At 67.5% G+C, this 54,527-nt stretch carries 55 protein-coding genes and 2 tRNA genes (2 of these 57 running past the window's edge); 35 read left to right on the top strand and 22 right to left on the bottom strand.

Annotation, left to right across the window (positions count from 1 at the left end; all coding sequences use genetic code 11):
- On the top strand, positions 1-578 hold the end of the coding sequence (locus C9F13_RS01785; RefSeq protein WP_108444523.1) for a phospholipase D family protein. Its footprint begins 853 nt before the window's first position; 578 of the gene's 1,431 nt are visible here — the last part of the coding sequence; its start codon lies off the left edge, out of view; its stop codon occupies positions 576-578.
- A 51-nt stretch (positions 579-629) separates the two neighbouring features.
- On the opposite strand, the gene C9F13_RS01780 is transcribed toward C9F13_RS01785, so the two are convergent.
- Positions 630-1,559: a YihY/virulence factor BrkB family protein gene (locus C9F13_RS01780; RefSeq protein WP_108444522.1), complete on the bottom strand. Its 930-nt coding sequence runs from the start codon at positions 1,557-1,559 to the stop codon at positions 630-632.
- Between the two features lie 114 nt (positions 1,560-1,673).
- Here C9F13_RS01780 and C9F13_RS01775 point away from each other — a divergent pair, with 114 nt between their 5' ends.
- The 6 genes from C9F13_RS01775 to dcd all read left to right on the top strand — a co-directional run bounded on the left by C9F13_RS01775 (position 1,674) and on the right by dcd (position 6,371).
- On the top strand, positions 1,674-2,228 hold the full coding sequence (locus C9F13_RS01775) for a YqhA family protein (RefSeq protein WP_108445313.1): 555 nt from the start codon (positions 1,674-1,676) through the stop codon (positions 2,226-2,228).
- A 115-nt stretch (positions 2,229-2,343) separates the two neighbouring features.
- A complete protein-coding gene (locus C9F13_RS01770) occupies positions 2,344-3,018 on the top strand; it encodes a spermine/spermidine synthase domain-containing protein (RefSeq protein ID WP_108444521.1) in 675 nt (224 codons plus the stop codon).
- Between the two features lie 58 nt (positions 3,019-3,076).
- On the top strand, positions 3,077-3,490 hold the full coding sequence (gene arfB / locus C9F13_RS01765) for an alternative ribosome rescue aminoacyl-tRNA hydrolase ArfB (RefSeq protein WP_108444520.1): 414 nt from the start codon (positions 3,077-3,079) through the stop codon (positions 3,488-3,490).
- Between the two features lie 126 nt (positions 3,491-3,616).
- Positions 3,617-4,663 (top strand): coiled-coil domain-containing protein, encoded by a 1,047-nt coding sequence (locus C9F13_RS01760; RefSeq protein ID WP_157955149.1) that lies wholly within the window; start codon positions 3,617-3,619, stop codon positions 4,661-4,663.
- 198 nt (positions 4,664-4,861) lie between these two features.
- On the top strand, positions 4,862-5,662 hold the full coding sequence (gene apbC, locus C9F13_RS01755) for an iron-sulfur cluster carrier protein ApbC (RefSeq protein ID WP_245888711.1): 801 nt from the start codon (positions 4,862-4,864) through the stop codon (positions 5,660-5,662).
- Between the two features lie 142 nt (positions 5,663-5,804).
- Positions 5,805-6,371 carry a dCTP deaminase gene (gene dcd / locus C9F13_RS01750; RefSeq protein ID WP_108444517.1) on the top strand — a complete coding sequence of 189 codons (567 nt, stop codon included), beginning with the start codon at positions 5,805-5,807 and terminating at the stop codon, positions 6,369-6,371.
- Between the two features lie 227 nt (positions 6,372-6,598).
- Here dcd and purN read toward each other — a convergent pair whose 3' ends face one another.
- Together purN and purM are read right to left on the bottom strand one after the other, a co-directional pair.
- Positions 6,599-7,339 carry a phosphoribosylglycinamide formyltransferase gene (purN, locus tag C9F13_RS01745; RefSeq protein WP_108444516.1) on the bottom strand — a complete coding sequence of 247 codons (741 nt, stop codon included), beginning with the start codon at positions 7,337-7,339 and terminating at the stop codon, positions 6,599-6,601.
- Complete coding sequence (purM, locus tag C9F13_RS01740) at positions 7,336-8,409, bottom strand: phosphoribosylformylglycinamidine cyclo-ligase (protein WP_108444515.1); 1,074 nt, start codon at positions 8,407-8,409, stop codon at positions 7,336-7,338. Before purM ends, purN begins: the two co-directional genes overlap by 4 nt.
- A gap of 136 nt (positions 8,410-8,545) precedes the next feature.
- On the opposite strand from purM, the gene C9F13_RS01735 reads away from it, so the two are divergent.
- Both C9F13_RS01735 and hda read left to right on the top strand, forming a co-directional pair.
- Entirely contained in the window at positions 8,546-9,625 is a 1,080-nt protein-coding gene (locus C9F13_RS01735; RefSeq protein WP_108444514.1) for an AI-2E family transporter, read from the top strand.
- Positions 9,622-10,323, top strand: a complete 702-nt coding sequence (gene hda / locus C9F13_RS01730; RefSeq protein WP_108444513.1) for a DnaA regulatory inactivator Hda — start codon at positions 9,622-9,624, stop codon at positions 10,321-10,323. Before C9F13_RS01735 ends, hda begins: the two co-directional genes overlap by 4 nt.
- A 10-nt stretch (positions 10,324-10,333) precedes the next feature.
- Here the strand turns inward: hda and C9F13_RS01725 are convergent, their stop codons facing one another.
- Together C9F13_RS01725 and C9F13_RS01720 are read right to left on the bottom strand one after the other, a co-directional pair.
- Positions 10,334-10,885, bottom strand: a complete 552-nt coding sequence (locus C9F13_RS01725; RefSeq protein WP_108444512.1) for a carboxypeptidase-like regulatory domain-containing protein — start codon at positions 10,883-10,885, stop codon at positions 10,334-10,336.
- Between the two features lie 142 nt (positions 10,886-11,027).
- Positions 11,028-11,396 (bottom strand): phasin family protein, encoded by a 369-nt coding sequence (locus tag C9F13_RS01720; protein WP_108444511.1) that lies wholly within the window; start codon positions 11,394-11,396, stop codon positions 11,028-11,030.
- Positions 11,397-11,701: 305 nt separating this feature from the next.
- On the opposite strand from C9F13_RS01720, the gene C9F13_RS01715 reads away from it, so the two are divergent.
- Complete coding sequence (locus C9F13_RS01715; RefSeq protein ID WP_108444510.1) at positions 11,702-13,081, top strand: class II fumarate hydratase; 1,380 nt, start codon at positions 11,702-11,704, stop codon at positions 13,079-13,081.
- A 3-nt stretch (positions 13,082-13,084) separates the two neighbouring features.
- Here C9F13_RS01715 and C9F13_RS01710 read toward each other — a convergent pair whose 3' ends face one another.
- From C9F13_RS01710 to phnD, 5 genes are all read right to left on the bottom strand, one after another.
- Entirely contained in the window at positions 13,085-14,149 is a 1,065-nt protein-coding gene (locus C9F13_RS01710) for an endonuclease/exonuclease/phosphatase family protein (protein WP_108444509.1), read from the bottom strand.
- A gap of 98 nt (positions 14,150-14,247) precedes the next feature.
- On the bottom strand, positions 14,248-15,057 hold the full coding sequence (phnE, locus tag C9F13_RS01705; protein WP_108444508.1) for a phosphonate ABC transporter, permease protein PhnE: 810 nt from the start codon (positions 15,055-15,057) through the stop codon (positions 14,248-14,250).
- Positions 15,051-15,866, bottom strand: coding sequence for a phosphonate ABC transporter, permease protein PhnE (phnE, locus tag C9F13_RS01700; RefSeq protein WP_108444507.1), 816 nt, complete (start codon positions 15,864-15,866; stop codon positions 15,051-15,053). Before phnE (C9F13_RS01700) ends, phnE (C9F13_RS01705) begins: the two co-directional genes overlap by 7 nt.
- Positions 15,853-16,647, bottom strand: a complete 795-nt coding sequence (gene phnC, locus C9F13_RS01695; protein WP_108444506.1) for a phosphonate ABC transporter ATP-binding protein — start codon at positions 16,645-16,647, stop codon at positions 15,853-15,855. The genes phnE (C9F13_RS01700) and phnC overlap by 14 nt, the downstream gene beginning before the upstream one ends.
- Before the next feature lie 79 nt (positions 16,648-16,726).
- A complete protein-coding gene (gene phnD / locus C9F13_RS01690) occupies positions 16,727-17,728 on the bottom strand; it encodes a phosphate/phosphite/phosphonate ABC transporter substrate-binding protein (RefSeq protein WP_108444505.1) in 1,002 nt (333 codons plus the stop codon).
- A 122-nt stretch (positions 17,729-17,850) separates the two neighbouring features.
- Here phnD and C9F13_RS01685 point away from each other — a divergent pair, with 122 nt between their 5' ends.
- Positions 17,851-18,438 (top strand): histidine phosphatase family protein, encoded by a 588-nt coding sequence (locus C9F13_RS01685; RefSeq protein WP_108444504.1) that lies wholly within the window; start codon positions 17,851-17,853, stop codon positions 18,436-18,438.
- A gap of 30 nt (positions 18,439-18,468) precedes the next feature.
- Here C9F13_RS01685 and glpD read toward each other — a convergent pair whose 3' ends face one another.
- On the bottom strand, positions 18,469-20,010 hold the full coding sequence (gene glpD / locus C9F13_RS01680) for a glycerol-3-phosphate dehydrogenase (RefSeq protein WP_108444503.1): 1,542 nt from the start codon (positions 20,008-20,010) through the stop codon (positions 18,469-18,471).
- A 187-nt stretch (positions 20,011-20,197) separates the two neighbouring features.
- Positions 20,198-20,956, bottom strand: coding sequence for a DeoR/GlpR family transcriptional regulator (locus C9F13_RS01675; RefSeq protein WP_108444502.1), 759 nt, complete (start codon positions 20,954-20,956; stop codon positions 20,198-20,200).
- 228 nt (positions 20,957-21,184) lie between these two features.
- Here C9F13_RS01675 and glpK point away from each other — a divergent pair, with 228 nt between their 5' ends.
- The 3 genes from glpK (at position 21,185) to C9F13_RS01660 (ending at position 22,976) form a co-directional block, all read left to right on the top strand.
- Positions 21,185-22,669, top strand: coding sequence for a glycerol kinase GlpK (glpK, locus tag C9F13_RS01670; RefSeq protein ID WP_108444501.1), 1,485 nt, complete (start codon positions 21,185-21,187; stop codon positions 22,667-22,669).
- A 131-nt stretch (positions 22,670-22,800) separates the two neighbouring features.
- A tRNA-Val gene (locus C9F13_RS01665) sits at positions 22,801-22,877 on the top strand.
- 22 nt (positions 22,878-22,899) lie between these two features.
- Positions 22,900-22,976, top strand: a tRNA-Val gene (locus C9F13_RS01660).
- 171 nt (positions 22,977-23,147) lie between these two features.
- Here the strand turns inward: C9F13_RS01660 and C9F13_RS01655 are convergent.
- From C9F13_RS01655 to C9F13_RS01640, 4 genes are all read right to left on the bottom strand, one after another.
- Positions 23,148-23,621, bottom strand: coding sequence for a GAF domain-containing protein (locus tag C9F13_RS01655; protein ID WP_108444500.1), 474 nt, complete (start codon positions 23,619-23,621; stop codon positions 23,148-23,150).
- A 79-nt stretch (positions 23,622-23,700) separates the two neighbouring features.
- Positions 23,701-24,495 (bottom strand): MetQ/NlpA family ABC transporter substrate-binding protein, encoded by a 795-nt coding sequence (locus C9F13_RS01650; RefSeq protein WP_108444499.1) that lies wholly within the window; start codon positions 24,493-24,495, stop codon positions 23,701-23,703.
- Between the two features lie 93 nt (positions 24,496-24,588).
- Positions 24,589-25,242: a methionine ABC transporter permease gene (locus C9F13_RS01645; RefSeq protein ID WP_108445312.1), complete on the bottom strand. Its 654-nt coding sequence runs from the start codon at positions 25,240-25,242 to the stop codon at positions 24,589-24,591.
- On the bottom strand, positions 25,223-26,281 hold the full coding sequence (locus tag C9F13_RS01640; RefSeq protein WP_108444498.1) for a methionine ABC transporter ATP-binding protein: 1,059 nt from the start codon (positions 26,279-26,281) through the stop codon (positions 25,223-25,225). Before C9F13_RS01640 ends, C9F13_RS01645 begins: the two co-directional genes overlap by 20 nt.
- A gap of 433 nt (positions 26,282-26,714) precedes the next feature.
- Here C9F13_RS01640 and C9F13_RS01635 point away from each other — a divergent pair, with 433 nt between their 5' ends.
- From C9F13_RS01635 to upp, 6 genes are all read left to right on the top strand, one after another.
- Complete coding sequence (locus C9F13_RS01635; RefSeq protein ID WP_108444497.1) at positions 26,715-27,344, top strand: riboflavin synthase subunit alpha; 630 nt, start codon at positions 26,715-26,717, stop codon at positions 27,342-27,344.
- Positions 27,345-27,571: 227 nt separating this feature from the next.
- Positions 27,572-28,876, top strand: coding sequence for an NCS2 family permease (locus tag C9F13_RS01630; protein ID WP_108444496.1), 1,305 nt, complete (start codon positions 27,572-27,574; stop codon positions 28,874-28,876).
- Positions 28,877-28,914: 38 nt separating this feature from the next.
- Positions 28,915-29,460: an adenine phosphoribosyltransferase gene (locus C9F13_RS01625; protein WP_108444495.1), complete on the top strand. Its 546-nt coding sequence runs from the start codon at positions 28,915-28,917 to the stop codon at positions 29,458-29,460.
- A gap of 4 nt (positions 29,461-29,464) precedes the next feature.
- On the top strand, positions 29,465-29,944 hold the full coding sequence (gpt, locus tag C9F13_RS01620; RefSeq protein WP_108444494.1) for a xanthine phosphoribosyltransferase: 480 nt from the start codon (positions 29,465-29,467) through the stop codon (positions 29,942-29,944).
- A gap of 3 nt (positions 29,945-29,947) precedes the next feature.
- Entirely contained in the window at positions 29,948-30,634 is a 687-nt protein-coding gene (ung, locus tag C9F13_RS01615; RefSeq protein ID WP_108444493.1) for a uracil-DNA glycosylase, read from the top strand.
- Positions 30,635-30,733: 99 nt separating this feature from the next.
- Positions 30,734-31,363 (top strand): uracil phosphoribosyltransferase, encoded by a 630-nt coding sequence (gene upp, locus C9F13_RS01610; protein ID WP_108444492.1) that lies wholly within the window; start codon positions 30,734-30,736, stop codon positions 31,361-31,363.
- A 389-nt stretch (positions 31,364-31,752) separates the two neighbouring features.
- Here the strand turns inward: upp and C9F13_RS01605 are convergent, their stop codons facing one another.
- The 4 genes from C9F13_RS01605 to C9F13_RS01590 are packed head-to-tail and all read right to left on the bottom strand — an operon-like array spanning position 31,753 to position 38,339.
- On the bottom strand, positions 31,753-32,649 hold the full coding sequence (locus C9F13_RS01605; protein WP_108444491.1) for a DUF7281 domain-containing protein: 897 nt from the start codon (positions 32,647-32,649) through the stop codon (positions 31,753-31,755).
- Positions 32,646-33,911, bottom strand: coding sequence for a hypothetical protein (locus C9F13_RS01600; protein WP_157955148.1), 1,266 nt, complete (start codon positions 33,909-33,911; stop codon positions 32,646-32,648). Before C9F13_RS01600 ends, C9F13_RS01605 begins: the two co-directional genes overlap by 4 nt.
- Entirely contained in the window at positions 33,898-34,560 is a 663-nt protein-coding gene (locus C9F13_RS01595; RefSeq protein WP_108444489.1) for a condensin complex protein MksE, read from the bottom strand. The genes C9F13_RS01600 and C9F13_RS01595 overlap by 14 nt, the downstream gene beginning before the upstream one ends.
- The gene (locus tag C9F13_RS01590) at positions 34,557-38,339 is read right to left on the bottom strand and encodes an ATP-binding protein (protein ID WP_108444488.1); all 3,783 of its coding nucleotides are present in this window, start codon (positions 38,337-38,339) and stop codon (positions 34,557-34,559) included. The genes C9F13_RS01595 and C9F13_RS01590 overlap by 4 nt, the downstream gene beginning before the upstream one ends.
- Before the next feature lie 494 nt (positions 38,340-38,833).
- On the opposite strand from C9F13_RS01590, the gene C9F13_RS01585 reads away from it, so the two are divergent.
- From C9F13_RS01585 to C9F13_RS01550, 8 genes are all read left to right on the top strand, one after another.
- The gene (locus C9F13_RS01585) at positions 38,834-39,922 is read left to right on the top strand and encodes an ABC transporter ATP-binding protein (protein WP_108444487.1); all 1,089 of its coding nucleotides are present in this window, start codon (positions 38,834-38,836) and stop codon (positions 39,920-39,922) included.
- Between the two features lies 1 nt (position 39,923).
- Positions 39,924-41,024: an ABC transporter ATP-binding protein gene (locus C9F13_RS01580; RefSeq protein WP_108444486.1), complete on the top strand. Its 1,101-nt coding sequence runs from the start codon at positions 39,924-39,926 to the stop codon at positions 41,022-41,024.
- A complete protein-coding gene (locus C9F13_RS01575) occupies positions 41,017-41,907 on the top strand; it encodes a carbohydrate ABC transporter permease (protein WP_108444485.1) in 891 nt (296 codons plus the stop codon). The genes C9F13_RS01580 and C9F13_RS01575 overlap by 8 nt, the downstream gene beginning before the upstream one ends.
- Positions 41,900-42,793: a carbohydrate ABC transporter permease gene (locus C9F13_RS01570; RefSeq protein ID WP_108444484.1), complete on the top strand. Its 894-nt coding sequence runs from the start codon at positions 41,900-41,902 to the stop codon at positions 42,791-42,793. Before C9F13_RS01575 ends, C9F13_RS01570 begins: the two co-directional genes overlap by 8 nt.
- A 12-nt stretch (positions 42,794-42,805) precedes the next feature.
- A complete protein-coding gene (locus tag C9F13_RS01565) occupies positions 42,806-43,078 on the top strand; it encodes a DUF2160 domain-containing protein (RefSeq protein ID WP_108444483.1) in 273 nt (90 codons plus the stop codon).
- 98 nt (positions 43,079-43,176) lie between these two features.
- On the top strand, positions 43,177-44,919 hold the full coding sequence (locus C9F13_RS01560; RefSeq protein ID WP_108444482.1) for an ABC transporter substrate-binding protein: 1,743 nt from the start codon (positions 43,177-43,179) through the stop codon (positions 44,917-44,919).
- A 153-nt stretch (positions 44,920-45,072) separates the two neighbouring features.
- Positions 45,073-46,746 carry a glycerol-3-phosphate dehydrogenase/oxidase gene (locus tag C9F13_RS01555; protein WP_108444481.1) on the top strand — a complete coding sequence of 558 codons (1,674 nt, stop codon included), beginning with the start codon at positions 45,073-45,075 and terminating at the stop codon, positions 46,744-46,746.
- 51 nt (positions 46,747-46,797) lie between these two features.
- Complete coding sequence (locus C9F13_RS01550; protein WP_211310881.1) at positions 46,798-48,039, top strand: uracil-xanthine permease family protein; 1,242 nt, start codon at positions 46,798-46,800, stop codon at positions 48,037-48,039.
- A gap of 6 nt (positions 48,040-48,045) precedes the next feature.
- On the opposite strand, the gene C9F13_RS01545 is transcribed toward C9F13_RS01550, so the two are convergent.
- The gene (locus tag C9F13_RS01545; RefSeq protein WP_108444479.1) at positions 48,046-48,642 is read right to left on the bottom strand and encodes a cupin domain-containing protein; all 597 of its coding nucleotides are present in this window, start codon (positions 48,640-48,642) and stop codon (positions 48,046-48,048) included.
- A gap of 193 nt (positions 48,643-48,835) precedes the next feature.
- Here C9F13_RS01545 and mobA point away from each other — a divergent pair, with 193 nt between their 5' ends.
- The 7 genes from mobA (at position 48,836) to C9F13_RS01510 (ending at position 54,156) form a co-directional block, all read left to right on the top strand.
- Complete coding sequence (gene mobA / locus C9F13_RS01540; protein ID WP_108444478.1) at positions 48,836-49,465, top strand: molybdenum cofactor guanylyltransferase MobA; 630 nt, start codon at positions 48,836-48,838, stop codon at positions 49,463-49,465.
- Entirely contained in the window at positions 49,462-50,046 is a 585-nt protein-coding gene (gene mobB, locus C9F13_RS01535) for a molybdopterin-guanine dinucleotide biosynthesis protein B (RefSeq protein WP_108444477.1), read from the top strand. The genes mobA and mobB overlap by 4 nt, the downstream gene beginning before the upstream one ends.
- Entirely contained in the window at positions 50,043-51,311 is a 1,269-nt protein-coding gene (gene moeA, locus C9F13_RS01530) for a molybdopterin molybdotransferase MoeA (protein WP_108444476.1), read from the top strand. The genes mobB and moeA overlap by 4 nt, the downstream gene beginning before the upstream one ends.
- A gap of 11 nt (positions 51,312-51,322) precedes the next feature.
- Complete coding sequence (gene moaC, locus C9F13_RS01525; RefSeq protein ID WP_108444475.1) at positions 51,323-52,159, top strand: cyclic pyranopterin monophosphate synthase MoaC; 837 nt, start codon at positions 51,323-51,325, stop codon at positions 52,157-52,159.
- Between the two features lie 3 nt (positions 52,160-52,162).
- Positions 52,163-52,618, top strand: a complete 456-nt coding sequence (gene moaE / locus C9F13_RS01520) for a molybdopterin synthase catalytic subunit MoaE (protein WP_108444474.1) — start codon at positions 52,163-52,165, stop codon at positions 52,616-52,618.
- Complete coding sequence (gene moaA, locus C9F13_RS01515) at positions 52,615-53,607, top strand: GTP 3',8-cyclase MoaA (RefSeq protein ID WP_108444473.1); 993 nt, start codon at positions 52,615-52,617, stop codon at positions 53,605-53,607. The genes moaE and moaA overlap by 4 nt, the downstream gene beginning before the upstream one ends.
- Positions 53,608-53,865: 258 nt before the next feature.
- A complete protein-coding gene (locus C9F13_RS01510) occupies positions 53,866-54,156 on the top strand; it encodes an H-NS family histone-like protein (RefSeq protein WP_108444472.1) in 291 nt (96 codons plus the stop codon).
- A 132-nt stretch (positions 54,157-54,288) separates the two neighbouring features.
- Here C9F13_RS01510 and C9F13_RS01505 read toward each other — a convergent pair whose 3' ends face one another.
- On the bottom strand, positions 54,289-54,527 hold the 3' portion of the coding sequence (locus tag C9F13_RS01505; RefSeq protein WP_108445311.1) for a ribonuclease J. Its footprint extends 1,384 nt past the window's final position; only the last 239 of its 1,623 coding nucleotides appear in the window; its start codon lies off the right edge, out of view; it ends in the stop codon at positions 54,289-54,291.

Below are 54,527 nucleotides of genomic sequence, written 5' to 3'. Positions count from 1 at the left end.
TGCTCACCGAGGGGGCCATCCGCGAGGCGCTGCTGGCGGCCATCGAGGCAAGCGAACCAGGCGATCGGCTGGATATCGCCGTCTTCTACCTGTCGCACCGGGCGCTGATCGAGGCGCTGGTGGCGGCCCAGCGGCGCGGCGTGGCCCTGCGGGTGCTGCTCGATCCCAATCGCGACGCCTTCGGGATCGAGAAGGGCGGCATCCCCAACCGCCCGGTGGCGCGTGAGCTGCACGCCGCCGGGGTGCCGGTGCGCTGGTGCGCCACCGAGGGCGAGCAGTGCCACAGCAAGCTGCTGCTGCGTCGACCCGCCGCGGGCGATGGCGAGGCCGAGCTGATCCTGGGCTCGGCCAACTTCACCCGGCGCAACCTGGACGACCTGAACCTGGAGACCAGCGTGCGCCTGGTGGGGCCTGCCGAGACCCAGGCCCTGCTCGACGCGGCGGCCTTCTTCGCGCGTCGCTGGCACTCGACCCCGCAGCGGATCACCAGCGAGCCCTTCGCGTCCCATGATGACGCCTCGACCTGGCAGCGGTGGCGCTATCGGATCATGGAGGCCACCGGGCTCTCCACCTTCTGAGCCGCGTCCTCGCCGAGCCGTCTTGGTGCCTGCGCCACGCCGGCGAGGGCGTCAGTCGACGTGGGTCACCGCCTGGCGGCGCGGGTCGATGTACCAGGCGAGGCCGAGACGGGCGTTGCGCTCCAGCTCGGCGATCACCTGGGCACCCAGCAGCAGGATGATGGCACCCACCTCCAGGCTCAGCAGCACCACGACCAGGGTCGCCAGGGAGCCGTAGACCGCGTTGACCAGCGAGATGTTGGCGAAGTAGAAGACCAGCAGGAAGCGCACGCCCTCCCACAGCAGGGCGGCGACGAAGCCGCCCACCACCGCCCGGCGCAGGGCGATGGTGACCACTGGCAGCACCTTGTAGATGGCGCTGAACAGCAGGAAGACGCCGAGGAAGCTGGTCAGGTTGAGCATCGGCTCGGAGAGCCCGGCCAGCGGCAGGTTGCGCTCGAACAGCGTCAGCCACAGCGCGTTCATCGAGCTCACCAGGCTGACCAGCAGGGTCAGGGCGAGCAGGCCCGCCCCGAGCACCAGCATGAAGGCGTAGGGCAGCGCCACCGAAACCCAGAGGCGGCGATGGGGGTGGTGGGTGTCGGGCGCGTGGAAGATGATCGCCAGGGCATCCTCGAGCATGCGAAAGGCGAAGGAGCTGAACAGCAGCAGCACCGGAAAGCCCAGGATGCCGATCACGTCGCGGGAGTCGAGCAGGGTGCGCACGGCGTCGAGCAGCACCTCCGCGTGGGCGGGGGCCAGGTGGCGCGCCTGGATGGAGAGCACCTCGAGCAGGTGCTGCTGGTCCACCACGCCGGCCAGCAGCACGACCATCAGGGCGAACAGCGGCACGATGGAGAGCAGGATGTTGTAGCCGACCCCGCCGGCCAGCAGGATGCCGCGGTTGCGCAGGAAGGCGCACAGTACGCGCCACAGGAACTGCAGCGTCAGCGGCAGCAGGGCGAAGAGCGACTGCCGGGGGGCTTCGGGGGGTGACGTCATCGGGGCTGCCGTGCCAGTGTGCCTGCGTCATCATAGGGGTATCCTTCGCGCCTGGGTCAAATGTTCGGCGGCGATCGCGTCGGCGGACGCCCCGTCATCGAGGAGACGCACGACATGGAACCGCAACACCGCCCTGATCCCCGCCCCGCGAAACGCCGCGGGCAGCTCGAGCGACGCTTCGAGGCCTTCCTGTGGCACTCGCGGCTGATGGTGCTGATGGCCGTGATTCCGGCGCTGCTGGGGGCGCTGGTGCTGTTCATCATCGCCAGCCTGGACGTGCTCTCGGTCCTGGCCGATACCTGGCGTCACTACCTCAGCGGAGGAGACGACATCCACAAGACCGTGGTCACCGACATCATCGTGGCCGTGGACATCTACCTGATCGCTCTGGTGCTGATGATCTTCGCGCTGGGCGTCTACAAGCTTTTCGTCTCGCGCATCGAGCCCGCCGAGGGGCGTGATCCCCATCACCCCTTCAACGTCAGCTCCCTCGATCAGCTCAAGGACAAGATTGCGCGGGTGGTCATACTCGCCGTGATCATCGAGTTCTTCCGCGCGGTGGTGGGGATCAACTTCGACACCCCGCTGGATGCGATCTACCTGGCGCTCTCGGTGCTGGCCCTGGCGCTGGCGCTCTACCTGATGGCGCTGGCGCACAAGCAGGAGTGACGCCGGTGCGAGGCGCGCCGGGGCGACGGCGTGGCAAGTCGTCGGCGGCCCGCGCATAATGCGCGCTTTCGGCGCCGTTCCGGTGACCGAGTCATTCCCGTGACAGCGAGACAGCATGGCCAAATTCGAAGAGATCGGCATCGCGAGCATTCCCGGTCAGGGCACCCAGCTGCGCTTGCTGCAGCGCAACGACGAGTTCTCCATCCGCATCGTCGGCGCCCCGGGCGATCTGATGAACACGCGCCTGCACGGCTCCGAGGACGCTCTCGGGGAGCTCGCCTGCCGGCGCGTCGCCGGGCGTCCCGGGGCGCGCGTGCTGGTCGGCGGCCTGGGCATGGGCTTCACCCTGGCGGCCGCCCTGGCGGCGCTCGGCGAGGATGCCGAGGTGGTCGTCGCGGAGCTGGTCCCCGGCGTGGTGGAGTGGAATCGCGGCCCGCTCGGGGCGGCCGCCGGGCGCCCCCTCGACGATCCCCGTACGCGAGTGAGCCTGGGCGACGTGGGCGAGCTGCTGCGCGCCGAGCCCGGCGGCTTCGACGCCATCATGCTCGACGTGGACAACGGCCCCGAGGGGCTGACGCGGCGCGAGAACGACTGGCTCTATTCGCCCCGGGGGCTCGAAGTCGCCCAGCAGGCCCTGCGCCCCGACGGGGTGCTGGCGGTCTGGTCGGCGGGGCAGGACCCGGCCTTCACCGAGCGGCTGCGCCGCGTCGGCCTGCTGGTCGAGGAGATCACCGTGCGCGCCCACCGCCCCGGCAAGGGCGCGAAGCACCGGATCTGGCTGGCCAGCTGATCGTCCCATGCCCGGCGCCGATGGCGCCGGGCCCATTTCTCCCACTCAGGCAGACAGCATGCTGGAACTCTCACGCCAGGTGACCCTTCCCGACCACGAGATCGAGATGCAGGCGGTGCGCGCCCAGGGCGCCGGCGGCCAGAACGTCAACAAGGTCGCCACGGCGATTCACCTGCGCTTCGACATCCAGGCCTCCAGCCTCCCCGAGGGCTTCAAGGAGAAGCTGCTGGCGCTGGGCGATCAGCGCATCACTCGCGACGGCGTGGTGATCATCAAGGCCCAGAGCCACCGCACCCAGGAGCGCAATCGCGCCGAGGCCCTGGCGCGGCTCAAGGCGCTGATCAAGAGTGTGATGTACGCGCCGAAGAAGCGCATCGCCACCCGACCCAGCAAGGGCGCCAAGCAGCGTCGCCTGGACAGCAAGAAGAAGCGCGGTCGGCACAAGGCCCTGCGCGGCAAGGTCGAGCCCTGACGTTGACGGCGTCATCGCTGCCCGGGTGGCGGTCGCCGGCCTGGCGTGTATGCTGGGAGACGACACCGTGATGGCCGGCCGAGCGTGGCCGGCGACCGACACCCAACCATGCAGGGGGACTCGCCGATGGCCGATACGTCGATGAGTGAGCTGTTCAAGGATAATCGCGTCAAGGGCCTTACGGCCGTGGCGGTCGTGGCGTTGATCTGGGCGCTGATCGCCCAGTCGAGCGCCAGCTCCAGCAACGAGGCCCTGGAGTCGCTGCGTCAGCGCCTCGACGGCGTGCAGGCCGAGAACGCGTCGCTCACCGAGCGCGTCGAGGCGCTGCAGAGCGAGGCCGGCAATATCGACGACCTCGAGGCGCGTCGTGCCGAGCTCGACGAGCAGCTCCAGGCCGCCGAGGCCGAGCTGGAGGGCGTGCGCGCCGAGATCGATGCGGCCCAGACCGAGCTCGAGGTGGCCCAGGCCTCCGTGTCGTCCGCCGAGGCCGACCTGGAAGAGCGCCGGGCGGCACTGGCCAGCGCCGAGGAGGAGCTGGCGGCCACCCAGGCGGCGCGTCGCGAGGCCGCCGAGGCGCGTGACGAGGCCCAGGCCTCTCGCCAGAAGGCCGAGGAGGCGCGCCAGGCCGCCGAACAGGCTCGCCAGGAAGCCGAGCAGGCCCGCCAGCAGGCCGAGCAGGAGCGCAGCGAGGCGGTCGCCGCCCGTGACGAGGCGCTGGCGAGGCTCGACGAGCTCAAGCAGCAGATCGCCGCGTCCGAGCAGCGCCAGGCGGAGGTCGACGAGGCGCTGTCGGCCCTGCAGCAGGAGCGCGATGCCCTCGAGCAGGAGATCGCCGAGCTCGAGGCGAGCCGCAACGAGGCCGCCGAGGCCCTCGAGGCGACCCAGGGCGAGCTGGAAGAGGCCCGCTCGAGCGTCGAGCAGGCCCGCGAGACCTTCAAGGATCTCGAGGTCGCGATCAAGGTCGGCCGCGAGGAGGTAGCCGAGCTCGACGCCCAGGTCGCCTCGCGCCAGTCCAAGCTCGAACGCCTGGACGGCCAGCTCGAGACCTGGCGCAGCGAGCTTGACGAGCTGGAGCAGAGCGTCCAGCCCGAGGGTGGCGAGGAAGCCGCTGCCGAGCCGGCGGCCGAGGAGCCGCCGAAGGCCGAGGCCGCCCAGGGCGCCAACACCGACTGACCTTCCAGGAAGCCACTTCCTGTCCTGCCCCACGGCGAGCCCTCGGCTCGCCGTTTTCGTTGTCGGGCATGAGAGCAGGGCGAGAGGGCAAGGCAGGCATCGACGAGCAGGCATTGCATGGCGGGGCGACCCGGCGGGTATACTGGCCGTTCATGCCGCTCGCGTGGCAACCCCCAACAGCAGAAGGAGCGATCCGTGATCGAAGGGGTCAAGCATATCGTCGCCGTGGCATCCGGCAAGGGAGGGGTGGGCAAGTCCACCGTCACCGTCAACCTGGCGCTGGCCATGGCCGCCGAGGGCTACCGGGTCGGCATCCTGGACGCCGACATCTACGGGCCCAGCCAGGCCCAGATGCTCGGGGTGGGCGAGGGCGTGCGCCCCCAGTCCGCGGGCGAGAACCGCTTCCGGCCGCTCGAGGCCCACGGCATCCAGGCCATGTCCATGGCCTTCCTGGCCGACGTCCGTGAGCCCATGGTGTGGCGCGGGCCGATGGTGGCCGGGGCCTTCCAGCAGATGCTCACCCAGACGGCCTGGGACGATCTCGACTACCTGTTCATCGACATGCCGCCGGGTACCGGCGACATCCAGCTGACCCTGGCCCAGAAGGTGCCGGTGGACGGCGCGGTGATCGTGACCACGCCCCAGGATATCGCGCTGCTCGACGCCCGCAAGGGCATCGAGATGTTCCGCAAGGTCAACGTGCCGGTGCTCGGCGTGGTGGAGAACATGAGCCTGCACACCTGCTCCCAGTGCGGCCACAGCGAGCCGATCTTCGGCGAGGGCGGCGGTGAGCGCATCGCCGACGAGTACGAGACCCGGGTGCTCGGCCGGCTGCCGCTGAGCCTGGCGATCCGCGAGCAGGTCGATGGCGGTCGCCCCACCGTGGTGGCCGAGCCCGAGGGTGAGGTGACCACCGGCTTTCGCGATATGGCCCGCCAGGTGGCCGAGCAGGTCGAGGGCCAGGCGCCCGATGGTCCGGAGATCTCCTTCGGCGAGTGATGAGCCGCTCGCCCGGCATCGCCCGCCCGGGGCGAGTTGCCGTGACCTTCCCGCCCGGGGCCGCTATGATGTGGCCCCGGTTTTTTCTGGCGCCGTGGTTTCCCACGGCGCTTTTTCCACCAGATAGCTTCAGGACGTGTCGATGAGCATCAAATCCGACAAGTGGATCCGCCGCATGGCCGAGCAGGAAGGCATGATCGAGCCCTTCGAGGCCGACCAGGTGCGCTACGTGAACGAGCGGCGAGTGATCTCCTACGGGACGTCCAGCTACGGTTACGATGTACGCTGCGCCGACGAGTTCAAGGTCTTCACCAACATCCATTCGGCGGTGGTGGATCCCAAGGGCTTCGACGAGAAGAGCTTCGTCGACATCAAGGGCGACGTCTGCGTGATCCCGCCCAACTCCTTCGCCCTGGCGCGCACCGTGGAGTACTTCCGCATCCCGCGCAGCGTGCTGACCATCTGCCTGGGCAAGTCCACCTACGCGCGCTGCGGCATCATCGTCAATGTGACGCCGCTGGAGCCGGAGTGGGAGGGGCACGTGACCCTGGAGTTCTCCAACACCACCAACCTGCCGGCGCGCATCTACGCCAACGAGGGCGTGGCGCAGATGCTGTTCCTGGAGTCCGACGAGGTCTGCGAGACCTCCTACAAGGATCGCGGCGGCAAGTACATGGGGCAGAGGGGTGTGACCCTGCCGCGCACCTGAGAAAGCGCCGATTTGCTGCTGCGCTCGCCAACCTGGCCGCCGGCGGTACTCGGAATCCTCATGTAGCAGGCTACACTCCGGTTCCTGCGCTCCGGCGGCGCCCAGTCTGCCATCGCTCGCTGCGCAAATCGCCGGCTTTCTTGAGTTTGCGATAAAGCCTCCAAAACAAGACAGCCCCGCCGGATGCCGGCGGGGCTGTCTCGTCTCTAGCAGACTCGAGGACGGACCTACTCTTCTACGTCCTCGTCGAGCTCCTCGGCGGCGTCGGCGTGGGAGAGGCGCATGCCGGTGGAAGGCAACGCGACGCCGTCCATGGCCGCCGCCTCGCCCTTGAGCTGCAGGCGTCCCTCCAGGAACCAGCGCACGGCGATCGGGTAGATCAGGTGCTCCCGGGCCTGGACCTTGGCCTGCAGGCTCTCCTCGGTCTCGTCCGGAGCCACCGCCACCTCGGCCTGCAGGGCCACCGGGCCGCCGTCGAGCTCCTCGGTGACGAAGTGGACGCTGCAGCCGTGCTCGCTGACGCCGTCGGCCAGCGCCCGGGCGTGGGTGTGCAGCCCGGTGTAGGCGGGCAGCAGCGAGGGGTGGATATTGAGCATCCGGCCCAGGAAGCGGTTGACGAAGCGCGGGGTGAGGATGCGCATGAAGCCGGCCAGCACGATCAGGTCGGGCTCGTGGCGCTCGATCACCTTGATCAGCGCGCCGTCGTAGGCCTCGCGGCTGTCGTACTCGCGATGGGGCAGGGCGACGGCGTCGATTCCGGCGTCCCGGGCGCGCTTAAGGCCGTAGGCGTCCGGCTGGTTGGAGATCACCGCGACGATCTCGCCGCCCAGCTCGTCATGCGCCTGGGCGTCGATCAGCGCCTGGAGGTTGCTGCCGCTGCCGGAGATCAGCACCACCACCCGCCGCGCCTCACTGGGCTCGGGGGTGAAGGCGTTCAGGGTGTCGCTCTGGTAGTCGGTCCCGCTCATGCCTCGAGGTTCTCCAGCTGGACCGGCTCGTCGTCCTCGCCCCGGGCGGTGATCACCCCGATGCGGTGGACCGTCTCGCCCTGGGCCTGCAGGTGGGCGCGGGCCTGGTCGGCCTTCTCCGCCGGTACCACGATCACCATGCCGATGCCGCAGTTGAGCACCCGGTGCATCTCGTGCTCGTCTACGTTGCCCTGCTCCTTCAGCCAGTCGAAGATCGCCGGGCGGGTCCAGCTGGCGGCGTCGATGCGCGCGCCCAGGGTCTCGGGCAGCACGCGGGGGATGTTCTCGGTCAGGCCGCCGCCGGTGATGTGCGAGAGGGCGTGCACCGGGATGTCGGTTTCCTTGATCAGCGACAGCAGCGGCTTGACGTAGATCTTGGTGGGCGCGAGCAGCGCCTCGCCCAGGGGCTTGCCGTCGACGGCGGTGTCCAGGGCGGCGCCGGAGACCTCGAGGATCTTGCGGATCAGCGAGTAGCCGTTGGAGTGGGGGCCGGAGGAGGCCAGGCCCAGCAGCACGTCGCCTTCGCCGACCTTGCTGCCGTCGAGGATCTCGGACTTCTCCACCACGCCCACGCAGAAGCCGGCGAGGTCGTAGTCGCTGCCCTCGTACATGCCGGGCATCTCGGCGGTCTCGCCGCCCACCAGGGCGCAGCCCGCCTGCTCGCAGCCCTCGCCGATGCCGGTCACCACGTCGGCGGCGATATCCACGTCGAGCTTGCCCGTGGCATAGTAGTCGAGGAAGAGCAGCGGCTCGGCGCCGGCCACGACCAGGTCGTTGACGCACATCGCCACCAGGTCGATGCCGATGGTGTCATGGCGGCCGATGTCCATGGCCAGGCGCAGCTTGGTGCCGACGCCGTCGGTGCCGGAGACCAGCACCGGCTCCTGGTAGCCCTTGGGCAGCTCGCACAGGGCGCCGAAACCGCCCAGGCCGCCCATGACCTCGGGGCGGGTGGTGCGTTTGGCGACGCCCTTGATGCGGTCGACCAGAGCATTGCCGGCATCGATGTCGACGCCGGCGTCCTTGTAGCTGAGCGAGGTCCCGGTCGGGCGGTTGGTGGAATCGGTCATGACGCTTCCTGTATGAGAATGGCGGTCGCGAGGCCTGTCGCAGGGCGAGGCGCGACGGTCGGGTTCGGGGAAGGAATTGTAGCATCACGGCGCGCGGCTGGCAGCCTGACGGCCGCGCCGATACAGGGAGGAGGCGATGCGCAGACAGTGGTGGATAGTGGCGGCGTGCACGGCGCTGGCGCTGTGGTTCCTGATCAGCATCGAGCCGGTGCTGATGCCGTTCTTCGTCAGCATGATCCTGGCCTACCTGGGCGATCCGCTGACCGACCGGCTGGAGACCTGGGGGCTCTCCCGGCGCCTGGCGGTGTCGCTGGTGTTCCTGCTGCTGAGCCTGATCATCGTGCTCACGCTGCTGGTGGTGGTGCCGATCTTCGGGCGGCAGCTCGGTCAGGTCATCGACTCCCTGCCCGCTGTGCTCAACTGGGTGCAGCAGAGCGTGGTGCCGCGCGTGCAGGCCCTGACCGGCCTGGACCTCTCCACCGACATCGACCAGATGCGCACCGCGTTCGTCGACAACTGGAAGGAGACCGGCACCTTCGCCGCCAGCCTGCTGGCCCAGGTGTCGCGCTCGGGACTGGCGGTGGCGGCCTGGATCGCCAACCTGGCGCTGATCCCGGTTGTGACCTTCTACCTGCTGCTCGACTGGGACATCCTGGTCGGCAAGGTGCAGGCCTCGCTGCCGCGGCGCTGGGAGCCCGCGGCGGTGCGCCTGGCCGGCGAGTGCGACGAGGTGCTCTCCGCCTTCCTGCGCGGCCAGCTGATCGTGATGCTCTGCCTGGGGGTGATCTATGCGGTGGGGCTGACGCTGCTCGGCGTGCGCTTCGGGCTGCTGATCGGGCTGCTCGCCGGGCTGGCCAGCATCGTGCCCTATCTCGGGGTGATCGTCGGCATCTCGGTGGCCGGGGTAGTGGCCTTCTTCCAGTTCGGCGACTTCCTGATCCTGCTCGGCGTGGGCGCGGTGTTCGGCTTCGGCCAGCTGATCGAGAGCGTGGTGCTGCAGCCCAAGCTGCTCGGCGACAAGATCGGCCTGCACCCGGTGGCGGTGATCTTCGCCGTGCTGGCGGGGGGGCAGCTATTCGGCTTCACCGGGGTGCTGTTGGCGCTGCCGGTGGCCGCGATGCTGATGGTGGTGTTGCGTTATCTCCACGATCACTATAAAAACAGTACCTTGTATGATGCCGGTCGTTCACGCACCCACGACGAGGAGTCGCCATGAGTCGAGCACCCGCGCAGTTGCCACTGGGCGTGGGGCTTCGCGACGACGCCACCTTCGCCAACTTCCATCCCGGGCCCAACGCGACCCTGGTCGACCGGCTGGTGCACCAGCTCGACGATGACGGCGAGCCCTTCCTCTACGTGTGGGGCGCCTCGGGCACCGGTCGCAGTCACCTGCTGCAGGCCGCCTGTCATGCCGCCTCCGACCGCGACGGCCGCGCGCTCTACCTGCCCCTGGCGGAGCTCGGCCACTTTCCGCCGCTGATGCTCGAGGAGATCGAGCGCCTGGACCTGGTCGCCATCGACGACCTCGAGCGGGTCGTCGGGCGCAAGCGCTGGGAGGAGGCGCTGTTCCACGCCTTCAACCGCCTGCGCGACGCCGGCAAGCGGCTGGTGATCGCCGCCGAGGCGCCGCCGCGGCAGCTGCCGGTGCAATTGCCGGATCTGGCCTCGCGCCTCACCTGGGGCATGACCTTCCACCTGCAGGGCCTGGACGATGCCGGCCGCCTGGCGGCGCTGCAGCTGCGCGCCAAGGGGCGCGGCATGCAGCTGCCCGACGAGGTGGCCCGCTATATCCTGCACCGCGGGCCGCGGCGCCTCGATGCGCTCTTCGCGACCCTGGAGACCCTGGATCGCGCCTCGCTCTCCGCCCAGCGCAAGCTGACCATTCCCTTCGTCAAGCAGGCGCTGGGCTGGTAGGTCGACGCGACTAGCGGCTGAGTTCGAGCCGTCGCGTCTGGCCGTTGCCGAGACTGACCTGCTGGATGATCACCCGCGTCTCGCCGCTGACGGGATCCCGGGCGCTGCTCGAGACGTAGAACTCCCCGGCCGGCAGGCCATCGAGACGGAAGCGGCCATTGCCGTCGGTGCGGGTGGTGTGGGTGTAGGCCCTCGCCCGGGGATCGGCGGGCTCCACGGCCCGGCCGGCCAGCGCCTGTTCCGCGGCCTCGGCGGAGTAGGTGGTCACCGGCGCCACCGCCACCGGGCGGTTGGCGATCGGGCGTCCGCCGATCGTCAGGCGTCCGCTGATCGCGGCGCTGCCGCGTTTCTCGAGCGCGGCGTACTCGTCGGCGGGGAAGGCCACCCGGCGCTCGACACGCCCGGCAGCGGCGCGCTCGTCGGGGGCGGCCTCGTCCGGGGCCCTCGTGCCGCGCTCGATCACCTCGACGCGCTCGCTCTGCCCGCCGGGATAGCGCGGCTCGATGATCTGGCAGCCGGCCAGCGTGAGCCCCAGCAGGGCGAGAAGGATTCCGCGTGTCATGGTCACTCTCCGGCAGTGGTGAAGGGGACGGCGTGAGCGGAGAGCATAACGCAAACGGGCCGCCGATCATCGATCGGCGGCCCGTTCTGGTTGACCCGTCGGGCGGGTCAGTCGGGCGTCGGCAGGGCCGACGCCGTCAGGCTCACTTGGCGGCCTTGGTCGCCGTGTCGGTGGCCTGCTTGACGCTCTCTTCGGTCAGCTTCTGGCTCTGCTGGACGAAGTCCTGCTGCAGGGAGACGACCTTCTCGGCGTCGCCCTTGAGGCGCTCGGTCAGGTCCTTGGCGACCTTCTGCTGGCCTTCCATGTAGGACTTCAGGCCCTCGGCGTCCTTGACGTTCATCAGGCTGCGCAGCTGCGCCAGGCCGGTGTCGGTGTAGGCCTTGCCGGCGTCGAGCTGGGCGTTGACCAGCTTCTCGGTGTAGTCCACGGAGAGCGCGGCGTAGGCGCGGGCCGGGCCGAAGAACATGGATTCGAACTGCTCGGTGAACTGCTTGGTGTCGAAGTTTTGCATCGTGATTCCCTCCCAGGGATTTCGGATCGATTCGAAGGCCGTGGCGGGGTGCCGATGCCTTCTCACTCTGGCCATTACGACCTCTGTTGCAATGCACAATAGCAGAGGGGTTTGTGCACTGCAACATGCGAAACTTGGATTATTTTTCAGGGCCAATCGGCGGCGACCGCACCGCCCCGTCGCGCGCGTCGGCGCAAGGCGGGTAGCGAGGACCTTGCACCCCGCCGAGGCCGCCACCATGTTGAGAGGGAGGAAACGATGACGGACCGCGCAGGCCCGCACGCACGACAGAAGAGGAGGGAAGCATGAGCGACCATCGTATCGAGCGGGACAGCATGGGCGAGCTGGCGGTGCCGAGGGAGGCGCTCTACGGGGCGCAGACCCAGCGGGCGGTCGACAACTTCCCCGTCTCCGGCCAGCCCATGCCGACGGCCTTCATCCACGCCATCGCCCGCATCAAGCTGGCGGCGGCCCGGGTCAACCGCGAGCTGGGGCTGCTGGACGACGCCCGCTCCCGGGGGATCGTCGCCGCGGCCGAGGCGGTGCTCGCCGGGCATCTGGACGACCAGTTCCCGGTGGACGTCTTCCAGACCGGCTCCGGCACCTCGAGCAACATGAACGTCAACGAGGTGATCGCCCGGCGGGCCAGCCGCGACGGCGTGGAGGTCGGCGCCAACGACCACGTCAACATGGGGCAGTCGAGCAACGACGTGATCCCGACCGCGATCCACCTCTCGGCGGCGCTGGCGGTGACCGGCGAGCTGCGCCCGGCCCTCGAGCACCTGCGTGCGACCATCGACACCCGGGCCGCCGAGCTCGACGACGTGGTCAAGACCGGCCGCACGCACCTGATGGATGCCATGCCGCTGCGCATGAGCCAGGAGCTGGGGGGCTGGTCGAGCCAGGTGGGCCAGGCCATCGAGCGTCTCGACAGTGCCCTGATCCGCCTGTGCCGCCTCGCCCAGGGAGGCACCGCGGTGGGCACCGGCATCAACGCCCACCCAGAATTCGCCGCGCGCATGGCGCGGGATCTCAGCGAGCAGACGGGGCTTGAGTTCTCGCCCAACGACAGCTTCTTCGCGAGCCTCGCCTCCCAGGACGCTGCGGTGGAGCTCTCGGGGCAGCTCAAGGGGCTGGCCTGCGTGATCATGAAGATCGCCAACGACCTGCGCTGGATGAACTCCGGCCCGCTGGCCGGGCTCGGCGAGATCGAGCTCGAGGCCCTGCAGCCCGGCAGCTCGATCATGCCGGGCAAGGTCAACCCGGTGATCCCCGAGTCCGCCGCCCAGGCGGCCGCCCAGGTGATCGGGCTCGACACGGCGATCACGGTGGCCGGCCAGAGCGGCAACTTCCAGCTCAACGTCATGCTGCCGCTGGTGGCCAGCAACCTGCTCACGTCGATCACCCTGATGACCAGTATCAGCCGGCTGCTGGCCGACCGGGCCATCGCCACCTTCAAGGTGCGCCACGACCACCTTGAGGGGCCGCTGGCACACAACCCTATCCTGGTGACGGCGCTCAATTCGGTGATCGGCTACGACGCGGCGGCGGCGATCGCCAAGCAGGCCTACCAGGCGGGACGGCCGATCATCGAGGTGGCCGAGGAGCAGACCGAGCTGTCGCGCGACGAGCTCGAGCGGCTGCTCGACCCCGCCGCCCTGACGCGGGGCGGGGTGCCGGAATAGCGCTCAGTCCGGCTGCTCCCGCTCCTTGCCCTCCTCGATGGTCGCCCGGGCGTCGCGGTGCTCCGCGCCGCCCGCCTCGGGCGGTTCGTGCTCGTCGGCGCGAGAGGGGCGGTAGCAGAGGGTCGCCAGCATCGGAAAGTGGTCGGAGCCGATGTGCGGCAGGCGCTGCATGGCCTTGAGGGTGAAATGCTCGCTGGCGAAGACGTGGTCCAGCGGCCAGCGCAGCAGCGGGTAGTCGGCATGGAAGGTGCTGAACATGCCGCGCCCCCGTCGCGGATCCAGCATGCCGCTGACCCGGCAGAAGAGCCGCGTGGTGCGCGACCAGGCCACGTCGTTGAGGTCGCCGGCCACCAGGGTGGGTTCGGGGTGCTCATGAATCGCCTTGCCCACCAGCAACAGTTCCGCGTCGCGCCACAGCGACTCCTCGCTCTCTCCCGGCGCCGGCGGACGCGGATGCAGGGCGTGCAGGCGGATTACGTCGCCGCTCGGCAGCGCGACGCCGGTATGGATCGAGGGGATATCGGGCTGGATCAGCCAGCGGACCTCGGGGTCGACCAGCGGCCGCCGGGAGTAGAGGTGCATGCCGTAGAGGTTGTCCAGCGGCACCCGCACCGCGTGGGGCCACTCCCTCGCCAGGGCGGCATCGAGCCGCTCCTGCCACCAGGCATCGGACTCCAGGGTAAGCACCAGGTCGGGTTGGTGCGCGTGGATCAGGTCGATCAGCGTCTTGGCGTGGCGATTGGGGGTGAGCACGTTGGCGATCATCAGGGTCAGGCAGCGCGGCGCCTGGCCCGCGTCGGCATCCTTGACCTGGCGGGGCCAGAACGGCGTCCAGGGCAGGATGCGACTCGCCTGGAGCCCGAGGGTAGCAAGGCTCGCGGCGAGGCTCCACCACGACCAGGGTGGGGCGGTCAGCGTGGCGAGGCCCGCGACCACCGCCGCCAGCGCGGCGAACTGCAGCCGCGGGAACTCGCAGCTGCGCACGAACCACCAGGTCAGCGGCAGGCGGGGCAGGAGGGTGGTCGCCAGCAGCAGCACGGCGACCCCCGTCAGCAGGATGGAGAGCACGAACCGATCTCCCTATGGGCTCCCTGTGAGCTCCCTATCGAAGGGCCGGGCGCGGGCGGCGCCTGTCGCCCACGATAGCCGCCGTGCCTGCTCCGCGGCTAGAGCACCTTGCGGCGCAGCAGGCCGGTCACCGCCTCGCCGACCAGCACCAGCGCGATGATGGCGATCAGGATGGTCGCCACGGTGGGCCAGGCGAAGGTGTCGATGGAGCCCTGCAGGATCACCCCGATGCCGCCGGCCCCCACCAGCCCCAGCACCGTGGACTCGCGGATGTTGATATCCCAGCGCAGGATGATGATGGCGAAGAACGCCGGCATCACCTGGGGGACGACCGCGTAGGCGATCACCTTGGCCTTGGAGGCGCCGGTGGCCTCCATGGCCTCCACCGGGCGCCGGTCGATCTCCTCGATCGCCTCGCCCATCAGCTTGCCGATGAAGCCCACCGAGCGGAACATGATGGCCAGTATCCCCGCCAGCACCCCGGGGCCGAAGATCGCCACGAACAGCAGCGCCCAGATGATGGTGTTGACCGAGCGGCTGGAGACCAGGATGAAGCGCCCCAGCCACAGGCAGGCACGGTTGGGGGTGGTGTTCTGGGCGGCGATGTAGGAGACCGGCAGGGCGATGAAGATGGTCAGCATCGTCGCCAGGGTGGCGATGTGCACCGTCTCGATCATCGCATCGACGATCTCGCCGAGCCGGGTCGGGTCCGGCGGCCACATGCGCGCGCCGAGGCTCGAGATCTGGTTGGGCGCGTCCCACACCCAGGGCCAGAAGATGTCGATGTCGCTGACGGCCCAGACCACCACCATCAGGGTCAGCAGCATCACGCCGAAGCGGATCAGCTGCTCTTTGGGGTTGTGCCGTCGCCAGACGCGATCGGCCAACAGGTCGGCGTCGTCTACCATATCTTCTTCCTTACCCAGCCGCTGACGCCCTCGCTGGCCAGGATCACCGCGATGATCACCAGCAGGATGGCGAAGGCGAAGTCATAGTCGTAGCGCCCGAAGGCGTTCATCAGGGTGCTGCCGATGCCGCCGGCGCCGACGATGCCGACCACCGCGGAGGCTCGCAGGTTGCTGTCGAGCTGGTACATGGAGAGCCCCACCTGACGGGGCAGGATCTGCGGGAAGACGGCGTAGAAGAGCGTCGCCAGGTAGCCGGCCCCGGTGGAGCGCATGGCCTCCACCTGGCCCCAGTCGATCTCCTCGATCTCCTCGGCGAGCAGCTTGCCGACGAAGCCGATGGAGTAGAGGGTCAGCGTCAGGATGCCCGCCAGCGGACCGAAGCCCACCGCCGCGACGAACAGGATGGCGACGATCACCGGGTGGAAGCTGCGCGAGACGATGATCACCGCGCGCCCCAGCAGGTAGATCGGCAGCGGCGCGACGTTGCGGGCCGCCATCACCGCGAAGGGCACCGACAGCAGCACGCCGAGCAGGGTCGCCAGGATGGCGATCTGCAGGCTCTCGGTGAAGCCGGTGAGCAGCAGGTCGAAGCGCGACAGGGTCGGCGGGAAGCCGCCGCCGAAGATGCGTGCCGCCCGCGGCAGCCCCTCGCTGATGCGCTCCCAGTTGAAGGGCAGGCTGCCGAAGGCCCACACCAGGTAGGCCGCCAGCACCACCAGCAGGCCGTAGCGCAGCAGCGGGTTGGCGATGAAGGGCGGCTTGCGCCAGGTGCGAGGGGCGGCGCGCTCCTCGCGGTCAGGGCTGGCCATCGCGCACCTCCTCGGCCGCGGGGGCCGCCTCGTCCTCCGGCGCCTCGATGCCGCCGTAGATGGCCTCCAGGGCCTCCTTGTCGAAGTCCGAGGGGGCGCCATCGAAGATCATGGTGCCGTGGCGCAGCCCGACGATGCGGTCGGTGTAGGTCCGGGCCTGCGCCACGTTGTGGATGTTGATCAGCACCGGCAGCGACAGCTCGCTCGCCAGGCTCTGCAGCAGCACCATGATCTGCTCGGAGGTACGCGGGTCCAGCGAGGCCGTGGGCTCGTCGGCGAGCAGCACCTCGGGCTCCTGCATCAGCGCCCGCACCACGCCGACGCGCTGGCGCTCGCCGCCGGAGAGCTCGTCGGCGCGCTTGTTGGCGTAGTGGGCGATGCCCACGCGCTCCATCAGCACGAAGGCGCGCTCGATGTCCGCCGCCGGGTAGCGGCGGGTGACGGCCTGGAACAGGTTGACGTAGCCGAGCCGTCCGGCCAGCACGTTCTCCATCACGGTGAGGCGATCGATCAGGTTGAAGCCCTGGAAGACCATGCCGATCTTGCGCCGGGCGCGGCGCAGCTCGGCGCGGCGCAGCGTGACCAGCTCGATGCCATTGAGCTTGATCGAGCCCGAGGTCGGCTCCACCAGGCGGTTGATACAGCGCAGCATGGTGCTCTTGCCGGCGCCGGAGGCGCCCACGATGGAGACGACGCTGTTGCCTTCCACGGTCAGGTCGAGCCCCTTGAGTACCGGCTCGTCGCGGCCGTAGCGCTTGATCAGGTTGGATATCTCTAGCATGAGGGGTCCGTCGAGAAAGGGTCATCAAGACGACGACGCCGGCCCTCCGGGAAGGCCGGCGCCGCTGACTCGCGAAAGGTTACTGGAGGTTGTCGGGGGTGTACTCGACCCCGTTGGCATTCTGGATGGTGCGGATGACCTTCCAGTTGTCCTTGTAGTTGATGGGGACGAACTTCTCGACGCCCTCGAACTCCTCGCCGAGCTCGGTGCCCGCGAACTCGAAGCTGAAGAAGGCTTCCTCGATCTTCTCGACCAGGTCGGGATGCAGGTTGTGGGCGTAGTTGTAGGAGGTGGTCGGGAAACTGTCGGACTCGTAGATGATCTTGACGTCTTCCGGGTCGTAGAGGCCGCGGGCGGCCATGCGCTCGACCACTTCCGAGGCCACCGGGGCGGCGTCATAGTCCTGGGCCACCACGCCGAGCATGGACTGGTCGTGGCTGCCGGAGTAGACCACCTCGTAGTCCTCGCCGGGCACGATGCCCATCTCGGGGAACAGCGCCCGCGGCGCCTGATTGCCGGAGTTGGAGGTCGGCGAGGTGTGGGCGACGCGCTTGCCCTTGAGGTCCTCCATCTCGTCGATGCCGGAATCGACGTGGGTGTAGAGCTGCAGGGTGTAGCCGAAGCGTCCGTCGTCCGAGCCCATCAGCGCGAAGGGCACCGCGCCGGCCAGGTTGACGGCGAAGGGCGTCGGGCCGGTGGAGAAGCCAGCGATGTGCAGGCGACCGCTACGCATGGCCTCGACCTGGGCCGAGTTGGACTGCACGGCGAAGAAGCGCACGTCGCGCTCGGTCACCTCCTCGAGGTGATCGATGAACGGCTGCCAGATGTCGGAGTAGATGGCCGGATCCTCGACCGGGGTGTAGGCGAAGATCAGGGTGTCGGGGTTGGCCCACTCGGACTCGTCCGACGGCCGGTCGGCGACCATGTCGCCGTTCTCGTCGCAGTAGATCTCGGCCAGGGCGCCGCGCTCGCACTCCTCCTGTGCCTGGGCCTGGCTCGCCAGCATGGCCAGCGGCAGCAGCGTGGAGAGGGCGAGGGGAACGAGCGAGCGTGTCCCGGATCGAGCGGAAGGGTAGATCATGGCGTGCCTCACGATTATTGTTCTAGGGCGTGTGGTGTGTTGCATGTTCGGATATCGACATGGCGAGCCGCCGATGATTGATTCCGAATAACCTCCTTCAATCTAGGGTTTGTCACAAAACCATGTCAAACACTTTCCCCCCCGCCGACGGCGCCTGGCGCAACCGCTACCTGCTGATGCGCCACGGCCACAGCCAGGCCAATCAGGAGGGGCGCATCATCAGCTCGCCGTCCCTTGGCCTGACGGGGTTCGGCCTCTCCCCTCAGGGGTGCGCCCAGCTCGACACCCTGCTGGCCGACTGGCGCTGGGCCAGGCCCCAGCGCATCCTGCACTCGGACTTCCTGCGCACCGCCGAGACCGCCGAGCGCGTCGCCGCGCATTTCGGCCTGACGCTCACCGCCGAGCCGCGCCTGCGGGAGCGCCACTTCGGTGAGCTCGAGGGGCAGAGCGACGCGCGCTATGCCGAGGTCTGGGCGCTCGACGCCCAGGACCCGACCCTGCGCCAGGGGGGCGTAGAGGCCGTGGCCGAGGTGGCGGCACGCATGCGCGAGGTGATCGACGAGCTGGAGGCACGCCATCGGGACGAGACGATCTTGCTGGTCAGTCACGGCGACCCGCTGCAGATCCTGCTGACCGCCCTCGAGGGGCGCTCCCTGAGTCTCCACCGGGAGCGGGCGCCCCTGGCGCCGGCCAGCATCACCGCGCTGTGAGCCTTGGGCCGCGTGCCGTGAGCCGCCCGCTCAGGCGGGGTGGCGGGGCTGCGCGTCCGTCGCCGCGGGGCCGGACGTGGCGCGCGGGACGGCGGCCTCGAGGTAGTCGGTCAGCCGCTGCCGCTCGGTAGCGGTGAGGCGCAGGGCCAGCTTGGTGCGCCGCCACAGGATGTCCTCGGCGCTGCGCGCCCACTCCCGCTCGATCAGGTAGTCGACCTCGGCGGCGGTCAGGCCGGCCCCGAAGGCCTCGCCCAGCGCCGCCTGGGAGTCCCGGCCGTCGAGGAAGGCCCGGCAGAGGGTGCCGTAGGTGCGGGCGAAGCGCCGCGCCTGGTTGGCCTCCAGGTAGGGATAGTCGGCGAGCAGGCGGGCCTCGAAGGCGTCGTGATCGCCGATCTCGCCGCCCGGCAGCGGCGCCTCGGCGGTCCAGGGCGGCCGCATCTCGGGGAGGTGGGGCGAGAGTGCCTCGAGGGCCGCCTCGGCGAGCTTGCGATAGGTGGTGATCTTGCCGCCGAAGACCGACAGTAGCGGGGCCCCGCGGGTGTCCAGATCGAGTGTGTAGTCGCGGGTCATGGCGGAGGGATCCGCCGACTCGTCGTCGCACAGCGGCCTGACGCCCGCGAAGGTGCGGATCACCGCCTCGCGGCTGAGCCGGGTGCGAAAGTGCGCGTTGACCACCGAGAGCAGGTAGTCGATCTCCTCCTCGGAGACCTCGATCCGTGTCGGATCGCCCTCGTAGCGCCGGTCGGTGGTGCCGATCAGGCTGAAATCCTCCTCGTAGGGCAGCACGAAGACGATGCGCCGGTCGGTGTTCTGGAGGATATAGGCCCGCTCGTCGTGGTTCAGGCGCGGCACGATCAGGTGGCTGCCCTGGATCAGGCGCACCCCGTAGCGGGAATCGCGGCCGGCCTGGTCGCGCACCACGCTCTCCACCCAGGGACCGGCGGCGTTGACCAGGGTGCGGCAGCGGCGCGTCAGCCGCGCGCCGCTCTCGGTGTCCTCCAGGGTGAGCTCCCAGAGGCCATCGCGCTCCCGGGCATTGATACAGCGGGTGCGCACCAGGAGCTCGGCGCCGTACTCCCGGGCCTGCACGGCGTTGAGTACCACCAACCGGGCATCATCCACCCAGCAGTCCGAGTATTCGAAACCGCGGGTCATATTGGGGGCGAGCCCCTGGCGGTGGTCCAGCCGGATGCTCCGGGAGCCCGGCAGCGTCTTGCGCTTGCCCAGGTGGTCGTAGAGAAACAGCCCGGCGCGCAGCATCCAGGCCGGGCGCAGGTGGGGGCGATGGGGCAGCACGAAGCGCAGCGGCCAGATGATGTGCGGGGCCTTGGCCATCAGCACCTCGCGCTCGCGCAGGGCCTCGCGCACCAGGCGGTACTCGTGGTGTTCCAGGTAGCGCAGACCGCCGTGGATCAGCTTGCTGCTGGCAGACGACGTGGCGCCGGCCAGGTCCCCCTGCTCGCAGAGTCCGACGGCGAGTCCCCGGCCGGCGGCATCGTTAGCGATGCCGACGCCGTTGATGCCGCCGCCGATCACGAAGAGGTCGAGGACCTCGTCTGGCCTGTCGCTCATGAGCGCTCCCGTCCGCTGTCGGACATGCAGTGATGTTCGAAAACGAAAGTAGATGAAATCAATCCGAACATCAAGGCGCGCGACATGCTCGCACGCCAACACGAGGTGGCGTGAGCGGTGCCGTCGACCGGCGGGAAGGGGGCAGGGGAGGGCGGCAGGAGGGCCGGGCGGCGCTTATTCGATGCCCTTAGGCCAGGTGCAGGGCGACGTCGTGCTGCTTCAGCAGGCGCATGATCGCCTCGGGCGGCTCGCGATCGGTGAACAGGGCGTCGAGCTGGGCCAGGTTGCCCTGGCGCACCACCGGGTTGCGGCGGAACTTGGAGTGGTCGGTGGCCAGGAATACCTGGCGGGAGTTGCGCAGGATGGCCTGGGCCACCCGCACCTCCTGGTAGTCGAACTCCAGCAGCGAGCCGTCCTCGTCGATGCCGCTGATGCCGATGATGCCGTAGTCGACCTTAAACTGGTTGATGAAGTCGATGGTGGCCTCGCCGATGATGCCGCCGTCCCGCGAGCGCACCTGCCCGCCGGCGATGATCACGTTGAAGTCCTCCTTGTGCTGGAGGATCGCCGCCACGTTGAGGTTGTTGGTGATCACCTCGAGCCCCTGGTGGTCGAGCAGCGCCTCGGCGATCACCTCGTTGCTGGTACCGATATTGATGAACAGCGAGGCGTGGTCGGGCACGTGGCGGGCCAGGAGCGACGCGATGCGCTGCTTGGCCTCCAGGTTGAGGGTCTTGCGGGTCGAGTAGGCGGTGTTGACGGTGCTCGACTCCAGGCCGGCGCCGCCGTGCACGCGCCGGATGCGCCCCTCGTTGGCGAGGGTGTTGAGGTCGCGGCGGATGGTCTGCGGGGTGACCGTGAAGTGCTCGGTGAGCTGCTCGATGCTGGCATAGCCCTGGCGGCGGACCAGCTCGATGATGGCGTCCTGGCGTTGCTGCTGGTTCATGGTGTCTCCTTGGCTGGCCCGATTCTATGCCATCGTGCCCACGGATGCAGGCGCCGCGCCCCGCGAGCGGCTCGGGTGCCCCTGGTGCCCCTTGGTGCGGGGCCCATCGCGTCGCCCGGCGCCATTTGAGCGCGGTCGCGGGCTGGAGTAGGCTTAATGATCATAAGCGAACATTAGCGTCGAAAAGCGAAATTGGCACGCCACGACAACCACAACAGGATGCTTGCTATGGCTTCTTACCTGCTGGCCATCGACCAGGGCACCACCAGCTCCCGCGCGATTCTGTTCGACCGCGAGGGGCGCAGCGTCGCCACGGCGCAGCGCGAGTTCCCCCAGCACTATCCCCACGACGGCTGGATCGAGCACGACCCGGAGGACATCTGGGAGACCGTGCTCGCCACCTGTCGCGAGGTGATCGCCAGTCACGGGGTCGAGCTTGCCGAGATCGCCGGCGTCGGCATCACCAACCAGCGCGAGACCACCCTGCTGTGGGATCGCGAGACCGGCGAGGCGCTGCACCCCGCCATCGTCTGGCAGGACCGGCGCACCGACGAGGCCTGCCGGCGGCTGCGCGAGGCGGGTCACCTGGAAGATGTCCAGGCGCGCACCGGCCTGCTGATCGATCCCTACTTCTCGGCGACCAAGCTCGCCTGGCTGCTCGACGAGGTGCCCGGCGCCCGCGAGCGGGCCGAGCGCGGCGAGCTGGCCTTCGGCACCGTGGACAGCTTTTTGATCTGGCGGCTCACCGGGGGGCGGGTGCATGCCACCGACGCCACCAACGCCTCGCGTACCGCGCTCTTCAACATCCACGAGCAGCGCTGGGACGAGGCGCTGCTCGACCTGTTCGACATTCCGGCGAGCCTGCTGCCCGAGGTCAAGGACTCCAGCGACGATTTCGGCCGCGTCGAGGCCCGCTGGCTGGGCGGCGAGCTGCCCATCGCCGGGGTGGCCGGCGACCAGCAGGCGGCGCTGGTGGGGCAGGCCTGCTTCGCCCCCGGCATGGGCAAGAGCACCTACGGCACCGGCTGCTTCATGATCGTCAACACCGGCGCGGTGGCCGAGACGTCGCGCAACCGCCTGCTGACCACGGTGGCCTATCGGTTAGACGGCAAGCCGACCTATGCGATGGAGGGCAGCATCTTCGTCGCCGGGGCCACGGTGCAGTGGCTGCGCGACGGCCTGCAGCTGTTCGCCAATGCCGCGGAGACCGAGGCGCTGGCCTGCCAGACGCGCACCGGCCACAGCGTCTACCTGGTGCCGGCCTTCACCGGGCTGGGCGCGCCCCACTGGGACCCCAAGGCCCGTGGCGCCATCCTGGGGCTGACCCGGGATACCGGGATCGCCGAGATCGTGGCGGCCGGCCTGCAGGCGGTCTGCTACCAGACCCGCGACCTGCAGGTCTGCATGGACGATGACATGGCGGCGTCGCCGGGCATCCTGCGGGTCGATGGCGGCATGGTGGCCAACAACTGGGTGATGCAGTTCCTGGCCGACATGCTCGGCGTGCAGGTGGATCGTCCCACGGTGCTGGAGACCACGGCCTTGGGCGCCGCCTACCTGGCGGGGCTGCGTCTCGGCTGGTATCGCGATCTCGACGAGATCGCCGAGCTGTGGCGCTGCGAGCGGCGCTTCACCCCGCAGATGGAGGAGGCCGAGCGCGAGCGCCTCTACGGCGGCTGGAAGGAGGCCGTCGCGCGCGTCCGCACCCAGTAGCCGACGGCGCCGGGGCGGGCCAACTTGCTGATTCGCTGGAGAAGAAAACGCACGCCGGGCTTGCATTTCGGATTCGATTGCGTAGAATACGCATCCGTTGCCACGGCGAAGTCATGCCGACAACAGGGCGAAGGACCATAGCTCAGTTGGTTAGAGCGCCACGTTGACATCGTGGAGGTCGGCGGTTCAAATCCGCCTGGTCCTACCATCACACGCCCGGCAAAACTTGCAGGACCATAGCTCAGTTGGTTAGAGCGCCACGTTGACATCGTGGAGGTCGGCGGTTCAAATCCGCCTGGTCCTACCAGATTCGAGAACGCCCCGCAGCCATCGGCTGCGGGGCGTTTCTCATGCTGCGTGATTTTTCGCGAGCGCCTCGTCTCGACGGTCTCGCCATGGGACTGCGCAGCCTGAATGGCGGGGTGCAGCCCGAATGGCGGGGTGCCCGGCGAGGCCGATCGCCTCGCCGGGCCGGGAGTCACGCCAGGTCGCTCTGTGCGACGAAGACGTCGACCAGCGCCTCGATGCCCGCGCGGTCGTCGTCAGTGAAGCGGCCCTGGGTCGGGCTGTCGAGGTCCAGCACGCCCCACAGGCGATCCGCCACCACGATCGGCACCACCAGCTCGGCGCGGGAGTCCGCGTCGCAGGCGATGTGGTCGGCGACGGCATGGACGTCGTCGACGCGCTGGGTCTGGCGGCTGCGCGCCGCGGCGCCGCACACGCCCTTGGTGAAGGGGATGGGGTGGCAGGCCGGCTTGCCCTGGAAGGGGCCGAGGCAGAGCAGCTCGGGCTCGCGCTGCAGGTAGAAGCCGGCCCAGTTGAGCGCGGGGATCTCCTGCATGATGAAGGCGCAGGTCTGGGCGCTGTTGGTCAGCCAGTCGCGGGTGTCGAGCAGCGCACCGAGCTGGCGGGCGAGCAGGGGGTAGTCGGGCTGGGGGTGATCCGGTGTCATGTCGGCTCCTTGAACAGGAAAGGCCGGCGCAGCGGCCGGCCTTGTTGCTTCGTTACATCCGCTTTCTGGCGGGCGGCCCTTACTTCCAGCCGGGCACGGCCTGCGGGCCGAACAGCTCGCTCGCCTTGGCCTCGACTTCCTCGGTCTGGTAGGCCTCGACCAGCTGCTGGATGGCCTCGCGATCCTCGTCGCCGCCGCGCACCGCGATCAGGTTGACGTAGGGGGACTCGGCGCCCTCCTTGATCAGGGCGTCGTCCAGGGTCAGGCCGGCCGGTTGGGCGAAGGTGTTGTTGATGAAGGCCATGTCCACGTCCGGCAGCACGCGGGGCAGCTGGGCGGCCTCGATCTCGCGGAAGTCGAAGTCGTGCGGGTTCTCGGCGATGTCCAGCGGGGTGGCTTCCAGGAAGGTCGGGTCCTGGAGCGTGATCAGCCCCTCGTTGTGCATCAGGATCAGGGAGCGACCCTCGTTGGAGGGATCGTTGGGCAGGGCGATGGTGGCGCCCTCCGGCAGCTCCTCGATGCTGTCGTACTTGTCGGAGTAGGCGCCGATCGGGTAGACGAAGGTGTAGCCGGCGATGGCGAAGTCGTAGCCGCGATCCTCGACCATGGAGCGCATGTAGGGCTCGTGCTGGTAGGCGTTGGCGTCAAGGCTGCCGTCGGCCAGGGCGGCGTTGGGCGTCACGTAGTCGGTGAACTCGATGATCTCGACCTCGAGGCCGTACTCGCGCTCGGCGATCTCGGCGGCGACCTTCATGACGTCGGTCTCGGGGCCGGCCACGGTGCCGACCTTGATGGCGTGCTCGTCGGCCAGGGCGGCGCCGGCGGCGAGGGTCAGGGCGGAGGCGGTCAGGGTGCCGATCAGGGTCTTGCGCATGTCGCGATGCTCCTTGTGAAAGACGAGTCGGACTCGATACTAACGGAATAAACAGAAAAATTGTAATGCATTCTGGTTATTTAAGAGGGCGCATCACTTATGGTCGCTCTTGCGCACCAGATAATCGCCCAGGCTCTGGAAGCCCTGCACCATCACCACCAGGATCACCACGGTGATCAGCATGATCGTCGGGTTGAAGCGGTTGTAGCCGTAGCGAATGCCCAGGTCGCCGAGCCCGCCGCCGCCCACGGCACCGGCCATGGCCGAGTAGCTGACCAGGGTGACGGCGGTCACCGTCAGCGCGGTGAAGATGCCGCCGCGCGCCTCGGGCACCAGCACCTTGGTGATGATCTGCCACGGCGTGGCACCCATGGACTGGGCGGCCTCGACGAGCCCCGGCGGGATCTCGTTGAGCGCCCCCTCGACCAGGCGCGCCACGAAGGGGATCGCGGCGATGGTCAGTGGCACGGCGGCGGCGTTGGTGCCGATCGACGTGCCCACCAGCATCCGCGTGAGGGGGATGATGGCGACCATCAGGATGATGAAGGGGATGGAGCGGCCGATGTTGGTGATCGCGCCCAGCACCCGGTTGAGCGTGGGCTCGGCCAGTATCTGCCGCGGCCGGGTGACGTAGAGCAGCACGCCCAGCGGAATGCCGACGAGGGCCGAGATCACGCCCGAGACCGCCACCATGTAGAGGGTGTCGAGGGTGGCCTCGAGAATCAGTTCAATCATCGCGCTGGACATGGCCGAGCACCTCCACCTGCAGGTCGTGGGATTCGAGATAGTCCAGGGCTTCGCGGGTCTTCGCCGCCGGCCCCATCAGTTCGGCGATCATCAGGCCCAGGGTGCGATCCTGGATCGACTCCACCTTGGCCTGGAGGATGCTGACGTCGACGCCGCACTCGCGGGCCAGCCGCGAGATCAGCGGGGTCGAGACGGCGTCGCCCGAGAAGGCGAGGCGCACCACCGGGTGGCTGGCGGGGCCGGGCGTCTCCTCGAGGCGCTCGATGAGCGCCTGGGGCGGCTCGAGCTCGAGGAAGTCGTTGAGGAAGTCTCGGCCGAGCTTGGTGCGGGGTGCGGTGAAGAAGTCGCCGACCTCGGCCTCCTCGACCAGCTCGCCGTCGGAGATCAGGCTGACCCGGTGGCAGATCGACTTGACCACCTCCATCTCGTGGGTGATCAGCAGGATGGTCAGGCCGAGCTGGCGGTTGATGTCGCGCAGCAGCTCCAGGATCGAGCCGGTGGTGTGGGGGTCCAGCGCCGAGGTGGCCTCGTCGCAGAGCAGCACCTTGGGGCGGCTGGCCAGCGCCCGGGCGATCGCCACGCGCTGCTTCTGGCCGCCGGAGAGCTGGGCCGGGTACTGGTGCGCCTTGTCGGCCAGGCCCACCAGCTCGAGCAGCGGCATCACCCGCTCCTTGATCTCGGCGCGCTTCATGCCCATCAGCTCCAGCGGCAGGGCCACGTTGGCGAAGACGGTGCGTGAGGTCAGCAGGTTGAAGTGCTGGAAGATCATGCCGATGCGGTGGCGGGCCTGGTTGAGCGCCGCGCCGGAGAGGGCGGTCAGCTCCTCGCCGTCCACGGTCACGGTCCCCGTGGTGGGGCGCTCGAGCAGGTTGACGCAGCGGATCAGCGTGGACTTGCCGGCACCGGAGAGGCCGATCACGCCATGGATCTCGCCCTTGGGCACGTGCAGGTTGGCATTTTTGAGCGCCGTCACGGCGCCGGGGCCGCCGCTGCGTCCCTTGGGATAGTAGGTCTTGGAAACGTCGTGTAGTCGAATCATCGCAGCCGCCGGTGGGGCGCCGGCCGGGCGGGCGTGGCAGCAACGGGCATAAAAAAAGGCCACCCTGACGGGTGGCCATCAACGCTGGACACACCCTTTTAGCTGCACTTCACGCCGCGGTTTGCCTCGAGAGGCGCTCCACGACGTCGGCGCCCGCAATCCGGGTACAAATCGGCGCCTTCAAAATGTAGCGCAATATTCTATGTTTCAAACGCCCGATCGTCAAGCTCGCCAGGGCATGTGCCCGGCGGGATGGCGCTGCCGTGGTGATTTTTTCTGTCGCCCGGCCACGCAGTGGTGTTCCTTGCGCGTCGAACCGCGCCGCGGCGGTCGGTGAGCTTGGGGCGGCGCGGTCAATGGACGCGCCGGGCCGGGTTTCCTAGACTGGCCGTTTTGGCGGCCCGCCAGGGGTCGACGCGCACGAGGAGCAGTCATGTTCACAGGCATCGTACAGGGCACCGCCGAGGTGGTGGCCATCAAGGAGGCCGAGGCCTTCCGTACTCACGTGCTGGCGCTGCCGGCGCCGCTCAACGAGGGTCTGACGCTGGGCGCCTCGGTGGCCCACAACGGCGTCTGCCTCACGGTGACCGCCATCGACGGGGAGCGGATCAGCTTCGACCTGATGCGCGAGACCCTGCGCGTGACCAACCTCGGTGCATTGAAGGAGGGCGATCGCGTCAATATCGAGCGCGCGGCCCGCTTCGGCGACGAGATTGGCGGCCACGCCATGTCTGGCCACGTCATGGGCATGGCCGAGCTCGTCGAACTCGACGAGGCACCCAACAATCGCCGGCTGTGGTTCGAGGTCCCCGCGGCCCTGGGGCGCTACCTGTTCGACAAGGGCTACATCGGCGTCGACGGCATCAGCCTGACCATCGGCGAGACCCGCCGCGCCAGCGCCGAGCACGGCCCGCGCTTCTGCGTCGACCTGATCCCCGAGACCCTGGCCAGGACCATCCTGGTCGACCGCGTCCCAGGCGACCTCGTCAACATCGAGATCGACCCCCAGACTCAGGCCATCGTCGAGACGGTGGAGCGGGTGCTCGAGGCGCGCGGGGTCTGATCGCACGGGGTAGGTCGGGCGGGGCGCGTCACTGCGTTGGCAGGCCGGGTGGCGAATGGCCCGGCGATTGCTTAACTGTGGGGGAGCGTGCCGCCCGGACGCCTCGCAACGCGCAGAGGCTTTGGGTACCATAGGCCGCTTTTCTCGCCACCCTCCGGTGTTCCGGGCCATGAGACGGCTCATGACATCCGGACGCCCAGACGTCATCGCGCGCAGGAAGGACACCCATGTTGAAACGTCTCATCGACAACCATTTCAAGCTCGCCGAGCATCGCACCGACGTGAAGACCGAGGTCATCGCCGGGATCACCACCTTCCTGACCATGGCCTACATCATCTTCGTCAACCCGAGCATCCTCTCCCAGACCGGGATGGATTACGGAGCGGTGTTCGTCGCCACCTGCTTGGCCGCGGCCGTGGGCTGTCTGATCATGGGGCTGTGGGCCAACTATCCCATCGCCCAGGCGCCGGGCATGGGCCTGAACGCCTTCTTCACCTACGGCGTGGTGCTGGGCATGGGCTACACCTGGGAGGCGGCGCTCGGCGCGGTCTTCTTCTCCGGCTTCATCTTCTTCCTGCTCAGCGTCTTTCGCATCCGCGAGTGGATCATCAACTCGATCCCGCTCTCCCTGCGCCTGGGGATCGCCGCGGGCATCGGCCTCTTCCTGGCGATGATCGCGCTCAAGAACGCCGGCATCGTGGTGGCCAACGAGGCGACCTTCGTGTCGCTTGGCGATCTCACCGAGCCGTCGGCCCTCTACGCGCTGCTGGGCTTCTTCGCGATCACCGCCATGGCCTACCTGCGGGTCACCGGGGCGGTGATGATCGGTATCCTCGGCGTGACCGCGCTGGCGATGGTGCTCGGTCACAATGAATTCGGCGGACTGATGTCCATGCCGCCCTCCATCGCGCCGACCCTCATGGCCCTGGACCTCGCCGGGGCGTTCGACGTGGCAATGCTGAGCGTGATCTTCGCCTTCCTGTTCGTCGACCTCTTCGACACCTCCGGCACCCTGGTGGGCGTGGCCCACAAGGGCGGCCTGCTGGACGAGAATGGCAAGCTGCCGCGCATCGGTCGCGCCATGATGGCCGACAGCGGCGCCTCCATGGCGGGCGCGGTGCTCGGCACCTCCACCACCACCAGCTACGTCGAGTCCACCGCGGGCATCGTCTCCGGCGGGCGCACCGGCCTCACCGCCGTGGTGGTGGCGGGGCTGTTCCTGATCAGCCTGTTCTTCTCGCCGCTGGCCGGTTCCATCCCGTCCTATGCGACCGCCGGGGCGCTGCTCTACGTGGCGGTGCTGATGGCCGGCAGCCTCTCCCACGCCGACTGGGACGACCCGACCGAGGCCGCGCCGGTGCTGATCGCGGCCCTGGCGATGCCGCTGACCTTCTCCATCGCCGAGGGCATCGCGCTGGGCTTCATCAGCTTCGCCGCCATCAAGGCGCTCTCCGGGCGGTTCAAGGACCTGAATCCGGCGGTGATCGTGCTGGCGCTGCTGTTCGCCGCCAAGTTCCTGTTCCTCAGCTGATCCTGGCTGACCGCATTCACTGATCGAGGCTGCATCCGATGAGCATCTACGGCGACTACATCAAGTCCGTGATCCGCACCGTCCCCGACTGGCCGCAGCCGGGGGTCAACTTCCGCGACATCACCCCGCTGCTGCAGAACAGCGCGGCCTTCCGCAAGCTGATCGACAGCTTCGTGCATCGCTACCAGGAGATGGAGATCGACGCCATCGCCGCCATCGATGCGCGCGGCTTCATCGTCGGCGCGCCGCTGGCCTACGAGCTCGGCTGCAGCTTCGTGCCGGTGCGCAAGAAGGGCAAGCTGCCGTTTCGTACCATCAGCGAGACCTACACCCTGGAGTACGGCGAGGCCGAGGTGGAGCTGCACTCCGACGCCTTCCGCGAGGGCGACCGCATCCTGGTGGTCGACGACCTGATCGCCACCGGCGGCACCATGCTGGCCGCCGCCAAGTTGATCACCCGCAGCGGCGGCCAGGTGGTGGAGACCGCCACCATCGTCGACCTGCCGGACCTCGGCGGCGCGCAGCGCATCCGCGACGCGGGCTTCAGCGTGTTCGCGGTCTGCTCCTTCACCGAGGACGAATGACCTCATGAGTGGCTCTCGCTATCAGAAGCGCCTGATCATCTCCTGGGACCGGCTGCATGCCGACGTGCGCGAGCTCTGCCGGGGGCTGATCGGCCGCGACCTCAAGGGGATCGTCGCGATCACCCGCGGTGGGCTGATTCCCGCCGCGCTGATCGCCCGCGAGCTCGACGTGCGCCTCATCGATACCGTCTGCATCAAGAGCTACGAGCGCATGGAGCAGGGCGGCCTGGAGGTGATGAAGGGGGTCGATCACGACGGCGAGGGGTGGCTGCTGGTCGACGACCTGGTCGATACCGGGCGCACCGCGAAGGCGGTGCGCGAGATGCTGCCCAAGGCGCATTTCGTGACCGTCTACGCCAAGCCCGAGGGCAGGCCGCTGGTGGATCAGTACCTCACCGAGGTCGCGCAGGACTGCTGGATCCAGTTTCCCTGGGACATGGGCGTGGCCTATGTCGAGCCGCTGGTCGACCAGGAGAGGCGCTGAGCCATGACGACGTGTCCCCTTCCCGACAGCTGGCAACAGTGGCTCGGTCAGGAGTTCGACGCCCCCTACATGCAGGCGCTGCGCGATTTCCTGGCCGCCGAGAAGGCGGCCAGGAAGGTGATCTACCCGCACTCGGCCGACTGGTTCCGCGCCTTCGAGCTGACCCCGCTGGACGAGGTCAAGGTGGTGATCCTGGGGCAGGATCCCTACCACGGCCCGGATCAGGCGCACGGGCTCTGCTTCTCGGTGCGCCCCGGGGTGCGGGTGCCGCCGTCGCTTTCCAACGTCTACAAGGAGCTGACGGCGGACCTCGGTACCCGGCCGGTGGCCCACGGCAACCTCGAGGCCTGGGCGCGCCAGGGCGTGCTGCTGCTCAACACCTCGCTGACGGTGGAGCAGGGCAGCGCCGGCTCCCACCGCGGCAAGGGCTGGGAGACCTTCACCGATCGCGCCATCGCGACGGTCAGCGAGCACGCCGCGCCGTCGGTGTTCCTGCTGTGGGGCGGCCATGCGCGCCAGAAGAAGGCGCTGATCGACACCCGGCGCCACCTGGTGCTGGAATCCCCGCACCCCTCGCCGCTCTCGGCGCATCGCGGCTTCTTCGGCAACCACCACTTCTCGCGCGCCAACGCCTTTCTCGTCGAGCAGGGCCGCGCCCCCATCGACTGGCAGTTGCCCGAGCAGCCTTAACCTCGACGCCGGATGCGTTTAGAATGGCGCGCAATTTGCCGCCGTCGTCCATCCGACGATGGTCGCCGCCTTCCCGCCGCCGTCGAAGAGGTCATCCCCATGAGCGTCCATGCCATCCAGCATCCCCTGGTCCAGCACAAGCTTGGCCTGATGCGCGAAGCCGGCATCAGCACCAAGAGCTTCCGCGAACTGGCCGGCGAGCTGGCCAAGCTGCTCACCTACGAGGCGACCAGCGACCTCGAGCTCGAGACCCAGAACATCGACGGCTGGAGCGGCGAGCCGATCCCGGTGCAGCTGCTCAAGGGCAAGAAGGTCACCATCGTGCCGATCCTGCGCGCGGGCCTGGGCATGCTCGACGGCGTCACCGACCTGATTCCCAGCGCGCGGGTCAGCGTGGTCGGGCTCTACCGCGACGAGGAGACCCTCGAGCCGGTGCCGTACTTCGCCAAGTTCGCCAATGACCTGGACGAGCGCATGGCCATCGTCATAGACCCGATGCTGGCTACCGGCGGCACCATGGTGGCGACCCTGGACATGCTGCGCGAACGCGGCTGCAAGCACATGAAGGTGATCGTGCTGGTGGCGGCCCCCGAGGGGATCAAGCGCGTCCAGGAGAGCTATCCGGACATCGAGCTCTACACCGCCTCGGTGGACGACCACCTCGACGAGAACGGCTACATCGTCCCGGGCCTGGGCGACGCCGGCGACAAGATCTTCGGCACCCGCTAAGCCTCCGCTTCGCTCCCGCAGGGCTCTGCCTGCGGGAGCTTCCCTTGCATGACATCCCTCGTCATCAGAGCAGGGGCTCGTCCCGCATTTCGCGGGCGCCCTGCTGGCAGGGCGATCGACGTCGTCAGACGCCCCATCCCGTGCTGCTCGCCCTCCCTGACTGACCCGTCTTCAGCTCTCGGCGGCAGGCGGCAATAGCCGCCAGAGAGCACAGCCGAAAGCAGAAGGCGGCGACAGCTTCAAGCGAGGGATGATAGGCGCCACACTCAATAGTGGCTTCCCCCTTGGGGAGCGGGTCTCCGGGGGGTGGACCTAAACCAGGGGGAAGGTCATTGCCTACCGGGGCTTTCTGCTGCGCTCGAAGTTGGTGCTGACCCATTGCTCCCCGGTTAGGCTGGATGGTGATTGCCAGCACGATAGGCGATGCTGGTCACTGGTGCTCCATGCGCCAGCATCGCTTCTTGTGACAAGGCGAGTCGTTCCTGCTTCATCAACTGCACTGCCTGGCGCAGCTCGGCACTCAAGCCATGCTGGCGCTCCAAACGGGCCAGTTGTTCAAGCTGCTTGAAATACTCGCCCTCTTTACGGGACTTCTTGAGCTCGAGGGGGAAGACGGGGATGACGACTTGCTGCTGGCGCGCCGGAACGTCTGCAAAGACCCCCTGGGCTATCTCAAGGCCCGCCGCGTCGAAATCCACAAACAAGTGCAACGATATTCTGTCGGCCCAATCAGCCAGCAATGTTTTCAGCTCGCGGGCGCCTTGGTCATGGCCCCGATAGAGAATGAGGGTATTGTGGCGCAGTGCGTCTGGCAGCAGCGGCACGATCTGCCACCAGCGCTCCATCACTGCCCCATTTTCTACCACCAGCACGTTCTGGGTCTCGGGCGGCAGGATGAGCATGTCGCCGAGTACTGCGAGGAGAACGCCGGGCGGGCAAGGAAGCGGGAGAGCAGTATCCCCGGCCCGGATGGTCATCTCACCTTTGGTGTGCGCAACACGCTGGAGGGTAGAGAAGGCCTGGTGCGTGGAGATCTTCTCGTCCGGTAGGTGACCCGCCAGGCTCACCCGATCCTGATCCAGGTTGACGTGAAGGCCGGCGTTATTGGTGAGTCGATCATAGACACGGCGGATACGATCGAGGTCGTGGGCCAGTAGCCGCAGCGTCCTTCCTTGAGGGGTGCCAATGCCATGCTCTTCATGAATGTGCCGCCACACCTGGCCCAGTCGCACCTGGTCGGTGGGCTGACGAAGGACGCGCTGGAGTGCCTTGATCGTGTCCCTCATGCCGCGTGATGCCTTTCCAGAGAAAAAACGATGTCCTCCACCAAGCGGGTGCCATCATAAGTACCCATTTGCCGCTCGGTCAGCTCGACCGGCACGACGTCCTCACCGTTCTCCAGCCGCATGTTGTAACTCTCCCATAGTGCCAGCATCCAGAAATCGAGGGGCTCCTCGACATCGAGCTTGTAGTAGGCGTCGATGGCTGAGATTGGCTGTTGGGTCACGAGAGTCGGCAAGGCCTCAAAGAACCATTCCAGGGCCTGCTCGAGCGGATCTTCAGGCTCGACCTCCTCGGCGCCACGCTGGTCGATCACCTCGACTCGCTCCGTGGAGACATTCGAATCGGTGAGCGCGCCGGGCTCGAGGCGACGCAACGCGTTCTCCGCGAGCTCATCAAGCCCCTCACGCTGTGAAGGGTCGTCTATGGCCGGGTGCGCTCGTATCTCAAGGGGCTCCACTCGGAAGAGGCTAGGCGACCGGCCATGGGCTTCATCGAGGATATCCTCGCCGGGGGTATATCGGGGATTGCGCTCGTAGTGCTGCAGCCAGGCATCGATGACATGGTTCTGTCGCTGCACTTCCTTGTCGTTCTGCAGCTTGGCCAGGTTATCGGTGAGCCGGTGGAGGGCATCCACCAGATTCGCTCTCAAGCGCGAGAGGCTGCGGGCCAGGATCTTGGTCAACAGGTACTGCAGCTCGCGGCTGAAGCGGGCGAGCTGCATCAAGTAGGACGGGGTCAGGGTATCGAGAAGCCGGTTAATGTTGCCGGCTTCATCCAACGCACGGCGGTTCTCCAGGATGCGCAGATCGATATCGGAGACCGTCGAAAAGCAATTATGGATATAGTACGTGAAGCGGACCACGATGGCCTGGAGGGTGTTGATGAGGCTGGCAATGACTTCCTGGGCCTCGATCAGTTTCCGAGAGGCATCATCGGTCGCACCGTTGTCCCGGGCGACAAAATAGCTTTCCACGACGTTTTGGAGCTCGCGCACCAAGTCACTGACAGCACCGCTGGACGCCTGACGCTGATAGCTCTGGGTCACATGCGCCATCAAGTCTCCGACCACACGACTGACCTGTACGTGCGGGAGGTCCTCATCAAGGTGAAAGACCAGCTGGTGATGACGCAGGGCCTGAATCGTCTCGCGATTATCAGGGGTGTCATAGATCACACCGCCGTGTTCGAGCGTTGCCTCGGCCAGCGCGTCGGTATACTTGGCCAAGGCCTTCATCGCATTTCGCGCATCATCAAGACGTGCCAAGGAAGAGCCCCTCTTGCCGTGGTTCGTTCAGCGCGGCCTCACGCTCCTCAGCGACGATGCCTTCACGCGCCATCACGAACTCGAGCTGATCCTGAAGCAAGGACCACTTGCCGGTGGCCTGGTAGATGGCTCCGGAACTGTCGATGGCCACTAGGTAGCCCAGCTTGCACAGTTTTTCGAGCAAGTGGCGCAGGCGGACCTTGGCATCGCGTGACTGGGACTGCACCTGAAAGCGGGTGGCGATGACTTCCAGCTCTTCCTGCATCATGGAAGAGTTTTCGATCGCGGCCAGCCACTCACTCTCGCGCACGACATCCTTCACCTTCAAAGGCTGCGAGGATGGCGAGGCTTGTCGAGACAGGCGCAACCAGCGCAAGAGGGCTTCCCAGTCACGCACCGCACTTTCGAATTGGTGGCGGATCCGATGCCGGACGCCACGCGACTCGGTATCCAGATAGACGCAGTAATACCCTGAGCCATCCCGGGTTTGTTCAAGCCCATGGCCGATCTCCGCCAAGTAATGACTCACCCGGTCCTGGCCTTCGAGTGTGCTGAGGTATTCGTGGGCCTCCTTGGCACTGACGGGGCACAGCACCTCGCCCCTCAAGAGTCCCTCTATGGCGGCGGCGAAACGGGGATCGTAGCTCATAGCGGATTCTCCATGTCGACCTGAGGAGCCAGGCCCGCAGGCGCCGAGGCGTCACTACTGCTCATGCCCAACAGCGGGTTATGGCCCTTGTCATGTTCGCGCGGGCGCATGATGCGAACCCCGCCGTCCTTGCTCAAGGAGACTTTTTGGGTGAAATGACGCTGCACATCACTGTGCAGTTTGGGCTGGGCACACAGCAGTGTGATGTTGTAGTCGGCCATCATGCGGAAGATCTTGGCCACGTTCTTCGGGTCGAGTTTGCCCAGCTCATCGATGGGCCAGGTGATGTTGACCTGTGGATCACGGCAGAGGTAGCGCGTCAGTCCGCTGAAGAGGATCAGGATGGCGATGTTGGACAGCCCCTCGCTGCTGGCCTTCTTCATGTCCTCATCACGGCGAATAGGCACTAAGCGCCCTTGTTCCCGGAACTGGATCTCGATGCTGACCAGGTTCTTGAGGTCGAAGGTCGCCATCTTGGCGGCTTTCAGGTCTTTGTCGACGTGGCTCATCGACGACAGCAGGGCGGTACTCGGCAGGCCGGCAAAGTTTTGCTGACCCCAGGCTTTCCATACCTGGGCAAACGCACTGAGGTTCTTCCAGAAGTCGTATTCGTGGATGTTCGAACGCACGACGACTTTCACATCACTGATCTCGGAGAACTCGTGCTGCGTGTTCAGCTGGGCTTCCAGCTCACGGCTGACTCGCGAGGTCATCGTGTCGAGGTTCTTGAGGTTCTCATGGTAGTAGGCGAGCTGCCCGCCGATACTGTGGATCGTTTCGTTGAGCGCGCTTTCGACCTGGGGGAGCGCTTCATCGACCAGCGCCTGAAGGTCCTGCATCAGCACGATGTACAGTGCCTCAGTGGCCTCAGGCAGCCCGGACTGCAAGCGCCGCGCCTCACTCATGCGGTCCCAGGTATCGTGAATCTGGGTTTCGGGGTGTTGCGCGATCAGGCTGCTGCTTTCGCGCGAGGCCTTGATGACATCCTGCTTCTGTCGGGTAGTGAACTCGATCAACCGGCGCATTTCGGTAGCCAGCTGCTCATCGCCCAGGGCCTCGCTGTTGGGCGCCAGCGCCTGACGGTCTGGAATCTCGATCACCGGGATCGAATCAAGCAGGCCGGTTGCGTTGTCACAAAGCCGCTGCCAGGACTCACACGTTTGCGAGGCGCCGTTGATGTTAGCTGCGACCTGCTGGCGGTCAGCCTCAAGGCGTTCCCGCTTGCTGCTATAGGCTTGCTGGGCATCGCTCAGTTCAAGCTCGGCTTTGTCTTGCGCGCGTTTCGCGTCGTGAAAGCTGCGCTCCTTCCGTGGCTTTTCCTCGACCATGAGGTTTCGCCACTGTTGGTAGGCGAAGACCTCATCGCGCATCGCCTCAGCCGCCTCTATCTCGTCGGTTAAGCGGGCGACTTCCGCTTTTTTCGCCTGTCGTGTGGCAATATCGATGCCCTCATCCGCCAGGGCCTGGTCACGGACCGCCTCCAGTTCGATAAGGCGCGAGGTGAGCGAGGCCTCGTGGTCCTCGCGACGCACCACTATCTGGTCTCGCCGCTCCTTTACAGCATCTATTGCGCTGCCCTGATCGGCCTTCAGCTGCAGTTGCCGCGCCTTGTGGTCACGCTGCAGATGAAGGGAACGCTTCTCGGCCTCGAGTTTTTCTTTCTCGAGGCGATGGTTGGCGTCAGTCAGCTGGCCCGTGAGGGCCTGGTAGCGCTGGTTCCCGGCGCCTGTCACCTCCGCCTCAATGGCGTGATGGGTGGCCCGGCACTGAGATAACTGGTCCTCGGCGTTCTTGTGGCGCGATCGACTGAGGGTGACGCTCTGGGCGGTTTTCGCCTGCTTTTGCTGGGCCTCTTTCCACGCCTTCTCCTGACGGTCCACCTCTTTCTTGGCCGCTTCCAGTCGGTTGCTGGCGTGTTCCAGCAGTGCCATGAGTTCTTCGATGGTCCGCGCGTCGTCTGGGCGCTCCAGCCCGGCCAAGTCCAGCTCCAACCCAAAGGCCTGGGTCAGGTCTGGCGTACTCGACAGCCGGGGGTGCAAATCACGCCGCCGCAGCAGCCGCGGATCGATGAGCTTGCCAAGCCCATCGTGCCAATCAAGCCCGGAATTACGTAGGAACGCCAGCAGGGTCCCATCGGCCGGGTAGACCTGTCGCGTCAGCCGTTCGACGTCAGCGGATTGCAGATCTCTGGCGCTCTTTGCCTGAGTGAAGAGCCGTTCCGCCCGCTCGAGGGCCTGTGCTTCCTTTTCCTCGGCGTCGTTGGCCGCGTTCAGCTGTTGCAAGTGGCTGGCGACGAGCGCTTCGGCGCTCTGGATACTCGACACCGCTTCCGCCAACCGTTTAGCCTCCTCCGGCGTGGGGTCCTTGGCGGTCGCGCGCTGCTCCTGAATCTCTTGGATGGCTGCCCGGAGCTCGTCCGCGCGCTGCGCATCGCGGGTGCGCAGATCGTCTTGCTCTTTGCGTATCTCGTCCTCGAGGGCGGCCTGCGCGGCATTGTGCGCCTCGTTCAAATCCTGAAGCTCAGCGTTGGCGGCGTCGATACGCCGGGTGAAGTCCGCTTGCGCCTTGCCATGCTCCTCACGGACTTTGTTGACCTGGGCGTGGTAGGTTTCTTCGATCCGTGTGGCTGAGGCCGACATGTAGGCCAGCGCGTCCTCCGCCCCCTTCAGCGCTTTGCGCAGCGAGGGCAGGTCATCGAGGCGCTGTTGCCAGGTGTCGATGTCCTTGGCATCCCATGCCTCCTGCTCCTTCTCCTGCCCGAGAAGCCAGCTTTGGGCGGCCTGGGCCTCGCTGCGCTGCTGGCTGATGATGCCATTCAGCTCTTCCCGCCGTTCATCAAAGCGCTTACGGGTCTCTTCGAGGTTGTCATCGAGCTCCCGACGCTGAGCCTCTAGCGTGTTGAGTTGCTCCTTCTTACTCGCTATCGCCTGTTCCAGGCCGCTAAGCGTGCTCGTGATCGCCTCTCGGCTGTCCTGAAGGGCCAGGTGGGTTTCAAGCGCCTTGCGGAGTCGCGGCTCATGCTGCTTGAACTTCTCCAAGCTTTCGACGTTCTGCCACAAGTCGGCGTTCTTGTGGTGGGTCGGGGGATCACTGATATCGATACGGTCTCGCAGCATGGTGTCGATCACCATGTCCTCGAGACTCGACACGAGGCGCGATTTGTCCAGCACCACGGCCGTCAGTTGCTCGATGTGCTGCATCCGCCCCAGACCATCACCGAGGCTAAAGCGTCGTGCATCCTCGTGACGGCTGAACTTGGCGGCTTTCTTCCGGCGCCGTTTCCCGCTGGCATGGACGTCGTTCTGAATGATGGAGCGATAGTCCATGACGCTATTGATCTGCGAGCTGACCGCGCACCCCATGCCTGGCAGGGCATCACCGACGATGCTGTGGGCCGCCTCGCCCGCAGCAAAGCGTTCGCTTAGGTCGGAATGAAACAGCGTCTCGTCGGCCGCCCCTTCCACGAACCGGTAGGCCAGTTGCCCACCGGAGCGGCGATACAGGATCGAGCAACAGCAGGCGCCATCGCGCCGGCGATACTCGAACACCACCATGCTCTGGTGGTTGGGCAGGTAGTAGTCGGCAAAGCTGACCTTGTTCGCCGCCCGCTCGACCATCGCCCCCGGGTCCTGGCCGTAAAAGACGGGGATCAACTTCAGTGCCGAGGTCTTGCCCGCCCCGTTGGTGCCCTGCACGTTGGTGTGGCCATCACAATCGATCCGGGAACGCTTCCCGTGAAAGATGGAGTGGTGAAGGATGATGGCTGTCAGTCCGGACATCGGAGGGATCCCTGCGCCAAGTGAGATGGATATGCGCTTCACATTTACTCACTGAAGTCTAACAGAGGTCTCGCTCGCCTCGGGGCTGCGGTGAGGTAGGTAGGCGTTATCACTTTTTACCGGGTACGAGACACTCTATCGCCATGGCGATACAAAGTCGTAATGCCAACCCTGTGACGGTGTTACAGGCTTATCGGCTTCAGACGCCACCGCCTTTCCTTGGCACGCGGGTTCGCCATGGGTCTCGATATGTTCGTTTTCGCGCATGGCGTCGCGGCGACGTCCCGCGCCCGTCGCGCCCGTCGTCGATTAGACAAAAGTTTAATATCGAAAAAAATCCATGACTTTCAGCGGGTTGTGAGAGAAAGCGCGGCGCTTGAGCGGGGAGCGTTGATGTTTTCGCTTGGCGACATTTGTGTTTGAAAGCGAATCTCGACTACGTTGTCTGAACGAGTCCCGGGCTCGTCCAATAACAACGACACCTCGAGAGCCGTATGTCCCTGATCCTAGACAACATCGATCATGTGGTCGGTGGTTCCACACACATCGCGGGCGTGAACCTGGAGCTCGAGCCCGGCTCCTTCAACGTCCTGCTGGGACGGACCCTGTCGGGCAAGACCACCCTGATGCGGCTGATGGCCGGGCTGGACGTCCCCACCCGGGGACGCATCCTGATGAACGGCGAAGACGTCACCGGCCGCTCGGTGCGCAAGCGCAACGTCTCCATGGTCTACCAGCAGTTCATCAACTATCCGGCCCTCTCGGTCTACGACAACATCGCCTCGCCCCTGAAGCTCGCCCGGGTCTCCCGGGCGGAGATCGACCGGCGGGTGAGGGAGGTGGCCGAGATGCTGCACATCGAGCACCTGCTCGACCGCTTGCCGCTGGAGCTCTCCGGCGGCCAGCAGCAGCGCACCGCCATGGGGCGGGCGCTGGTCAAGGAGGCCGACGTGGTGCTCTTCGACGAGCCGCTGGTCAACCTCGACTACAAGCTGCGCGAGGAGTTTCGCGATGAGCTGCGAAGCGTCTTCAGCGAACGCGACTGCATCGCCGTCTACGCGACCACCGAGCCTACCGAGGCGCTGGCCCTCGGCGGCAACACCGCCGTGCTCCACGAGGGACGCCTGCAGCAGTTCGGCCGCACCGAGGACGTCTACCACCGCCCGCGGGACATCCTCGCCGCGGAGATGTTCTCCGAGCCGCCGATCAATATCGTCAACGGCATCGTCTCCGGCAGCGAGGTGACCTTCGACGAGCGCACGCACTTTCCCCTCAACGACGACCTGCGCTCATTGCCCCCCGGCGAGTACCGCTTCGGCGTGCGCGCTTCGCACATCTCGCTCGCGCCCCGCGCTCCAGACGACATCGAGGTGCCGATGATCGTCGACCTGGCCGAGATCAGTGGCTCCGAGACCTTCCTGCACGTGCACAACGACCGCTTCCACATGACGGTCCACCTGGAGGGCGTCCACGCGTTCGACGTCGATGCCCCCGTGACCCTCTACTTCCCGACCCACAAGGTCTATGCCTTCGACCGCGCGGGCGCCGTGGTGCATATCCCGAGCCACCTGGGGGGCGTGTGAGATGGCCGAGATCACCCTGAAGTCGCTGGCCCATACCTACCTGCCCAACCCGACCGCCCCCGAGGACTACGCCATCCGCGAGATGGATCATGTCTGGCGCCAGGGCGGGGCCTACGCGCTGCTCGGGCCCTCCGGCTGCGGCAAGTCGACCCTTCTCAACATCATCTCCGGCCTGCTGGAACCCTCCAGCGGCGAGGTGCTCTTCGACGGCGAGGTGGTCAACGCCCTGCCGCCCGAGGCGCGCAACATCGCCCAGGTGTTCCAGTTCCCGGTGGTCTACGACACCATGACGGTCTACGACAACCTGGCCTTCCCGCTGCGCAACGTGAAGACCCCCGAGGCGCGGGTCCACGAGCGGGTGATGGAGGTCGCCGAGGTGCTGGAGCTGACCGGCCAGCTCCGGCGCAAGGCCAAGAACCTCACCGCCGACGAGAAGCAGAAGGTCTCCATGGGCCGGGGGCTGGTGCGCGAGGACGTCTCGGCGATCCTCTTCGACGAGCCGCTCACCGTGATCGACCCGCAGCTCAAGTGGAAGCTGCGCCGCAAGCTCAAGGAGATCCACCAGCGCTTCGAGATCACCATGGTCTACGTGACCCACGACCAGCTCGAGGCCTCCACCTTCGCCGACAAGATCGCCGTGATGTATGAGGGGCAGGTGGTGCAGTTCGGCACCCCCCGCGAGCTCTTCGAGACCCCCAACCACACCTTCGTCGGCTACTTCATCGGTAGCCCCGGCATGAACTTCCTGACGGTCACGACCCGCGAGGGGCGGGTGATGGCCGGCGAGACCCGGCTCGAGGTGGGGAAAGGCGTCCACGACGCCGTGGCCGGGGCGCGCTCGGCCAACGTCAAGCTCGGCATCCGCCCGGAGTTCATCGAGGTACATCCGGCGCCCGTCGACGGGGCGATGGAGGCCCGGGTGGAGCACGCCCAGGACCTCGGCACCTACTCGCTCGTCACCCTGACGCTGGGCGGCACGTCCCTCAAGGCGCGCATCGAGGAGGGCCAGCCGGTGCCCCATGGCCGCGCCTGGCTGCGCTTCCCGGACGAGCGCCTCGGCCTGTACGTCGACGAGTTTCGCGTGGAGTTCGACCATGAATAAGGTCTACAACAACCGGGCCTGGTGGCTCATCCTGCCGATGCTGGCGCTGGTGGCCTTCTCCGCGGTCATCCCGCTGATGACGGTGGTGAACTACTCGGTGCAGGACGTCTTCGATGCCAACACCCGCTTCTTCACGGGTACCGAGTGGTTCGAGGTGATGCTCAACGACCCGGCCCTGCAGGCGGCCGTGCTGCGCCAGTTCGCCTTCTCGTTCACCGTGCTGGCCATCGAGGTGCCGCTCGGCATCGGCATCGCCCTGATCATGCCCAAGCGGGGCTGGCAGGCCTCCGCGGTGCTGATACTCGTGACCATGCCGCTGCTGATTCCCTGGAACGTGGTGGGCAGCATCTGGCAGATCTTCACCCGCGGCGACATCGGCCTGATGGGCTGGAGCCTGCGCGAGCTGGGCTACGGCTACAACATCACGGCGAGTCCCGTGGACGCCTGGGCGACCATCGTGCTGATGGACGTCTGGCACTGGACGCCGCTGATCGCGCTGCTCTGCTACAGCGGCCTGCGCGCGATTCCCGACGCCTACTACCAGGCCGCGCGCATCGACCGCGCCTCGAAGTGGGCGGTGTTCCGCTACATACAGCTGCCCAAGCTCACCAACGTGCTGGTGATCGGCATTCTGCTGCGCTTCATGCACTCCTTCATGATCTACGCCGAGCCCTTCGTGCTCACCGGCGGCGGTCCCGGCAGCTCCACGACCTTCCTCAGCCAGTCGCTGACCACCATGGCGATCGGCCAGCAGGACCTGGGGCCCTCGGCCGCCTTCTCGCTGATCTACTTCCTGATCATCCTGCTGGTCACCTGGGTCTTCTACACGGCGATCATGAACATGCAGAAAGACGCTCCGCGCAAGGAGGCCCCGGATGAGTGATTCCCTGCCCACGACCCCCGCTGCCGTGCGCAAGCGGGCCGCCGCCGCCGACCAGAAGCGGCGTCGCCAGGCACGCCCGGCCTCCCGCCAGTGGCGCCGCCGTGGCCTGATGACGGCCTACATCGTCTTCGTGCTGCTGCCGATCTACTGGCTGCTCAACATGTCCTTCCAGTCCAACACCGAGATCCTCGGCGGGCTGACCCTGTGGCCCGAGGACTTCACCCTGGAGCACTACGCCAAGATCTTCACCGAGCCCAGCTGGTACATGGGCTACGTGAACTCGATCACCTACGTGCTGATGAACATGCTGATCAGCATCGCGGTGGCACTGCCGGCGGCCTACGCCTTCAGCCGCTACCAGTTCATCGGCGACAAGCACCTCTTCTTCTGGCTGCTGACCAACCTGATGGCGCCGCCCGCGGTCTTTCTGCTCCCGTACTTCCAGCTCTATTACACGGTGGGGCTCTTCGATACCCATATCGCCGTGGCGCTGGCCCACTGCCTGTTCAACATCCCGCTGGCGGTGTGGATCCTCGAGGGGTTCATGAGCGGCGTGCCCAAGGAGATCGACGAGACTGCCTTCATCGACGGCTACAGCTTCCCGCGCTTCTTCGTGAAGATCTTCATCCCGATGATCAGCTCGGGGATCGGCGTGACGCTGTTCTTCCTGTTCATGTTCTCCTGGGTCGAGCTGCTGCTGGCCAGCACCCTGACCTCCACCGGCGCCCAGCCCATCGCCTCGGTGATGACCCAGACCAAGGGGGCCTCGGGCATCGACTGGGGCACCCTGGCCGCCGCCGGCACCCTGACCATCCTGCCCGGCATCGTGGTGGTCTACTTCGTGCGCAACCACATTGCCAAGGGCTTCGCCCTGGGCCGGACCTGAGGAGGGCGCGACATGGAATGGATGGTCTGGACCACCCCCACCACCGTCTTCTTCTCGGTCATCGCCGCCATGCTGGTCGGCATGACCGCCTGGGAGGTGGCCTCGCCGACGGTGGAGCGCAAGGGGTTCCTGCCGATCGCCACCACCCGCGGCGATCGCCTCTTCATCGGGCTGCTCTGTGCCGCCTACATCCACCTGCTGGTCGTGGGCTTCACCCCGCTCAGCATCTGGCTGGCACTGGGGGCGTCGGTGATCTGGCTACTGATCCTGATGCGCTGGGGCTGACGGCAATCTCCCGCCGCCACTGCCCTGCACGCAGTGCCTGGCAACACGCCATGGAACGCACGCTTCACGGACGAAGCACCCTAACCGACGAGGTCAACATGACAGCAATAACAATACGACGCTCTCTGGTGGCGGCCAGCATCATGCTGGCCAGCGCCTCCCTGCACGCCGACAACCACGATGCCCGGGCGATCGCCGAGCGGCTCATCGATGAGCATTTCCAGGACTCGACGCTGACCCGCGAGCAGCAGATCGAGGAGCTGCTGTGGTTCGCCAAGGCCGCCGAGCCCTTCCGCGGCATGGAGATCAACACCGTGGCGGAGGGGTTGACCACCCACATCTACGAGCGGGACGTGCTGGCCGAGGCCTTCGGTGAGCTCACCGGCATCGAGGTGACCCACAACATCATCGGCGAGGGGGACGTGGTCAACAACATGCAGACCCAGATGCAGTCGGGTCGCAACATCTACGACGCCTACGTCAACGACTCCGACGCCATCGGCACCCACATCCGCTATGGCACCACCATCAATATCTCCGAGGCCATGGAGAACGAGTGGGCCGACTACACGCTGCCGACCCTGGATCTCGAGGACTTCATCGGCCTGCAGTACGGCACCGGCCCCGACGGCAACCTCTACCAGCTTCCCGACCAGCAGTTCGCCAACCTCTACTGGTTCCGCTACGACTGGTTCCAGCGCGAGGACCTCAAGGAGCAGTTCCGCGAACGCTACGGCTATGAGCTCGGCGTGCCGACCAACTGGACCGCCTACGAGGAGATCGCCGAGTTCTTCACCGAGCACGTCGGCGAGATCGACGGCACCAAGGTCTATGGCCACATGGACTACGGGCGTCGCGACCCGTCGCTGGGCTGGCGCTTCCACGACTCCTGGCTCTCCATGGCCGGCATGGGCAGCCCCGGCGTGCCCTTCGGCAACCCGGTCGACGACTGGGGCATCCGCGTCAACGAGCAGAGCGAGCCGGTGGGCGCGAGCGTCAGCCGCGGCGGCGCCACCAACTCCCCGGCCTCGATCTTCGCCGTCACCAAGATGGTCGACTGGCTCGAGAAGTACGCGCCGCCTGAGGCCAGCGGCATGACCTTCGGCGAGGCGGGGCCGGTGCCGGCCCAGGGCCAGATCGCCCAGCAGATGTTCTGGTACACCGCCTTCACCGCCGACATGACCGACCCGGGCCTGCCGGTGACCGAGGAGGACGGCACGCCCAAGTGGCGCATGGCGCCGTCGCCCGCCGGTCCCTACTGGGAGGAGGGCATGAAGGTCGGCTACCAAGACGTGGGCTCCTGGACCTTCTTCGACTCCACCCCCGAGGATCGTCGCACCGCGGCCTGGCTGTTCGCCCAGTTCACCACCGCCAAGACGGTGTCGCTGGAGAAGCTGATGGCGGGCCTGACGCCGATCCGCGAGTCCGACATCTTCTCCGAGCAGATGACCGAGATGGCGCCCCGCCTCGGCGGCCTGGTCGAGTTCTATCGCAGCCCCAACGAGTCCAACTGGACGCCGTCCTCCACCAACGTGCCGGACTATCCGCGCATGGCGCCGCTGTGGTGGCAGAACCTGGCGCCGGCGGTCAGCGGCGACATCTCGCCCAAGGAGGGGCTCGACAACCTGGCCGCGGACCTCGACAGCATCATGGCGCGCCTGGCCCGGGCCAAGGTCTTCACCACCTACGCGCCCAACCTGAACGAGGAGCGCGATCCCGAGTACTGGCTCTCCCAGCCCGGCTCGCCCAAGGCCAAGCTGGATAACGAGATGCCTCAGGGCACCACCGTGCCCTACGACCAGATGATGGAGGAGTGGATGGCCGCCGGCTCGCGCGAATGATCACCGGGCGCCGGGCTCGCCTGGCGCCGAATCAGTACGTGTGACCGGTTGCCTGACCGGGACCCAGGGGCCCCGCTCGGTGCACGCCGAGCGGGGCCTTTCGCGTCGATACCATGGGCTTCGACACAAGGCGCTTCGACAAAAGGGCCAGACATGCAACTCAGACAGAACAACCTTCGAAAGCTGCCCGAGCGGGTCTTCGATGCGCTGATCGTCGGCGGCGGTATCAACGGCGCCGCGGCCGCCGCCGCGCTCAGCGGCAAGGGCGCCCGGGTGGCGCTGATCGACCGCGGCGACTTCGCCGGCAGCACCAGCATGCACTCCTCCAACCTGGTGTGGGGCGGCATCAAGTACATGGAGAGCGGCGACTTCGCGCTGGTGCGCAAGCTCTGCAAGAGCCGCAACCACCTGATCGAGAGCTACCCCTCCACGGTGCAGGAGATCCGCTTTTTGACCACCATCAACCGGGGCTTTCGCCATCATCCGCTCTATCCCTGGGCCGGTACCTGGCTCTACTGGCTGATGGGGGGCGCCTTCACCCGGCGCCCGCACTTCCTGCGCCCCGCCGGCATCAAGGCCCGGGAGCCGATCATCGATACCGCGAAGGCGCAGGGCGGCTTCGAGTATTCCGACGCCTACCTGCACGACAACGATGCGCGCTTCGTCTTCAACTTCGTGCGCGGGGCGCTGGACTTCGGTACCGTGGCGGCCAACTACGTCGAGTCGCTGGGGGCGCGCCGCGAGGGCGAGCTGTGGGTCACCCGGATGCGTGATCGCATGGACGGCCGCACCTTCGAGGTCCGCTCGAAGGTGCTGATCAACGCCGCCGGGCCCTGGGTCGATCAGCACAACAGCCTCTCGGGGCAGCAGACCGACCATCGCCACGTCTTCTCCAAGGGCATCCACCTGATCGTCCCGCGGCTCACCGACAGCCGGCGGGTGCTCGCCTTCTTCGCCGACGACGGCCGGCTCTTCTTCGTCATCCCCATGGGGCCGCGCACCTGCATCGGCACCACCGATACCCGCGTGGAGAAGCCCGAGGTCGGGGCCACCGAAGACGATATTCGCTTCGTGCTCGACAACATCAACACCCGCCTCGCCCTGGAGACGCCGCTTTGCAAGGCGGACATCATCGCCACCCGCTGCGGCGTGCGACCGCTGGCGGTGAAGCCGAGCGGCGGCGACGACCGGGACTTCCTCAACCTCTCGCGCAAGCACGCCATCGACATCGACCCCGAGATGCGCCACCTCAGCATCTTCGGCGGCAAGCTCACCGACTGCCTGAACGTCGGCGAGGAGGTGGTCGAGGAGGTGGCGCGCCTGGGCGTCGCGATCCCCTACCCGAAGGTCCGCTGGTACGGCGAGCCGGACGCCTCGCTGCGCGAGGCCTTCCTGCACCAGGCGCGGCTGATGGACCTGGACGCCATGACCGCCGAGGGCGCCTCGGAGCCGCTGAGCACGCGGCTGTGGCGGCGCTACGGCGCCCAGGCGCTGGAGATGCTCGAGGAGATCCGCCAGGACCCGCGACAGGGTGAGGTGCTGATCGAGCACACCGAGTACCTGCGCTGCGAGCTCAAGCAGGCCAGGCGCCGCGAGATGGTGACGAAGCTCGAGGACTTCCTGCGGCGCCGCTCGAAGATCTCGCTGGTGGTCCCGGAGCAGACCATCCGCGATTCCCCGGGGCTGCGCGAGGCCTGCGACATCCTCTTCGACGAGCAGGCCGAGGCGCGCCTCGCGGAGTACCTGGCGAGTGCCTCGCCGGAGTCCGCGGGGCTCGCGTCAGAAGGGGAGAGCGGTGAGGGTCCCAAGCCGCAACGAGGCTGGTAGAATGCCGCGCAACTCGACTGCCCCTCCCCGGATCCGATGGAGTCCACGACCATGACCGACCAGACGGCGGCCTCGCCCCTGCCGACCGAAAGCCCCCTTCGCACCCTGCTCACCGGGGCACAGATGCTCTTCGTCGCCTTCGGCGCCCTGGTGCTGGTGCCGCTGCTCACCGGCCTCGATCCCAACGTGGCGCTGTTCACCGCGGGCATCGGCACCCTGATCTTCCACGGCGTCACTCGGGTCAGCGTGCCGGTCTTTCTGGCCTCGTCGTTCGCCTTCATCGCGCCCATCCAGGGCTCGGTGGCCAACTATGGCATTCCCGCCACCCTCGGCGGGCTGATGGTCGCCGGCCTGGTCTACGTGGTGATCTCCCAGTTCGTGCGCCTGAAGGGCACCGCCTGGCTGCATCGCCTGCTGCCACCGGTGGTGGTGGGGCCGGTGATCATGGTGATCGGCCTGGCGCTCGCGCCGGTCGCGGTGGACATGGCCACCGGCGAGACCAGCGAGAATATCGGCTACGGCTCCGCCATCTTCCTCTCCATGGCGAGCCTCATGGTCACCCTGGTGCTGGCGGTGTTCGGGCGCGGCCTGATCCGCCTGATCCCGATCATGGGCGGCATCATCACCGGCTACGGCCTGGCGGTGCTGATGGGCGTGGTGGACTTCACCCCGGTCCGAGAGGCGGCCTGGCTGTCGCTGCCGTCCTTCACCGCGCCGAGCTTCCACTGGGCGGCGATCCTGTTCATGATCCCGGTGGCCATCGCCCCGGCGGTGGAGCACATCGGCGACATGGTCGCCATCGGCTCGGTGACCCGCAAGAACTACCTGGAGAAGCCCGGCCTGCACCGCACCTTGCTGGGCGACGGCCTGGCCACCGCCGCCGCGGCGGTCTTCGGCGGGCCGCCCAACACCACCTACTCCGAGGTCACCGGGGCGGTGACCCTGACCCGCGCCTTCAACCCCTGGATCATGGTCACCACCGCCTTGATCGCCATCGTGCTGGCCTTCGTCGCCAAGCTCGGCGCGCTGCTGCAGACCATTCCGGGGCCGGTGATGGGCGGCATCATGACGCTGCTGTTCGGCTCCATCGCCGTGGTCGGCATGAACACCCTGGTGCGCGCCGGCAAGCCGCTTACCGCGCCGCGCAACCTGGTGGTGGTCTCCCTGGTGCTGGTCTTCGGCATCGGCGGCATGCAGTTCGGCAACGGCCAGTTCACTCTGCAGGGCGTCAGCCTCGCCGCCCTGGTCGGCATCGTGCTGAACTGGGTGCTGCCCCGCGCCGAGGAGGAGTGATCCCGCTCAGGCGTGGTGCCGCTCCTGGCCCGCGTCGGAGAAGGTCGGCGGGGTGCTGGCGCTGACGATCACGCACTCCTCCCCGCCGACGTTGCGAAAGCGATGGGGCAGGCGGGAGTCGAAGTAGTAGGCGTCGCCGGCGCCCAGCACGCCCACCTCGCCATCCACGGTGATCTCGATGCGCCCCGAGATCACCACGCCGCCTTCCTCGCCGTCGTGCTCGAGCATCTCCTCGCCGCTGTCGGCGCCCGGCGGATAGCGCTCGTGGATGATCGACATCTGGCGGTCCGGGCGGCGGGCGGCCACCAGCCCCCAGGAGAGGGTGCCATCGCCGATCTCGGTCAGCTCGTCCGCCCGGTAGAAGGGCTTGGGCTGGGTCGGCTCGTCGCCGGCGAAGAAGGCGCTGATCGAGACGGGCAGGGCGTCCAGGATCTTCTTCAGCGAGCTCACCGACGGGCTGACGTGGTTCTGCTCCACCAGCGACACCGTGCTGTTGGTGACACCGGCCCGCTTGGCCAGTTCGCGCTGCGACAGGCCGCGGGCCAGCCGCAGCTGCTTGAGTCGGGCGCCTACGTCGAATGCCGCTTCCGTGTCTTGATCCATGTCTCGGTCCTCGGGACGTTCGTCGTCGTATTCGTGGAATATTTTCAACATATCATACCGTCTCCTCGGTACCCGGATAAGGGGCGCCTTGACCCGTATCAGGGTCATGGGCCTGCGCGCTCGGCCGGCATGGCACCCGCGGGCGGGCTAAGGCATCATGGGCAGTGACATGACCGATTCGTCAGGAGAGCCCATGATCACCCGAGAAGCGCTCACCGGCATGATCCTGGCCGGCGGCCAGGGACGCCGCATGGGCGGTCGCGACAAGGGGCTCGAGCCCTTCGCCGGTCGACCGCTGGTGGCCCATGTCCGCGAGCGCCTGGCGGGGCGCGTCGCCGAGGTGCTGATCAACGCCAACCGCAACGTCGAGCGCTACCGGCCGCTGGCCGATCGCGTGGTGAGCGATGCCGAGGGCGGCTACCAGGGCCCCCTGATGGGCATCTACAGCGGCCTTAAGGCCGCGAGCACGCCCTGGCTCATCGTCACGCCCTGCGACACCCCGGCGCTGCCGCTGGACCTGGTGGAGCGCCTGGTCGCCGGCATCGGTGAGAAAGAGGGCGAGCACGATATCGCGGTGGCCTTCGACGGCGAGCGCCTGCATCCGGTGGTGGCGCTGATCCGCACCTCGCTGGCCGACGACCTGGCCGCGGCCCTGGCCGAGGGCGAGCGCAAGATTGATCGCTGGTACGCGCGCCACGTCTGGTGCCGGGTGCACGTCAGCGACTGCCCCGATGCCTTCGCCAACCTCAATACCGACGACGAGAAAGCGCGCCTGGAGCGCGTCCTCGGCGAAGCGGCGCGGGCGGCGAGGGTGAACCCATGAGCGAGCACGTGCCGGAGCGCCTGCCCTTCGACGACGAGCTGCCGGTGCTGGGCATCGCCGCCTGGAGCGGCACCGGCAAGACCACGCTACTGGAGCGGCTGCTGCCTCACCTCGGCGAGCGGGGTTTGCGCGTGGCGGTGATCAAGCATGCCCACCATGCCTTCGATGTCGACCAGCCCGGCAAGGACAGCCACCGCCTGCGCCAAGCCGGCGCCTCGCCCATGGTGGTCGCGTCCCGGGCACGGGTGGCGCTGATGATGGAGACCCCGGGGCGCGAGGAGGCCGACCTGGCCGCGCTGATCGAGATGGTGCGCCCCCAGCGTCCCGACCTGGTGCTGGTGGAGGGCTTCAAGGCCTGGCCGCTGCCCAAGCTGGAGCTGTATCGGCCCACGGTGGGCAAGCCGCTGCGGGTCGCCGAGGACCCCTGGGTGCGGGCCGTGGCGAGCGACGCGTCGCTCGCGCTTCCCGAGGGCGTCGAGGCGCTGGACCTCAACGACCTCGAGGCGCTCGCCGACTGGATCGCCGCCTGGCCCGCGCGCTGGCCGGCCCGCCAGTGCCCCCGCGAGGAGGCCGTGTCATGACGCTCTCCTGTTTCGATCTCGGCGAGCGGATGCTGACGGTGGAAGAAGCCGGCGAGCGCCTGGCGACCCTCATCGAGGCGCCGTTGCCCGCCGAGCGGGTCGCGCTCGCCGACCTTCACGGGCGCGTGCTGGCCGAGGACGCGATCTCCCCCATCGACGTGCCCCAGAACACCAACGCCGCCATGGATGGCGTCGCCCTGGCCTGGCCCGACGACGCCGAGCGGCCCGATGAGTGGCGCCTGGTCGGCGAGGTGCTGGCCGGCGCTCGGCGCGGCGAGAGCCTCCGGGCCGGCGAGTGCGTGCGCATCACCACCGGCGCCCCGCTGCCGCCGGGCGCCGACACCGTGGTCATGCGCGAGCAGCTCGCCGAGACGTTCGATGAGCCACACGGCGAGCGCGTGGTGATCGACCGGCCCGAGCGCGTCCGCCGCGGCCAGCACGTGCGTCGTGCCGGAGAGGACATCCCCCGCGGCCAGCGAGCGCTCGCCGCCGGCACGCGGCTCGGCGCCGCGGAGCTGGGGCTGCTGGCCTCCCTGGGGCTGGCCGAGGCGCGGGTGCATCGCCGGCCGCGGGTCGCCGTGTTCTCCACCGGCGACGAGGTCGTCGCCCCCGGGCAGCCGCTGCCGCCCGCCAGCATCTATGATGCCAACCGCCACACCCTGGCGGGCCTGCTGGTCGAGCAGGGCGCCGAGCCGATGGACCTCGGCATCCTGCCCGACGATCGCGAGGCCATGGAGGCCGCGCTGCGCGAGGCCGCCGACACCGCCGACCTGGTGATCACCAGCGGCGGCGTCTCGGTGGGTCAGGCCGACTTCACCCGGGCGGCGCTGGAGACGGTCGGTCGCCTGGCGTTCTGGCGCATCGCTATCCGTCCCGGGCGCCCCCTGGCCTGCGGCCTGCTGGGCGAGCGCGGCGTGCCCTTCCTCGGGCTGCCGGGCAACCCCGTGGCGGTGATGGTCACCTTCCTGCAGTTCGTGGCCCCGCTGCTGGCGCGTCTGCAGGGGCGAGGCGCCGTCGCCCCCCGGCGGCTCATTGCCATCGCCGACGAGGCCCTGAAGAGCCGGCTGGGCCGCACCGACTTCCTGCGCGGCGTCTTCCACGCCGCCGATGACGGCCGCCTCCACGTGCGCAGCACCGGCGCCCAGGGCTCCGGCATCCTCTCCTCGATGGTGGCGGCCAACTGCCTGATCGAGCTCGCCGACGACCGGGAGGGCGCGGCCCCCGGCGAGGCGGTGAGCATCCACCCCCTGCATCGCTTGCCATGAGGCCCGATTCCATGTCCCTGACCCATCTCAATGCCCGCGGCGAGGCCCACATGGTCGATGTGGCCGACAAGCCGGAGAGTCGCCGGGAAGCCTCGGCCTCCGGGCTCATCCGCATGCGGCCCGCGACCCTGGCGCTGCTCGCCGAGGGCGGGCTGCCCAAGGGCGACGTCCTGGCCACGGCGCGCATCGCCGGCATCCAGGCCGCCAAGCGCACCCACGAGCTGATTCCCCTCTGCCACGCCCTGGCGCTCTCCAAGGTAGCCGTCGACTTCGACCTCGACGAGAAGCACGCCTGCGTGCACGTCACCGCGACCTGCCGCCTCAACGGCCGGACCGGCGTCGAGATGGAGGCCCTGACCGCGGTCTCCGTGGCCTGCCTGACGCTCTACGACATGTGCAAGGCGGTGGACAAGGAGATGGAGATCGGCGCCATTCACTTGGAGACCAAGACCGGCGGCAAGTCCGGCGACTACCGGCGCGAGGCGCCCTCGGCGCCGGCCACCTCGGTGATCGAGGCCGCCGCGGCGCCCATCGTCACCGGCGAGGGGGCTGCGGGGGAGGTCTCGGTGGGCACCCGCTGCGACATCGCCGCCCCCTGCATCCGGGTCAAGTGCCTGGCCGAGCTGCGTGAGCGCCTCGGGGTCGGCGACGTCTCGGTGCCCTTCAACGACCTGCCGAGCGCCGATGTGGCGGGCCTCAAGGCCGCGCTCAAGGCGCAGGATCCGAGCTTCGAGGGGCTCGACCAGGGGCGCGTGCTGTGCGCCGTCAACCAGGTGATGGCCGGCGATGCCACGCCGTTGACCGACAACGACGAGGTCGCCTTCTTTCCCCCGGTTACCGGAGGCTGAACGATGATACGCGTGCAGCGGGAGACCTTCGACGCCGGCGCCGAGCAGCGCGCACTCCTCGACGATCGCAGCGATGTCGGGGCGGTGGTGAGCTTCACGGGGCTGGTGCGCGACTTCAACGAGCGCCCCGAGGTCCAGGCCCTGACCCTCGAGCACTACCCGGGGATGACCGAGGCCGCCCTCCAGGCGATCGTCGAGGAGGCCGAGACTCGCTGGCCGCTGCAGGGGGTGACGGTGATTCACCGGATTGGACGCCTGGCCCCTGCGGACCCTATCGTGTTGGTAGTGGTCGCCAGTGCCCATCGACGCGCCGCCTTCGAGGCCTGCGACTTCATCATGGACTATCTCAAGACCCGCGCTCCTTTCTGGAAGAAGGAGCACACGGCCAGCGGGGACTATTGGGTGTCGGAACGCGACGGGGATCATCAAGATGCCCGTCGCTGGGAGTTCTCTTCATGACCGATGAGTTGATCGACGATTTCGGCAGACGGGTGAGCTATGTGCGCATCTCGGTCACCGATCGCTGTGACTTTCGCTGCGTCTACTGCATGAGCGAGGAGATGACCTTCCTCCCGCGGGCCCAGGTGCTGACCCTCGAGGAGCTGGCGACGGTGGCCCGCGCCTTCACCGAACTGGGCGTGGAGAAGATCCGCCTGACCGGGGGCGAGCCCCTGGTGCGTCGCGACATCGATCGGCTGGTCGATGACATCGGCGCGTTGCCCGGTCTCAAGGATTTCGCCATGACCACCAACGGCGCGAGCCTGCCGAAGTTCGCCGGCCGCCTGCGCGATGGCGGCCTCAAGCGGCTCAATATCAGTCTCGATTCGCTGGACCCCGAGCGCTTCCGGCGTCTCACCCGCACCGGCGACCTGCACAAGGTCATCGCGGGCATTCGTGCCGCCCGGGAGGCCGGCTTCGAGCGCATCAAGCTCAACGCGGTGATCCTCAAGGGGCGCAACGACGACGAGGTGATCGACCTGGTCGATTTCGCCCGCGCCGAGGGGCTCGATATCAGCTTCATCGAGGAGATGCCGCTGGGCGATGTCTCCGACCACTCCCGGGCCGAAACCTTCTGCTCGAGCGACGAGGTGCAGGCGCTTATCCAGACGCGCCATGAGCTGATTCCCACCACCGAGTCGACCCCCGGGCCGTCGCGCTACTTCATGATGCCTGACAGCGAATCGCGGGTCGGCTTCATCTCGCCCCACAGCCACAACTTCTGCGACACCTGCAACCGGGTGCGCGTCACGGTGGAGGGGCGCCTGCTGCTCTGCCTCGGCAACGAGCACTCCGTGGACCTGCGCGCTGTCCTGCGTCGCTACCCGGGGGATATCGAGGCCGTGAAGTCGGCCATCGTGCGGGCCATGCCGCTGAAGCCCGAGCGTCATCACTTCACCACCGATGGCGATGTCCAGGTGGTGCGCTTCATGAACATGACCGGCGGCTGAGCCGCTTCGGTAACGCCGGCCGGAGCCGGCAGGTTTTTTTCGGGCGACACTTGGGTGTCGCCCGCTCTGTTTTCTGCCCGCTAATCGCCGCACCGGGTCTCGAATCCTGCTCGTTTGCCGCGGCATATCGGCACGCTTTTTGGCCTCTCAACGCCGCGATTTTCCCGCCATGCTTCTTGCCAATGTGGCATCAGTGCATATACTTTTGACGTGTAACATCCCTTTGCGACATTCCAACATTCGGCATGGAGACCGCCAATGTCCAGCGAAACCCTGGAGCGCATCGCCCGCAACAAGAACGTGGCTCGTGCCGCGGCACGCCAGCTCAGCATGGAGCAGCTGCACAAGCTGGCCGAGGTCATCGGTGAGGTCATCGAGCAGAAGAAGGACGAGGAAATTCAGCGCCAGGAAGAGGAAGCCGAGAAGGCCAGGAAGCTCGCTGAGATCCGCGAGCAGATCAACGAGGCTGGCCTCTCCCTGGATGATCTGGTGACCGAACAGCCCACCCGCAAGCGCGGTCGTCCGCCGAAGAACGCCAGCAAGTCGTGAGTCGGTTTCTGCCGCGCCTTTTCCCGGAGGCGCGGTGATGATTGCCCGATAGCCATCGGGTCGCCATCTCGACGTGCCAGGCGATTGCCCGCCGGCATCGCTCCCACCAGAACTCCCACCATCACCTGTGCGTTACTTGCCCAGCAGCTCCGCTTCCACGGCGAGGATCTGCAGGTGCACTTCCGGCACCCGGTGCAGGTGATCGGCCAGCCAGCCGAGCAGCCGGGGCTGCAGCGCCAGGCGCAGCTCCGCCAGGGAATCCACCTCGATCTCGTCCAGGCAGTCATCCAGCCAGTCGGCGAACGCGGTCTCGTCCATGGGGCTCGCCTGGCTGGCATCGAGCATCAGCCGGCCGATCCGCGTCCAGCCCG

Origin of the sequence: Halomonas denitrificans, assembly GCF_003056305.1 — a bacterium.
GTDB classification, from domain to species: domain Bacteria; phylum Pseudomonadota; class Gammaproteobacteria; order Pseudomonadales; family Halomonadaceae; genus Halomonas; species Halomonas denitrificans.
The sequence above is the reverse complement of the archived record's forward strand: the minus strand, read 5'-3'. Positions and strand labels throughout refer to the sequence as shown.

Excerpts from the sequence above, each read along its gene's own strand:
- C9F13_RS01780 (WP_108444522.1), bottom strand. The coding sequence starts at position 1,559 with ATGACGTCACCCCCCGAAGCCCCCCGGCAGTCGCTCTTCGCCCTGCTG.
- C9F13_RS01775 (WP_108445313.1), top strand. The coding sequence starts at position 1,674 with ATGGAACCGCAACACCGCCCTGATCCCCGCCCCGCGAAACGCCGCGGG.
- C9F13_RS01770 (WP_108444521.1), top strand. The coding sequence starts at position 2,344 with ATGGCCAAATTCGAAGAGATCGGCATCGCGAGCATTCCCGGTCAGGGC.
- arfB (WP_108444520.1), top strand. The coding sequence starts at position 3,077 with ATGCTGGAACTCTCACGCCAGGTGACCCTTCCCGACCACGAGATCGAG.
- C9F13_RS01760 (WP_157955149.1), top strand. The coding sequence starts at position 3,617 with ATGGCCGATACGTCGATGAGTGAGCTGTTCAAGGATAATCGCGTCAAG.
- dcd (WP_108444517.1), top strand. The coding sequence starts at position 5,805 with ATGAGCATCAAATCCGACAAGTGGATCCGCCGCATGGCCGAGCAGGAA.
- purN (WP_108444516.1), bottom strand. The coding sequence starts at position 7,339 with ATGAGCGGGACCGACTACCAGAGCGACACCCTGAACGCCTTCACCCCC.
- purM (WP_108444515.1), bottom strand. The coding sequence starts at position 8,409 with ATGACCGATTCCACCAACCGCCCGACCGGGACCTCGCTCAGCTACAAG.
- C9F13_RS01735 (WP_108444514.1), top strand. The coding sequence starts at position 8,546 with ATGCGCAGACAGTGGTGGATAGTGGCGGCGTGCACGGCGCTGGCGCTG.
- hda (WP_108444513.1), top strand. The coding sequence starts at position 9,622 with ATGAGTCGAGCACCCGCGCAGTTGCCACTGGGCGTGGGGCTTCGCGAC.
- C9F13_RS01725 (WP_108444512.1), bottom strand. The coding sequence starts at position 10,885 with ATGACACGCGGAATCCTTCTCGCCCTGCTGGGGCTCACGCTGGCCGGC.
- C9F13_RS01720 (WP_108444511.1), bottom strand. The coding sequence starts at position 11,396 with ATGCAAAACTTCGACACCAAGCAGTTCACCGAGCAGTTCGAATCCATG.
- C9F13_RS01715 (WP_108444510.1), top strand. The coding sequence starts at position 11,702 with ATGAGCGACCATCGTATCGAGCGGGACAGCATGGGCGAGCTGGCGGTG.
- phnE (WP_108444508.1), bottom strand. The coding sequence starts at position 15,057 with ATGGTAGACGACGCCGACCTGTTGGCCGATCGCGTCTGGCGACGGCAC.
- phnE (WP_108444507.1), bottom strand. The coding sequence starts at position 15,866 with ATGGCCAGCCCTGACCGCGAGGAGCGCGCCGCCCCTCGCACCTGGCGC.
- phnC (WP_108444506.1), bottom strand. The coding sequence starts at position 16,647 with ATGCTAGAGATATCCAACCTGATCAAGCGCTACGGCCGCGACGAGCCG.
- phnD (WP_108444505.1), bottom strand. The coding sequence starts at position 17,728 with ATGATCTACCCTTCCGCTCGATCCGGGACACGCTCGCTCGTTCCCCTC.
- C9F13_RS01685 (WP_108444504.1), top strand. The coding sequence starts at position 17,851 with ATGTCAAACACTTTCCCCCCCGCCGACGGCGCCTGGCGCAACCGCTAC.
- glpD (WP_108444503.1), bottom strand. The coding sequence starts at position 20,010 with ATGAGCGACAGGCCAGACGAGGTCCTCGACCTCTTCGTGATCGGCGGC.
- C9F13_RS01675 (WP_108444502.1), bottom strand. The coding sequence starts at position 20,956 with ATGAACCAGCAGCAACGCCAGGACGCCATCATCGAGCTGGTCCGCCGC.
- glpK (WP_108444501.1), top strand. The coding sequence starts at position 21,185 with ATGGCTTCTTACCTGCTGGCCATCGACCAGGGCACCACCAGCTCCCGC.
- C9F13_RS01655 (WP_108444500.1), bottom strand. The coding sequence starts at position 23,621 with ATGACACCGGATCACCCCCAGCCCGACTACCCCCTGCTCGCCCGCCAG.
- C9F13_RS01650 (WP_108444499.1), bottom strand. The coding sequence starts at position 24,495 with ATGCGCAAGACCCTGATCGGCACCCTGACCGCCTCCGCCCTGACCCTC.
- C9F13_RS01645 (WP_108445312.1), bottom strand. The coding sequence starts at position 25,242 with ATGTCCAGCGCGATGATTGAACTGATTCTCGAGGCCACCCTCGACACC.
- C9F13_RS01640 (WP_108444498.1), bottom strand. The coding sequence starts at position 26,281 with ATGATTCGACTACACGACGTTTCCAAGACCTACTATCCCAAGGGACGC.
- C9F13_RS01635 (WP_108444497.1), top strand. The coding sequence starts at position 26,715 with ATGTTCACAGGCATCGTACAGGGCACCGCCGAGGTGGTGGCCATCAAG.
- C9F13_RS01630 (WP_108444496.1), top strand. The coding sequence starts at position 27,572 with ATGTTGAAACGTCTCATCGACAACCATTTCAAGCTCGCCGAGCATCGC.
- C9F13_RS01625 (WP_108444495.1), top strand. The coding sequence starts at position 28,915 with ATGAGCATCTACGGCGACTACATCAAGTCCGTGATCCGCACCGTCCCC.
- gpt (WP_108444494.1), top strand. The coding sequence starts at position 29,465 with ATGAGTGGCTCTCGCTATCAGAAGCGCCTGATCATCTCCTGGGACCGG.
- ung (WP_108444493.1), top strand. The coding sequence starts at position 29,948 with ATGACGACGTGTCCCCTTCCCGACAGCTGGCAACAGTGGCTCGGTCAG.
- upp (WP_108444492.1), top strand. The coding sequence starts at position 30,734 with ATGAGCGTCCATGCCATCCAGCATCCCCTGGTCCAGCACAAGCTTGGC.
- C9F13_RS01605 (WP_108444491.1), bottom strand. The coding sequence starts at position 32,649 with ATGAGGGACACGATCAAGGCACTCCAGCGCGTCCTTCGTCAGCCCACC.
- C9F13_RS01595 (WP_108444489.1), bottom strand. The coding sequence starts at position 34,560 with ATGAGCTACGATCCCCGTTTCGCCGCCGCCATAGAGGGACTCTTGAGG.
- C9F13_RS01590 (WP_108444488.1), bottom strand. The coding sequence starts at position 38,339 with ATGTCCGGACTGACAGCCATCATCCTTCACCACTCCATCTTTCACGGG.
- C9F13_RS01585 (WP_108444487.1), top strand. The coding sequence starts at position 38,834 with ATGTCCCTGATCCTAGACAACATCGATCATGTGGTCGGTGGTTCCACA.
- C9F13_RS01580 (WP_108444486.1), top strand. The coding sequence starts at position 39,924 with ATGGCCGAGATCACCCTGAAGTCGCTGGCCCATACCTACCTGCCCAAC.
- C9F13_RS01575 (WP_108444485.1), top strand. The coding sequence starts at position 41,017 with ATGAATAAGGTCTACAACAACCGGGCCTGGTGGCTCATCCTGCCGATG.
- C9F13_RS01570 (WP_108444484.1), top strand. The coding sequence starts at position 41,900 with ATGAGTGATTCCCTGCCCACGACCCCCGCTGCCGTGCGCAAGCGGGCC.
- C9F13_RS01565 (WP_108444483.1), top strand. The coding sequence starts at position 42,806 with ATGGAATGGATGGTCTGGACCACCCCCACCACCGTCTTCTTCTCGGTC.
- C9F13_RS01560 (WP_108444482.1), top strand. The coding sequence starts at position 43,177 with ATGACAGCAATAACAATACGACGCTCTCTGGTGGCGGCCAGCATCATG.
- C9F13_RS01555 (WP_108444481.1), top strand. The coding sequence starts at position 45,073 with ATGCAACTCAGACAGAACAACCTTCGAAAGCTGCCCGAGCGGGTCTTC.
- C9F13_RS01550 (WP_211310881.1), top strand. The coding sequence starts at position 46,798 with ATGACCGACCAGACGGCGGCCTCGCCCCTGCCGACCGAAAGCCCCCTT.
- C9F13_RS01545 (WP_108444479.1), bottom strand. The coding sequence starts at position 48,642 with ATGGATCAAGACACGGAAGCGGCATTCGACGTAGGCGCCCGACTCAAG.
- mobA (WP_108444478.1), top strand. The coding sequence starts at position 48,836 with ATGATCACCCGAGAAGCGCTCACCGGCATGATCCTGGCCGGCGGCCAG.
- mobB (WP_108444477.1), top strand. The coding sequence starts at position 49,462 with ATGAGCGAGCACGTGCCGGAGCGCCTGCCCTTCGACGACGAGCTGCCG.
- moeA (WP_108444476.1), top strand. The coding sequence starts at position 50,043 with ATGACGCTCTCCTGTTTCGATCTCGGCGAGCGGATGCTGACGGTGGAA.
- moaC (WP_108444475.1), top strand. The coding sequence starts at position 51,323 with ATGTCCCTGACCCATCTCAATGCCCGCGGCGAGGCCCACATGGTCGAT.
- moaE (WP_108444474.1), top strand. The coding sequence starts at position 52,163 with ATGATACGCGTGCAGCGGGAGACCTTCGACGCCGGCGCCGAGCAGCGC.
- moaA (WP_108444473.1), top strand. The coding sequence starts at position 52,615 with ATGACCGATGAGTTGATCGACGATTTCGGCAGACGGGTGAGCTATGTG.
- C9F13_RS01510 (WP_108444472.1), top strand. The coding sequence starts at position 53,866 with ATGTCCAGCGAAACCCTGGAGCGCATCGCCCGCAACAAGAACGTGGCT.